At 68.7% G+C, this 54,573-nt stretch carries 54 protein-coding genes, 1 tRNA gene and 2 pseudogenes; 41 read left to right on the top strand and 16 right to left on the bottom strand.

Annotation, left to right across the window (positions count from 1 at the left end):
* From NA4_RS41330 to hisI, 9 genes and pseudogenes are all read left to right on the top strand, one after another.
* Positions 1-476 (top strand): annotated as a pseudogene (locus tag NA4_RS41330) (serine/threonine protein kinase); the annotation flags it as partial.
* A gap of 250 nt (positions 477-726) precedes the next feature.
* Complete coding sequence (gene hisD, locus NA4_RS10175; protein WP_067467587.1) at positions 727-2,064, top strand: histidinol dehydrogenase; 1,338 nt, start codon at positions 727-729, stop codon at positions 2,062-2,064.
* Complete coding sequence (locus NA4_RS10170) at positions 2,061-3,194, top strand: histidinol-phosphate transaminase (RefSeq protein ID WP_245671242.1); 1,134 nt, start codon at positions 2,061-2,063, stop codon at positions 3,192-3,194. The genes hisD and NA4_RS10170 overlap by 4 nt, the downstream gene beginning before the upstream one ends.
* A 44-nt stretch (positions 3,195-3,238) precedes the next feature.
* A complete protein-coding gene (gene hisB, locus NA4_RS10165; protein ID WP_067467614.1) occupies positions 3,239-3,853 on the top strand; it encodes an imidazoleglycerol-phosphate dehydratase HisB in 615 nt (204 codons plus the stop codon).
* Positions 3,850-4,482: an imidazole glycerol phosphate synthase subunit HisH gene (gene hisH / locus NA4_RS10160; protein ID WP_067467584.1), complete on the top strand. Its 633-nt coding sequence runs from the start codon at positions 3,850-3,852 to the stop codon at positions 4,480-4,482. The genes hisB and hisH overlap by 4 nt, the downstream gene beginning before the upstream one ends.
* Before the next feature lie 131 nt (positions 4,483-4,613).
* A complete protein-coding gene (priA, locus tag NA4_RS10155; RefSeq protein ID WP_067467581.1) occupies positions 4,614-5,345 on the top strand; it encodes a bifunctional 1-(5-phosphoribosyl)-5-((5-phosphoribosylamino)methylideneamino)imidazole-4-carboxamide isomerase/phosphoribosylanthranilate isomerase PriA in 732 nt (243 codons plus the stop codon).
* On the top strand, positions 5,342-6,166 hold the full coding sequence (locus NA4_RS10150) for an inositol monophosphatase family protein (RefSeq protein WP_067467578.1): 825 nt from the start codon (positions 5,342-5,344) through the stop codon (positions 6,164-6,166). Before priA ends, NA4_RS10150 begins: the two co-directional genes overlap by 4 nt.
* Entirely contained in the window at positions 6,163-6,936 is a 774-nt protein-coding gene (hisF, locus tag NA4_RS10145; protein ID WP_067467575.1) for an imidazole glycerol phosphate synthase subunit HisF, read from the top strand. Before NA4_RS10150 ends, hisF begins: the two co-directional genes overlap by 4 nt.
* A 63-nt stretch (positions 6,937-6,999) precedes the next feature.
* A complete protein-coding gene (gene hisI / locus NA4_RS10140) occupies positions 7,000-7,347 on the top strand; it encodes a phosphoribosyl-AMP cyclohydrolase (protein WP_067467572.1) in 348 nt (115 codons plus the stop codon).
* Between the two features lie 6 nt (positions 7,348-7,353).
* On the opposite strand, the gene NA4_RS10135 is transcribed toward hisI, so the two are convergent.
* The 3 genes from NA4_RS10135 to NA4_RS10125 all read right to left on the bottom strand — a co-directional run bounded on the left by NA4_RS10135 (position 7,354) and on the right by NA4_RS10125 (position 9,109).
* Positions 7,354-7,806: a MarR family winged helix-turn-helix transcriptional regulator gene (locus tag NA4_RS10135; RefSeq protein WP_084496954.1), complete on the bottom strand. Its 453-nt coding sequence runs from the start codon at positions 7,804-7,806 to the stop codon at positions 7,354-7,356.
* Between the two features lie 201 nt (positions 7,807-8,007).
* Complete coding sequence (locus NA4_RS10130) at positions 8,008-8,556, bottom strand: permease (protein ID WP_067467568.1); 549 nt, start codon at positions 8,554-8,556, stop codon at positions 8,008-8,010.
* 97 nt (positions 8,557-8,653) lie between these two features.
* Complete coding sequence (locus NA4_RS10125) at positions 8,654-9,109, bottom strand: peroxiredoxin (RefSeq protein ID WP_067467611.1); 456 nt, start codon at positions 9,107-9,109, stop codon at positions 8,654-8,656.
* Between the two features lie 157 nt (positions 9,110-9,266).
* Between NA4_RS10125 and NA4_RS10120 the strand changes: the two genes are divergently transcribed.
* The 9 genes from NA4_RS10120 to NA4_RS10080 all read left to right on the top strand — a co-directional run bounded on the left by NA4_RS10120 (position 9,267) and on the right by NA4_RS10080 (position 19,090).
* Positions 9,267-10,826, top strand: a complete 1,560-nt coding sequence (locus tag NA4_RS10120) for an anthranilate synthase component I (protein WP_067467565.1) — start codon at positions 9,267-9,269, stop codon at positions 10,824-10,826.
* A complete protein-coding gene (locus tag NA4_RS10115; protein WP_084496952.1) occupies positions 10,823-11,641 on the top strand; it encodes a TIGR02234 family membrane protein in 819 nt (272 codons plus the stop codon). Before NA4_RS10120 ends, NA4_RS10115 begins: the two co-directional genes overlap by 4 nt.
* A gap of 183 nt (positions 11,642-11,824) precedes the next feature.
* Positions 11,825-12,643 carry an indole-3-glycerol phosphate synthase TrpC gene (trpC, locus tag NA4_RS10110; RefSeq protein WP_067467563.1) on the top strand — a complete coding sequence of 273 codons (819 nt, stop codon included), beginning with the start codon at positions 11,825-11,827 and terminating at the stop codon, positions 12,641-12,643.
* Positions 12,640-13,908, top strand: coding sequence for a tryptophan synthase subunit beta (gene trpB, locus NA4_RS10105; protein ID WP_067467560.1), 1,269 nt, complete (start codon positions 12,640-12,642; stop codon positions 13,906-13,908). The genes trpC and trpB overlap by 4 nt, the downstream gene beginning before the upstream one ends.
* Positions 13,905-14,708, top strand: a complete 804-nt coding sequence (gene trpA / locus NA4_RS10100) for a tryptophan synthase subunit alpha (RefSeq protein ID WP_067467555.1) — start codon at positions 13,905-13,907, stop codon at positions 14,706-14,708. The genes trpB and trpA overlap by 4 nt, the downstream gene beginning before the upstream one ends.
* Before the next feature lie 60 nt (positions 14,709-14,768).
* Positions 14,769-15,842 carry a prolipoprotein diacylglyceryl transferase gene (gene lgt / locus NA4_RS10095; protein WP_245671240.1) on the top strand — a complete coding sequence of 358 codons (1,074 nt, stop codon included), beginning with the start codon at positions 14,769-14,771 and terminating at the stop codon, positions 15,840-15,842.
* 235 nt (positions 15,843-16,077) lie between these two features.
* Positions 16,078-16,572, top strand: coding sequence for a TM2 domain-containing protein (locus tag NA4_RS10090; protein WP_067467551.1), 495 nt, complete (start codon positions 16,078-16,080; stop codon positions 16,570-16,572).
* Between the two features lie 185 nt (positions 16,573-16,757).
* A complete protein-coding gene (gene pyk / locus NA4_RS10085) occupies positions 16,758-18,176 on the top strand; it encodes a pyruvate kinase (RefSeq protein WP_174552921.1) in 1,419 nt (472 codons plus the stop codon).
* A gap of 95 nt (positions 18,177-18,271) precedes the next feature.
* On the top strand, positions 18,272-19,090 hold the full coding sequence (locus tag NA4_RS10080; protein ID WP_245671246.1) for an acyl-CoA thioesterase: 819 nt from the start codon (positions 18,272-18,274) through the stop codon (positions 19,088-19,090).
* Between the two features lie 26 nt (positions 19,091-19,116).
* On the opposite strand, the gene NA4_RS10075 is transcribed toward NA4_RS10080, so the two are convergent.
* The 4 genes from NA4_RS10075 to NA4_RS10060 all read right to left on the bottom strand — a co-directional run bounded on the left by NA4_RS10075 (position 19,117) and on the right by NA4_RS10060 (position 21,901).
* Positions 19,117-19,542 (bottom strand): hypothetical protein, encoded by a 426-nt coding sequence (locus NA4_RS10075; protein WP_067467545.1) that lies wholly within the window; start codon positions 19,540-19,542, stop codon positions 19,117-19,119.
* A gap of 141 nt (positions 19,543-19,683) precedes the next feature.
* Positions 19,684-20,304, bottom strand: coding sequence for an arsenate reductase/protein-tyrosine-phosphatase family protein (locus NA4_RS10070; protein ID WP_067467540.1), 621 nt, complete (start codon positions 20,302-20,304; stop codon positions 19,684-19,686).
* A gap of 245 nt (positions 20,305-20,549) precedes the next feature.
* On the bottom strand, positions 20,550-21,062 hold the full coding sequence (locus tag NA4_RS10065) for a monooxygenase family protein (protein WP_067467537.1): 513 nt from the start codon (positions 21,060-21,062) through the stop codon (positions 20,550-20,552).
* Positions 21,063-21,814: 752 nt separating this feature from the next.
* Positions 21,815-21,901 (bottom strand) — tRNA-Leu (locus NA4_RS10060).
* Positions 21,902-22,123: 222 nt separating this feature from the next.
* Between NA4_RS10060 and NA4_RS10055 the strand changes: the two genes are divergently transcribed.
* The 9 genes and pseudogenes from NA4_RS10055 (at position 22,124) to NA4_RS10020 (ending at position 34,145) form a co-directional block, all read left to right on the top strand.
* Positions 22,124-22,741: an ANTAR domain-containing response regulator gene (locus NA4_RS10055; RefSeq protein WP_040777220.1), complete on the top strand. Its 618-nt coding sequence runs from the start codon at positions 22,124-22,126 to the stop codon at positions 22,739-22,741.
* Between the two features lie 190 nt (positions 22,742-22,931).
* Complete coding sequence (locus NA4_RS10050) at positions 22,932-24,173, top strand: branched-chain amino acid ABC transporter substrate-binding protein (RefSeq protein ID WP_373862772.1); 1,242 nt, start codon at positions 22,932-22,934, stop codon at positions 24,171-24,173.
* A 94-nt stretch (positions 24,174-24,267) separates the two neighbouring features.
* On the top strand, positions 24,268-25,305 hold the full coding sequence (locus tag NA4_RS10045; protein WP_067467533.1) for a branched-chain amino acid ABC transporter permease: 1,038 nt from the start codon (positions 24,268-24,270) through the stop codon (positions 25,303-25,305).
* Positions 25,302-26,720: a branched-chain amino acid ABC transporter permease gene (locus NA4_RS10040; protein WP_067467531.1), complete on the top strand. Its 1,419-nt coding sequence runs from the start codon at positions 25,302-25,304 to the stop codon at positions 26,718-26,720. The genes NA4_RS10045 and NA4_RS10040 overlap by 4 nt, the downstream gene beginning before the upstream one ends.
* Positions 26,717-27,667 (top strand): annotated as a pseudogene (locus tag NA4_RS42515) (ABC transporter ATP-binding protein); the annotation flags it as partial. The gene NA4_RS10040 and the pseudogene NA4_RS42515, both read left to right, overlap by 4 nt.
* A gap of 198 nt (positions 27,668-27,865) precedes the next feature.
* Positions 27,866-28,561 carry an ABC transporter ATP-binding protein gene (locus NA4_RS42510; RefSeq protein ID WP_245671244.1) on the top strand — a complete coding sequence of 232 codons (696 nt, stop codon included), beginning with the start codon at positions 27,866-27,868 and terminating at the stop codon, positions 28,559-28,561.
* 39 nt (positions 28,562-28,600) lie between these two features.
* On the top strand, positions 28,601-30,289 hold the full coding sequence (locus NA4_RS10030) for a DUF885 domain-containing protein (RefSeq protein WP_067467529.1): 1,689 nt from the start codon (positions 28,601-28,603) through the stop codon (positions 30,287-30,289).
* 166 nt (positions 30,290-30,455) lie between these two features.
* A complete protein-coding gene (gene polA / locus NA4_RS10025) occupies positions 30,456-33,200 on the top strand; it encodes a DNA polymerase I (protein ID WP_067467526.1) in 2,745 nt (914 codons plus the stop codon).
* A gap of 507 nt (positions 33,201-33,707) precedes the next feature.
* Positions 33,708-34,145, top strand: a complete 438-nt coding sequence (locus NA4_RS10020) for a 2-keto-3-deoxygluconate kinase (protein ID WP_067467520.1) — start codon at positions 33,708-33,710, stop codon at positions 34,143-34,145.
* A 130-nt stretch (positions 34,146-34,275) separates the two neighbouring features.
* On the opposite strand, the gene trxA is transcribed toward NA4_RS10020, so the two are convergent.
* Both trxA and NA4_RS10010 read right to left on the bottom strand, forming a co-directional pair.
* The gene (gene trxA, locus NA4_RS10015; RefSeq protein ID WP_067467518.1) at positions 34,276-34,647 is read right to left on the bottom strand and encodes a thioredoxin; all 372 of its coding nucleotides are present in this window, start codon (positions 34,645-34,647) and stop codon (positions 34,276-34,278) included.
* 47 nt (positions 34,648-34,694) lie between these two features.
* Positions 34,695-35,225 carry a 2'-5' RNA ligase family protein gene (locus NA4_RS10010; RefSeq protein ID WP_067467515.1) on the bottom strand — a complete coding sequence of 177 codons (531 nt, stop codon included), beginning with the start codon at positions 35,223-35,225 and terminating at the stop codon, positions 34,695-34,697.
* A gap of 79 nt (positions 35,226-35,304) precedes the next feature.
* On the opposite strand from NA4_RS10010, the gene NA4_RS10005 reads away from it, so the two are divergent.
* From NA4_RS10005 to NA4_RS09990, 4 genes are all read left to right on the top strand, one after another.
* Positions 35,305-36,399, top strand: coding sequence for an isocitrate/isopropylmalate dehydrogenase family protein (locus NA4_RS10005; RefSeq protein WP_067467596.1), 1,095 nt, complete (start codon positions 35,305-35,307; stop codon positions 36,397-36,399).
* Between the two features lie 354 nt (positions 36,400-36,753).
* Positions 36,754-37,677: an ABC transporter substrate-binding protein gene (locus NA4_RS10000; protein WP_084496949.1), complete on the top strand. Its 924-nt coding sequence runs from the start codon at positions 36,754-36,756 to the stop codon at positions 37,675-37,677.
* 3 nt (positions 37,678-37,680) lie between these two features.
* Positions 37,681-38,640: an amino acid ABC transporter permease gene (locus NA4_RS09995; protein WP_067467513.1), complete on the top strand. Its 960-nt coding sequence runs from the start codon at positions 37,681-37,683 to the stop codon at positions 38,638-38,640.
* A gap of 32 nt (positions 38,641-38,672) precedes the next feature.
* On the top strand, positions 38,673-39,425 hold the full coding sequence (locus NA4_RS09990) for an amino acid ABC transporter ATP-binding protein (protein WP_067467590.1): 753 nt from the start codon (positions 38,673-38,675) through the stop codon (positions 39,423-39,425).
* A 32-nt stretch (positions 39,426-39,457) separates the two neighbouring features.
* On the opposite strand, the gene NA4_RS09985 is transcribed toward NA4_RS09990, so the two are convergent.
* Complete coding sequence (locus NA4_RS09985) at positions 39,458-40,357, bottom strand: LysR family transcriptional regulator (protein WP_067467511.1); 900 nt, start codon at positions 40,355-40,357, stop codon at positions 39,458-39,460.
* Between the two features lie 71 nt (positions 40,358-40,428).
* Here NA4_RS09985 and NA4_RS09980 point away from each other — a divergent pair, with 71 nt between their 5' ends.
* The 4 genes from NA4_RS09980 (at position 40,429) to NA4_RS09965 (ending at position 43,419) form a co-directional block, all read left to right on the top strand.
* Entirely contained in the window at positions 40,429-41,784 is a 1,356-nt protein-coding gene (locus tag NA4_RS09980) for an FAD-binding oxidoreductase (protein ID WP_067467509.1), read from the top strand.
* Positions 41,785-41,866: 82 nt separating this feature from the next.
* Positions 41,867-42,751, top strand: a complete 885-nt coding sequence (locus NA4_RS09975; RefSeq protein WP_067467506.1) for an SPFH domain-containing protein — start codon at positions 41,867-41,869, stop codon at positions 42,749-42,751.
* 12 nt (positions 42,752-42,763) lie between these two features.
* Positions 42,764-42,952 carry a type II toxin-antitoxin system antitoxin gene (locus NA4_RS09970; RefSeq protein ID WP_067467504.1) on the top strand — a complete coding sequence of 63 codons (189 nt, stop codon included), beginning with the start codon at positions 42,764-42,766 and terminating at the stop codon, positions 42,950-42,952.
* Positions 42,953-43,110: 158 nt separating this feature from the next.
* A complete protein-coding gene (locus NA4_RS09965) occupies positions 43,111-43,419 on the top strand; it encodes a hypothetical protein (RefSeq protein WP_067467500.1) in 309 nt (102 codons plus the stop codon).
* Here NA4_RS09965 and NA4_RS09960 read toward each other — a convergent pair.
* The gene (locus tag NA4_RS09960; protein ID WP_067467497.1) at positions 43,406-44,251 is read right to left on the bottom strand and encodes a class I SAM-dependent methyltransferase; all 846 of its coding nucleotides are present in this window, start codon (positions 44,249-44,251) and stop codon (positions 43,406-43,408) included. The genes NA4_RS09965 and NA4_RS09960 overlap by 14 nt on opposite strands.
* A gap of 240 nt (positions 44,252-44,491) precedes the next feature.
* On the opposite strand from NA4_RS09960, the gene rpsA reads away from it, so the two are divergent.
* Complete coding sequence (rpsA, locus tag NA4_RS09955) at positions 44,492-45,958, top strand: 30S ribosomal protein S1 (protein WP_067467495.1); 1,467 nt, start codon at positions 44,492-44,494, stop codon at positions 45,956-45,958.
* Between the two features lie 61 nt (positions 45,959-46,019).
* Here rpsA and NA4_RS09950 read toward each other — a convergent pair whose 3' ends face one another.
* Both NA4_RS09950 and NA4_RS09945 read right to left on the bottom strand, forming a co-directional pair.
* Complete coding sequence (locus NA4_RS09950) at positions 46,020-46,577, bottom strand: hypothetical protein (protein WP_067467494.1); 558 nt, start codon at positions 46,575-46,577, stop codon at positions 46,020-46,022.
* Positions 46,578-46,814: 237 nt separating this feature from the next.
* A complete protein-coding gene (locus NA4_RS09945; protein ID WP_067467491.1) occupies positions 46,815-47,492 on the bottom strand; it encodes an NAD(P)-dependent oxidoreductase in 678 nt (225 codons plus the stop codon).
* 85 nt (positions 47,493-47,577) lie between these two features.
* On the opposite strand from NA4_RS09945, the gene NA4_RS09940 reads away from it, so the two are divergent.
* The 4 genes from NA4_RS09940 (at position 47,578) to NA4_RS09925 (ending at position 51,408) form a co-directional block, all read left to right on the top strand.
* Positions 47,578-48,279: a TetR/AcrR family transcriptional regulator gene (locus tag NA4_RS09940; RefSeq protein WP_067467488.1), complete on the top strand. Its 702-nt coding sequence runs from the start codon at positions 47,578-47,580 to the stop codon at positions 48,277-48,279.
* A gap of 96 nt (positions 48,280-48,375) precedes the next feature.
* Entirely contained in the window at positions 48,376-49,047 is a 672-nt protein-coding gene (locus tag NA4_RS09935) for a TetR/AcrR family transcriptional regulator (RefSeq protein ID WP_067467485.1), read from the top strand.
* Positions 49,044-50,420 (top strand): carotenoid oxygenase family protein, encoded by a 1,377-nt coding sequence (locus NA4_RS09930; protein ID WP_067467482.1) that lies wholly within the window; start codon positions 49,044-49,046, stop codon positions 50,418-50,420. The genes NA4_RS09935 and NA4_RS09930 overlap by 4 nt, the downstream gene beginning before the upstream one ends.
* Before the next feature lie 73 nt (positions 50,421-50,493).
* Entirely contained in the window at positions 50,494-51,408 is a 915-nt protein-coding gene (locus NA4_RS09925; protein ID WP_067467479.1) for an SDR family NAD(P)-dependent oxidoreductase, read from the top strand.
* Between the two features lie 78 nt (positions 51,409-51,486).
* Here NA4_RS09925 and NA4_RS42505 read toward each other — a convergent pair whose 3' ends face one another.
* Positions 51,487-51,699, bottom strand: a complete 213-nt coding sequence (locus NA4_RS42505) for a hypothetical protein (RefSeq protein ID WP_067467476.1) — start codon at positions 51,697-51,699, stop codon at positions 51,487-51,489.
* Positions 51,700-52,040: 341 nt separating this feature from the next.
* On the opposite strand from NA4_RS42505, the gene coaE reads away from it, so the two are divergent.
* Positions 52,041-53,243, top strand: coding sequence for a dephospho-CoA kinase (gene coaE / locus NA4_RS09915; protein WP_067467473.1), 1,203 nt, complete (start codon positions 52,041-52,043; stop codon positions 53,241-53,243).
* A gap of 11 nt (positions 53,244-53,254) precedes the next feature.
* On the opposite strand, the gene NA4_RS09910 is transcribed toward coaE, so the two are convergent.
* On the bottom strand, positions 53,255-53,779 hold the full coding sequence (locus NA4_RS09910) for a ribonuclease FAU-1 family protein (protein WP_067467470.1): 525 nt from the start codon (positions 53,777-53,779) through the stop codon (positions 53,255-53,257).
* Between the two features lie 57 nt (positions 53,780-53,836).
* Complete coding sequence (locus NA4_RS09905) at positions 53,837-54,490, bottom strand: ribonuclease FAU-1 family protein (protein WP_067467467.1); 654 nt, start codon at positions 54,488-54,490, stop codon at positions 53,837-53,839.
* Positions 54,491-54,573 lie beyond the last annotated feature (83 nt).

Genomic DNA, 54,573 nt, shown 5'->3' with positions numbered 1-54,573 from the left:
TGGTTGGCGCGGTCGCCGCCGTCTCGGCGCTGCTGATCAGCGCATTCAGCCAGTCCGGCGGTGACTCGCCGACTCCGCAGGCGAACCCGCCGTCGGTGACCGCGACGACGAAACCCGGTACGACCTCGACCGCCGCCGCCGAACTCGGCCGGACGCCGAGTTCGGGAGAGCGGGTCGACATCGGAGCGGCAGGAGGCCTGATCGAGCAGTTCTACAGCGATCCGAGTGCCTCCTGGAGCCTGCTCACGCCGGCCGCGCAGAAGGTGTACGGCAACGAACCGGGCTTCCGTCAGTACTGGGGGGCGCGGACCATCGACACCTTCGCCACCATCGAGGCGGCCAGGCGAACGAACAACGACGACGGGTCGGTCGACATGCGACTGGCCAGCCTCACTATCGAGGGCCAGACCAAGGGCCTGACACTGCGCGTGGTCAGCTCCGGTGGGCGTCTGCTCATCGACAGCGATACGCGTTGACCAACGGCTGACACATCGCTGATCACGTGCGGCAGCAGTAACCCGGGGCGACCAGGCGATAGCTGTTCAATGCCGCGCGTAGCCGCCGCGACCGTCCAGAAACCGATGCCGCTGGGTAGCGGCTCCAGACCTGTGCGATGCGCCCGGCCCGGCGTCGGCTGCGGCCGGATCGGCGTCCATCCGCGTCGATTAGGCTGGAGCTGCAACTTTCCTGTTGCGGAATCAGCTGGAGACAAGGAACCGACACCACATGACAACCCGCATCGAGCTCGCCCGCGTCGATCTGCGCGGTCGTACTCCCTCCGTTGCCGAGCTGCGCGCCGCGCTGCCCCGCGGGGGAGTCGACGTGGACTCGGTGCTGCATCAGGTGCGTCCGGTGGTCGAGGCGATCCGCGATCAGGGTGTGTCGGCGGCCTTGGAGTTCAGCGAGCGGTTCGACGGCGTGATCCCGGCGACGGTGCGGGTACCGGCCGCCGAGCTGGATGCCGCGCTGGACCGGCTGGACCCGGCGGTGCGCGCGGCGCTGGAGGAGTCCATCGCCAGGGCGCGCAAGGTGCACGCGGATCAGCGGCGCACCGACAAGACCACCGAGGTGGTTCCCGGCGGCACCGTCACCGAGCGCTGGGTGCCGGTCGAGCGGGTGGGCCTGTATGTGCCGGGCGGTAATGCCGTCTACCCGTCCAGCGTCGTGATGAACGTGGTGCCCGCGCAGACCGCGGGTGTCGGCTCGCTGGTGGTGGCCTCGCCGCCGCAGGCGCAGTTCGGTGGGCTGCCGCACCCGACCATCCTGGCCGCCGCTCGGCTGCTCGAGGTCGACGAGGTGTGGGCGGTCGGCGGCGCGCAGGGCATCGCGCTGCTGTCCTATGGCGGCCTCGACACCGACGGCGCGCAGCTGGAGCCGGTCGACCTGATCACCGGCCCCGGCAACATCTACGTCACCGCGGCCAAGCGGCTGTGCCGCGGCCTGGTCGGCATCGATGCCGAGGCGGGCCCCACCGAGATCGCGATCCTCGCCGACGCGACCGCCGATCCGGTGCACGTGGCCGCCGACCTGATCAGTCAGGCCGAGCACGACGTGCTGGCCGCCAGCGTGCTGGTCACCGACAGCGAGCAGCTGGCCGACGCGGTGGACGCGGCGCTCACCACGCAGCTGACCGTGGTCAAGCACGCCCACCGGGTGAGCGAGGCGTTGCGCGGCAAGCAGTCCGGCACGGTCCTGGTCGACGACATCGAGCAGGGCCTGCGCGTGGTGAACGCCTACGCCGCCGAGCACTTGGAGATCCAGACCGCCGAGGCGCCCGCCGTCGCGGCCAGGGTGCGCAGCGCGGGCGCGGTGTTCGTCGGCCCGTACGCGCCGGTCAGCCTCGGCGACTACTGCGCGGGTTCCAACCACGTGCTGCCGACGGCGGGCTGCGCGCGGCACTCCTCGGGCTTGAGCGTGCAGACCTTCCTGCGCGGCATTCACGTCGTTGAGTACACCGAGGCGGCGCTGAAGGACGTCGCCGGTCACGTGGTGGCGCTGGCGAACGCCGAGGACCTGCCCGCGCACGGCCAAGCGGTGCAGGCGCGGTTCGAGGCGCTGTCGTGACGGGCGCGGTGCGCGCGCCCGGCGCTGACGTGACCCTGGACGACCTACCGCTGCGCGCGAACCTACGCGGCAAAAAGCCTTACGGCGCACCGCAATTGACGGTCCCCGTGCAGTTGAACACGAACGAGAACCCGCATCCGCCGAGCCGGGCGCTGATCGATGACGTCGCCGAATCGATCCGCGCGGCCGCCGCGGACCTGCACCGTTACCCGGACCGCGACGCCGTCGCGCTGCGCACCGACCTGGCTCGGTATCTGACCACGCAGACGGGCGTCGCGGTGCACACCGGCAACGTCTGGGCGGCCAACGGTTCCAACGAGATCCTCCAGCAGCTGTTGCAGGCGTTCGGCGGCCCCGGCCGCAGCGCCCTGGGTTTCGTGCCGTCGTACTCGATGCACCCGATCATCTCCGAGGGCATCGATACCGAGTGGATCGAGGCGAAGCGCAACGCCGACTTCTCCCTCGACGTCGAGCACGCGCTGGCCGCCATCGCCGAGCGCACGCCCGACGTGGTCTTCGTGACCAGCCCGAACAACCCCACCGGGCACAGCATTCCGCAGCAGGACCTGGCGCGCATCCTGGCCGCCGCGCCCGGGATCGTGGTGGTCGACGAGGCCTACGGCGAGTTCTCCGCGCAGCCGAGCGCCATCGGGCTGATCGACCGGTTCCCGGCCAAGCTGGTGGTCACCAGGACGATGAGCAAGGCGTTCGCGTTCGCGGGCGGGCGCCTGGGCTACCTGGTCGCCGCGCCCGCGGTGATCGACGCGATGCTGCTGGTGCGACTGCCCTATCACCTGTCGGTGGTCACCCAGGCCGCCGCGTGCGCGGCCCTGCGGCACGCCGACGAGACCCTGGGCAGCGTCGCCGAGCTGGCCGCGCAGCGCGATCGGGTCGCGGCGGCGTTGCGGGAGATGGGTTTCGAGGTGATCCCCAGTGACGCCAATTTCCTGCTGTTCGGCCGCTTCCCCGATGCCCCGCGTACGTGGCAGCGCTATCTGGACCATGGTGTGCTGATCCGCGACGTCGGCATCCCCGGCTATCTGCGCACCACCATCGGCCTCGCCGCCGAGAACGACGAACTGCTGAAGGTCAGTGCGGCACTGGCGGGCACCGACCTCGCACCGCGATGACCCAGCGCCGGGAAACCCCGGCGACAACCCGATTGGACGTGAGCATGAGTAGGACCGCCCGGGTGGAGCGGATCACCAAGGAATCCAGCATCGTCGTCGAACTCGATCTGGACGGCACCGGCAAGACCGAGATCGCCACCGGCGTCCCGTTCTACGACCACATGCTGACCGCCCTCGGCGCGCATGCGAGCTTCGACCTGACCGTCCGCGCCGAAGGCGACATCGAGATCGAGGCGCACCACACCGTGGAGGACACCGCCATCGTGTTCGGCCAGGCGCTCGGCCAGGCGCTGGGCGACAAGGCGGGGATCCGCCGATTCGGCGACGCCTACATCCCGATGGACGAGACGCTGGCGCACGCGGCGGTCGACGTGTCCGGCCGCCCCTACTGTGTGCACACCGGCGAACCGGAGCACCTGCTGCACACGGTGATTCCGGGGTCCGGCCCCGGCGCGCCGTATTCGACCGTGCTCAACCGCCACGTCTTCGAATCGATCGCTCTGAACGCGCGCATCGCGCTGCACGTGCGGGTGCTCTACGGCCGCGACCAGCACCATGTCACCGAGGCCGAATTCAAGGCGGTCGCGCGGGCTTTGCGCGCCGCGGTGGAACTCGACCCGCGGGTGAGCGGGGTCCCGTCCACGAAGGGAACGCTGTGAGGAAATCCGTCGCCCTCCTCGACTACGGTTCCGGCAACCTGCACTCCGCCGAGCGGGCACTGACCAGAGCGGGCGCCCAGGTCGATGTGACGGCCGACCCACAGGTGGTGCTGGCCGCCGACGGTCTGGTCGTGCCCGGAGTGGGCGCCTTCGCCGCGTGCATGGCGGGCCTGCGGGAGGTGCGGGGGGAGCGGCTGATCGGTCAGCGGCTGGCCGGTGGACGCCCGGTCCTGGGTATCTGCGTCGGCATGCAGATCCTCTTCGAGCGAGGTGTCGAGTTCGGCGTGGAAACCGACGGGTGCGCCGAATGGCCCGGCACCGTCGAACGCCTCTCCGCGCCGGTGCTGCCGCACATGGGCTGGAACACCGTCTCAGCCCCCGTCGATAGCGTCTTGTTCGCGGGCCTCGACGCGGACACTCGCTTCTACTTCGTGCACACCTACGCCGCCCAGGCATGGGACCTGCCGCCCAGCGACCACTTCGCCGCGCCCAAGCTCACCTGGGCCGAGCACGGGGTGCCATTCTTGGCGGCGGTGGAGAACGGCGCGCTCTCGGCGACCCAGTTCCACCCGGAGAAGTCCGGCGACGCGGGCGCCCATCTGCTGCGCAACTGGGTGAACTCGCTGTAGCGACGATCCCGCGCACCCCGGTGCGGGATCGCACCCTGCAGACCCGCAGTGCCGGCCGCGGCCGGTGATCGAGGTCCCATTCGCCCAGGCCCGTGACTCGGACGCGGCCGGGTAACCACTAGGCTGCTCTCGTGAGTCTTGTGCTGCTACCCGCCGTCGATGTCGCCAACGGAGAGGCCGTTCGCCTCGTGCAAGGAGAGGCCGGCAGCGAAACCAGCTACGGTTCGCCGCGCGAGGCCGCGCTGGCCTGGCAGGAGGCGGGCGCGGAGTGGGTGCATCTGGTCGACCTGGACGCTGCCTTCGGGCGCGGTTCGAACCGCGAGCTGCTCGCGGGCGTCGTCGGCGAGCTCGACGTCAAAGTGGAACTCTCCGGCGGCATCCGCGACGACGACAGCCTGGCGGCGGCGCTGGCCACCGGCTGCGCCCGGGTGAACCTCGGCACCGCGGCCCTGGAGGACCCGACCTGGTGCGCCAAGGCCATCGCCCGGCACGGCGAGCGCATTGCCGTTGGCCTCGACGTGCGCATCGTCGACGGTGAGCACCGGCTGCGCGGCCGCGGCTGGGTCAGCGACGGCGGCGATCTGTGGGAGGTGCTCGAACGCCTGGAGCGCGACGGCTGCTCGCGCTACGTGGTGACCGACGTGACCAAGGACGGCACGCTCACCGGCCCCAATCTGGATCTGCTGCGCGAGGTGTGCGCGGCCACCGACGCGCCGGTCATCGCCTCCGGCGGCGTCTCCACCATCGACGACCTGGTCGCGATCGCCGGGCTGGTGCCGGACGGCGTCGAGGGCGCGATCGTCGGCAAGGCGCTCTACGCGGGCCGGTTCACCCTGCCCGAGGCGCTGGCCGCGGTGAGATGACCCGGGCGCTGTCGGCACTGCTCGCGGAGGCGAGCGAGGTCCTCGACGCGGTGTGCTCGCGGTTCGTCGAGGGTGTCGGTGCGCCGAGCGCGGTCGTCAAGGGCCGCAACGACTTCGCCACCGCGCTCGACCTGGAGCTGGAGCGCACCATCTCCGCCGAGTTGCAGCGGCGCACCGGCATCGACGTGCACGGCGAGGAGTTCGGCGGCCCGCAGCTCACCTCGGGCACCGCGTGGGTGCTCGACCCCATCGACGGCACGTTCAACTACTCCTCCGGACATCCCCTCTCGGGCATGCTCCTGGCGCTGGTGCGCGACGGTGAGCCGGTGCTCGGGCTGACCTGGCTGCCGCTGCTCGGCCGTCGATACGCGGCCATGGCCGGTGGCCCGGTGCTGCTGGACGGCCGCCCGCTGCCCCCGCTGCCCCGGGGCGCGCTGGCCGAGTCGATGATCGGATTCGGTGCGTTCAACGTCGACTCGCACGGCCGCATCCCCGGACAGTTCCGCTTCGATCTGCTCGGTCCGCTGAGCAGGCTGTCCTCGCGGGTGCGCATGCACGGCTCCACCGGCATCGATCTGGCGTTCACCGCCTCCGGTGTGCTCGGCGGCGCGATCGTCTTCGGGCACCATCCCTGGGACAACGCGGCGGGCGTCGCGCTGGTGCGCGCGGCAGGCGGCGTGGTCACCGACCTGGCGGGCACGCCGTGGACCATCACCTCCGGCTCCGTGCTGGCCGCCGCGCCGGGCGTACACGAAGAACTGCTCGACATGATCTGCACGGTCGCCGACCCGGCGACCGCGGAGAAAGGGGTGAGGCAATGACGTTGGCCGTACGTGTGATTCCGTGTCTGGACGTGGACGCTGGACGGGTGGTCAAGGGCGTCAAGTTCGAAAATCTGCGCGACGCGGGCGATCCCGTCGAGCTGGCCGCCCTGTACGACGCGCAGGGCGCCGACGAGCTGACCTTCCTCGACGTGACCGCCTCGACCGGCGACCGCGGCACCATGATCGATGTGGTGACCCGCACCGCCGAGCAGATCTTCATCCCGCTCACCGTCGGCGGCGGGGTGCGCACCGTGACGGACGTGGACCGACTGCTGCGTGCGGGCGCCGACAAGGTCTCGGTGAACACCGCGGCGATCGCGCGGCCCGAGGTGTTGCGCGAAATGTCCGAACGGTTCGGTTCGCAATGCATCGTGCTCTCCGTGGACGCGCGCACCGTCCCGGACGGCCAGCCCGACACCCCGTCCGGCTGGGAGGTGACCACGCACGGCGGCAAACGCGGAACCGGCATCGACGCCGTCGAATGGGCCGTGCGCGGCGCCGAACTCGGTGTCGGTGAGATCCTGCTGAACTCGATGGACGCCGACGGCACCAAGGCCGGTTTCGACCTGCCGATGATCCGCGCCGTGCGGGCCGCGGTCACCGTGCCGGTGATCGCCAGCGGCGGCGCAGGCGCGGTCGAGCACTTCGCCCCGGCCGTGCACGCCGGCGCCGACGCGGTGCTCGCGGCCAGCGTGTTCCACTTCGGCGAGCTGTCCATCGGTCAGGTCAAGGATGCGATGCGAGCGGAGAAGATCGTCGTCCGGTAGCGGGTGGCGGAAATCCCGACGCCGGGCGCGTCGGCCGATCACCGGCACTGTTATAACGGTGCTATGAGTCTGGATCCCGCCATCGCCGCCCGTCTCAAGCGCAACGACGCCGGGCTGGTGTCGGCCGTCGCGCAGGAACGCGCCACCGGTGACGTGCTGATGGTCGCGTGGATGGACGACGAAGCGCTGGCACGGACGCTGGAAACCCGCAAAGCGACGTACTATTCGCGCTCGCGGCAGCAGTACTGGGTCAAAGGGGAGATCTCAGGCCACACGCAGTACGTGCACGAAGTGCGGCTGGATTGCGACGGCGACACGATCCTGCTCGTGGTCGATCAGGAAGGCGCGGCCTGCCACACCGGCACGCACACCTGCTTCGACTCGGATGTGCTGCTGGCCGCGCAATCCTGAGCGCGGTTACGTGCTCGACGTGCGGTCGTCGTCCTTGCCGGTCGAGATCAGCCCGCCGGACTGATCCAACCGGTCGGCGAGCCGCGCGGCCAGCAGCTCGCCCAGTTCGGCGAGCTGGGCCTTCTGCCCGTCGTCCAAACCGTCGAAGACCAGGTGGCGCACGGCGTCCACGTAGCCAGGCGCGGCCTCGACCACCTTCAGGTATCCCTCGTCGGTGAGCACGGCGTGCACGCCGCGCCGCCCCGCGGTCGCCGAACGCTCCGCCCAACCCATGCGCTCCAGCTTGGACACCACATGCGACAGACGTGATAGCGATGCGTTTGCTTTGTGGGCAAGCTCACTCATCTGCAGCCGGTGCCCCGGCTCTTCCGACAGCAGGGTCAGCACCCAGTACTCGAAATGCGTCACGCCGGACTCGCGCTGCAGCTGGGTGTCCAATGCCGCTGGTAGACGTGTCATCAGCGCCACGATGGCGCGCCAAGCTCGCTGTTCGACAGGGTCGAGCCACTTCGTCACTGTGTGCCTTCTTTCAAGCCAAGTGACGTGGTCGTGTTCGTGGTCCTAGGGGTCGTGGAAGAGCATGTGCACAGTCACCCGCGCCCATGAGTTTGCCACGACTTCGCTCGACCGTCATAAAGATCGCACATGACGTGAGTTCACTCACACCTTCGCCGGGCCTGCCGCAGGCGCGGCGCGCTGGCGGGTGCGCCGCCACTTGCGCAATAGCAACAGGCCCACCGCGAGCAGGAACAGCACCGTGGCGACGATCGCGCCCGCGAGCGCGGCGCCACGGAACGCGGGCGCGTCCACATCCAGGGTCCGCTCGCCCGCATGGGCGGCGCTGCTGTTCGCCAGCACGATGGTGAGGGTCATCAGGTTGGGGATCGCGAAGAGGATTGCGACGACCGCGGCCGCCCCCGCCAGGAATCGGCCTGCCTTCCTGCGCCAGACCAAGACGGCGAACAGCAGCAGGAAAAGTGGTACGACGGTGCACAATCCGCCGTAGAACAGGCCCCAGCCGATGCCCTTGGCGAAGCTGCCACCCACCATCGACCCGACCCGCTGGGCCCACCAGCGCGGGATGAACGCGGCCAGGAGGAAATAGCTCGAGGCCAGAAGGGCGAGGATCGCGGCGCCGACGATGATCCGTGTGCGCCAGACGGCGGCCGTGGGTTTGCGTCCGCCGGGATGGACCTCGGTCGAAGTCATGCAGAAAGCCTATGCGGCTGCCTCGCCGTCGCTCGGCCCGGCGCGCGGGCTGCCGAGGGGCTCGGTCCGGCTGCGCGTACCCGGCGCGTCGCGCTATCTACCTGGCACGCAGGTACGCCAGCGCCTCGTCGGCGTGCACGTTCGCGCGCAGCTCGCCGGTGATGACCTTGCGGATGGTGCGGTCGGTGTCGATGACGAAGGTCTGCCGCTTCACCGGCGCCAGTTTGCCCAGCAGGCCGCGCTTCACGCCGAACTGTGCGGCCACCGCGCCGTCGGCGTCGGACAGCAGCGGATAGCCGAGGCGCTGTTTCTCGGCGAATCCGGCCTGGGTGTCCACTCCGTCGGCGCTGATGCCGGCGCAGGTGGCGCCGAGGGCGGCGAATTCGGCGGCGAGGTCGCGGAAATGGCAGGCCTCAGCCGTGCACACCGGGGTATTGGCCGCGGGATAGAAGAAGAGGACCAGTGGGCCATCCGCCAGCAACGCGTCGAGCGAGCGGGGTGTGCCGGACTGATCGGGAAGCTCGAAGTGCGGGGCGAGCTGTCCTGGCTGCATGATCGAGAACTTACCGGTCGCTTGCTGCGCGAGTGGAGTGAGAGCCGCCACACCTCCGGTACCGAGGGCCGATCTGGTTTGTCCGGTTTGTCGCCTCTGTGGCCGTGTCGGCGGCACCGCCCACCGGCTTGTCGGCCCGGCCTGGGATGATGTGTCCATGCCAGGCACGTCCACGCCCACCACCACGACCCGCGAACAGTTCCATCTGCTGGCCGCGGAGCACAGGGTGGTCCCGGTGACCCGAAAAGTGCTGGCGGACTCCGAGACTCCGCTGTCGGCCTACCGCAAGCTGGCGGGTGACCGGGCCGGCACGTTCCTGTTCGAGTCCGCGGAGAACGGACGCTCGTGGTCGCGCTGGTCGTTCATCGGCGCGGGCAGCCCGTCGGCGCTCACCGTCGTCGACGGTGAGGCGGCCTGGCTCGGTCACATCCCGGCCGACGCCCCCTCCGGCGGCGATCCGCTGGTCGCGCTGCGCGAGACCCTGGAGCTGCTGCGCACCGAGCGCCTGCCCGGACTGCCTCCGCTGACCGGCGGCATGGTCGGTTACCTCGGCTACGACGCGGTGCGCAGGATCGAGCGGCTGCCGAACCTGGCGCTGGACGACCTGGGCCTGCCGGAGATGGTGCTGCTGCTGGCCACCGACCTGGCCGCGTTCGACCACCACGAGGGCGCGATCACGCTGATCGCCAACGCGGTCAACTGGAACGGCACCGCCGAGCGGGTGGACGAAGCCTACGACGACGCGGTGGCCAGGCTGGACCGGATGACCGCGGCGCTCGGCGCGCCCGCCGATTCCACCGTGTCGGTGTTCGACCAGCCCGAGCCGCAGTACCGGCGCAGGCGCACCACCGAGGAGTTCGGCGCGGGAGTGCGCCGCCTGGTCAAGGAGATCGAGGCGGGCGAGGCGTTCCAGGTCGTCCTGTCGCAGCGTTTCGAAATGGACTACGACGGTTCACCGCTGGACCTGTACCGCATGCTGCGTGCCTCCAACCCGAGCCCGTACATGTACCTGCTGCACATCCCGGACGGCGAGGGCGGCACCGCGTTCTCCATCGTCGGCTCCAGCCCGGAATCGCTGGTGACCGTGAAAGACGGTGTGGCGACCACCCATCCGATCGCGGGCACCCGCTGGCGCGGCGTCACCGAGGAGGAGGACCTGCTGCTGGAGAAGGGCCTGCTCGCCGACGAGAAGGAGAACGCCGAGCACCTGATGCTCGTCGATCTCGGCCGTAACGACCTGGGCCGGGTGTGCGAGCCGGGCACCGTGCGGGTCACCGAGTACCGGCACATCGAGCGCTACAGCCACGTGATGCACCTGGTGTCGACGGTGTCGGGGCGGCTGGCGCCAGGGCGCATCGCGCTGGACGCGGTGCGGGCCTGCTTCCCGGCGGGCACCCTGTCCGGCGCGCCGAAGGTGCGGGCCATGGAGCTGATCGAAGAACTGGAGCCGACCCGCCGCGGCATCTACGGCGGCGTGGTCGGCTACCTGGACTTCGCAGGTGACGCCGACACCGCGATCGCCATCCGCACCGCGCTGCTCAAGGACGGCACGGCCTACGTGCAGGCGGGCGCAGGCGTGGTCGCGGACTCGGACCCGGAGTACGAGGACGTGGAATCGCGCAACAAGGCGATGGCGGTGCTGAAGGCCATCGCGGCCGCCGGAACCGTGCGGGCCTACGGTGCGGAACCCGATGCGGGGAGCGGCGAACCGCGATGACAGCGGCCGACGACTCCGAGAAGCAACCGGGCCGGGCCCGGGAACCGGCCCCGGACGCGAGCGCCACGGCGGGGCCGCAATCCGCTCCCGCGCCGGATGATTCCGCCGCTCCCGCGCAGTCGCCGCACGGCGACGCCGATTCCCGCCGCAGGTATCCGGTCGGCCCCGTCGTGTTGCTGGCCATCGCCGCCTGCGCGCTCTGGGCTTCGTCCCGGATGACGTGGGTGACCGTCACGTCCTCCGACGGGCTCACCCAGCCGCGAACGGATCGTCTTGGCGGCGGGGTGTGGTTCGGCGCCCTGACGCCGCTGGCGCTGGTGCTGCTCGCCTCGATCGCGGCCGTGCTGGCCACCAGGGGCTGGTTGCGCCGGGTGGTCGGCGTGCTCATCGCGCTGGTCGCCGCGGTCGCAGCGGTGCCGGCGTTCGCGCTGCTGACCAACTCCGGCGCGGTCGCCGAGCGGGCCGCGAAGCTCGCCGAACTCCCGGCCCGCGCACAGGTGCAGGAGGCGACCACGTCGGCCTTCCCGGCCGTGCTCGCGCTAGTCGGCGCGATCGCCGCGTTCGGCGCGGGCGTCCTGCTGGCCCGGATGCCCGCGGAAGCCGCGCGGCTGTCCGGCAAATACGACAATCCGGTATTCCGGCGCGCCGCCGCGACGGCGGAGGTCACGCAGCGGCGCGCGCAGTATCCGAAGCAGGGATCCGAGCCGCAGGTGTCCGAGCGTGTGCTGTGGGACGCACTCGACGCCGGCACCGACCCGACCGAGGAACCTCCGGACGAACCCGACACCGGCGAGGCGGGCCGACGTGCGCGCTGAACAGCCTCCGCGCGCCGGGTGTGGCGGGTGCCACCTTGCGCGGAGCCCTTCCGCGTGGTCCAACTCGAGCCCCGGCGCAAACGCGCCCGGTAGGTCCATTTATTCTTTGTCAGCATCGGTGAGACAGCGCCTGGGGGGATTCTCAGGTAGCAAGTCCGTCTCCCCAGAAAGGATTCGAGCCAGATGACGGTACTCGACTCGATTCTCGACGGGGTCCGCGCGGATGTGGCCGCTCGGGAAGCCCTTCTCGACTTCCAGGCGGTGAAGGCCGCCGCAGCCGCCGCACCCGCGCCGCTGAACGCCCGTGCCGCGCTGCTCGAGGACGGCATCGGCGTGATCGCCGAGGTCAAGCGGGCCAGCCCGTCCAAGGGCGAACTCGCGGACATTCCCGACCCGGCCAGCCTCGCCAAGGCCTACGAGGACGGCGGCGCCCGGGTCATCAGCGTGCTCACCGAGGGCCGCCGCTTCAACGGGTCGCTGGACGACTTGGACGCGGTCCGCGCCACGGTGAACATCCCGATCCTGCGCAAGGACTTCGTCGTCGGCCCGTACCAGATCCACGAGGCCCGCGCGCATGGCGCGGACGTCATCCTGCTCATCGTCGCGGCGCTGCAGCAGGACGTGCTGTCCTCGCTGATCGACCGCACCGAGTCTTTGGGGATGACCGCGCTGGTCGAGGTGCACACCGAGGAGGAGGCCGACCGCGCGCTGGAGGCGGGCGCCTCCGTGATCGGCGTGAACGCCCGCAACCTCAAGACGCTCGAGGTCGATCGCGACGTGTTCGCCCGGATCGCGCCCGGATTGCCCACCGAGGTCATCCGGATCGCCGAATCCGGCATCCGCGGCACCGCCGACCTGCTGGCCTACGCGGGCGCGGGCGCGGACGCCGTTCTGGTCGGCGAGGGCCTGGTGACCAGCCGGGACCCGCGCGCCGCGGTGTCGGAGCTGGTGACCGCGGGCACGCACCCGTCCTGCCCGAAGCCGGCGCGGCGGGGCCGGTGACGGCCGTGGCGGCATTACCTCAGGCCAGCGACGGCGTCGCCCAGCGCAGCGGCCACGAGCCGGACGCGGGCGGGCACTTCGGCGTCTACGGCGGCAGGCACGTCCCCGAGGCGCTGATGGCGGTGATCGAGGAGGTCACCGCCGAATACGAGAAGTCCCGGCTCGACGAGTCGTTCCTCGGCGAGCTCGACCGGCTGCAACGCGACTACACCGGCCGCCCGTCGCCGGTGTTCGAGTGCACCCGGCTGGCCGAGCACGCGGGCGGTGCGCGCATTCTGCTCAAGCGCGAAGACCTGAACCACACCGGCTCGCACAAGATCAACAATGTGCTCGGTCAGGCCCTGCTGGCCAAGCGGATGGGCAAGACCAGGGTGATCGCCGAGACCGGCGCGGGCCAGCACGGCGTGGCCACGGCCACCGCCTGCGCGCTGCTCGGCCTGGACTGCATCATCTACATGGGCGCCGTCGACACCGCGCGCCAAGCGCTTAACGTCGCGCGCATGCGCCTGCTGGGTGCCGAGGTGATCTCGGTGACCTCCGGTTCGCAGACCCTCAAGGACGCCATCAACGAGGCGTTGCGCGACTGGGTGACCAACGCCGAGGACACCTACTACTGCTTCGGCACCGCCGCGGGCCCGCACCCGTTCCCGATGCTGGTGCGCGATTTCCAGCGCATTGTCGGCATGGAGGCCCGCGCCCAGGTGCAGGCCTCGACCGGCAGGCTGCCCGACGCGGTCGTCGCCTGCGTCGGCGGCGGCTCCAACGCCATCGGCATCTTCCACGCCTTCCTCGACGACGCCGACGTCCGGCTGATCGGCTACGAGGCGGCCGGTGACGGCGTCGAATCCGGGCGGCACGCGGCCACTTTCACCGGCGGTACGCCGGGCGCCTTCCAGGGCGCGTACTCCTACCTGTTGCAGGACGAGGACGGGCAGACCATCGAGTCGCACTCGATCTCGGCCGGCCTGGACTATCCCGGCGTCGGCCCCGAGCACGCCTATCTGAAGGACATCGGCCGCGCCGAGTACCGGCCGATCACCGACACCGAGGCGATGGACGCGCTGTTGCTGCTCAGCCGCAGCGAGGGCATCATCCCGGCGATCGAGTCGGCGCATGCGGTGGCGGGCGCGCTGCAACTGGGCAAGGAGCTCGGTCCCGGCGCGATCATCCTGGTGAACCTCTCCGGCCGCGGTGACAAGGACATGGACACGGCAGCGCGGTGGTTCGGGCTGTTCGACGCCGAGACGGAGGAAGCGCGGTCGTGAGTCAGCAGTCTCGTCTTGCGAACACTTTCGCCGCCTGCCGCGCCGAGGGCCGCGCCGCGCTGATCGGCTATCTGCCCGCAGGATTCCCCGACCTCGCCGGCTCGATCGACGTCGTGCGCGCGATGGTCGAATCCGGCTGCGACATCATCGAAGTCGGCGTCGCCTACTCCGATCCGGTGATGGACGGCCCGACCATCCAGGCCGCCGCCGAGCAGGCGCTGCGCGGCGGCGTGCGGGTGCGTGACGTGTTGGCCGTCGTCGAGGCCATCACCGGCGCCGGCGGCAAGGCCGTGGTGATGAGCTACTGGAATCCGGTGCTGAAGTACGGCGTCGATCGTTTCGCGCGCGATCTGGCGGCCGCGGGCGGGTCGGGCATGATCACCCCCAACCTGATCCCGGAGGAGGCCGACGACTGGTTCGTCGCCTCGTCCACGCACAACCTGGACCGCATCTTCCTGGTCGCGCCGTCCTCCACCGAGGAGCGCCTGGTGAAGACGCTCGAGGCCAGCCGCGGCTTCGTGTACGCGGCCTCCACCATGGGCGTCACCGGCGCCCGCGACGTGGTCTCCTCGGCCGCACCCGCGCTGTGCGCGCGCATCCGGGCCCACTCCGACATCCCGATCGGCGTCGGGCTCGGCGTGCGCTCGGGCGACCAGGCCGCCGAAATCGCGGGCTACGCCGACGGTGTGATCGTCGGTTCGGCGCTGGTCACCGCGGCCGCCGACGGGCTCGACGCGGTGCGGCGGCTCACCGCCGAACTCGCGGCCGGTGTCCGTTCGCCCATCGCGTTCGCGAGCTAGACCCGGCGACGCCCGGCCGCGAAGCTTGCGGCTGAAGCGCACTCCGCTACGGTGGCGACCGTGACCTTACAAGTCCTGGCAGACAGTGTCGTGGCCAACAGCGACGTGCTGGCCTACATACCCAGCCCCCCGCAGGGGGTGTGGCAGATCGGGCCCTTCCCGTTACGGGCGTACGCCTTGTGCATCATTCTCGGCATCGTCGTCGCGATCTGGTGGGGTGAGCGCCGCTGGCGCGCGCGGGGCGGCCAGCCCGGCGCGATCCTGGACGTCGCGATGTTCGCGGTGCCGTTCGGTCTGGTCGGCGGCAGGCTCTACCACGTGGCCACTGACTGGCAGAAGTACTTCGGTGCGGACGGCAACCCGGTCGACGCGCTGAAGATCTACCAGGGCGGACTCGGCATCTGGGGCGCGGTGCTGCTTGGCGGCATCGGCGCGTGGATCGGCTGCCGGGTGTACCGGATCCCGTTGCCCGCGTTGGGTGACGCGGTCGCCCCGCCGATCCTGCTCGCCCAGGCCATCGGCAGGCTCGGCAACTACTTCAACCAGGAGCTGTACGGCCGCGAGACCGACGTGCCGTGGGGCTTGCAGATCTTCCGCCGGGTCGGCGACGACGGCCAGCTGGACATGATGAACGGCGTCTCCACCGGCGTGGTCGACAAGATCGTGCATCCCACCTTCCTGTACGAGATGGTCTGGAACCTGCTCGTCGTCGTGCTGCTGGTGTACGTGGACCGGCGCTTCCGGATCGGCCACGGCCGCCTGTTCGCGCTGTACGTCGCCGGTTACTGCTTCGGGCGGTTCTTCGTCGAGCTGATGCGCGCCGACGAGGCCACCGAGATCGCAGGCATCCGGATCAACTCCTTCACCTCCGCCGTGGTGTTCCTGGGCGCGATCGCCTACTTCGTGTTCGCCACCAAGGGCCGCGAGACGCCCGAGCAGTTGCAGCCCGGCGCGAGTCCTCGCCCGTGGCCGTGGCAGCTCCGTGCGCTGCGCGCGGCGGGTACGGCGTCGGCCGAGAAGCCTTCGGACGCAGCGGCTTCCGGGCACGCGGTGATCGAACCGGACGGAGCCGCCCAGGAGACGTCCGGCGGCAAGTCCGCCGAGACCGGTTCGGAGAAGGCGGACAAGAGCTGACCCGTGCCGTCCGGACCAGGCGCGGCGGCGGACCTGGCGGACGCCGGCCGGGTGCCCTCCACGGCAACGAATCGGCGACACACGGCGATAACTCCTCGCAGGGCCGAGAACATCGGGGGCGACAACCCGGTCTATCCCGGTGACAATGTCTCGTGATCGTCGCGAGCGGCAAATCGGCGGTCCAGCAAGGACGGGGGCCGACAAGAGGGTGCCCGCACTAATGAGGAGGACATGAGTGACCGACCCCAACCAGCAGATTCCGGGTTCCACGGGCCCGCAGTACGGCCCGCCCGGGACGGGTCCGGATCTGACCAAGCCGCTGGAGGCGCAAACCCCGCCGCAGTACAGCTCGCCGTCGGCCCCCTACGGCCAGCCCCAATACGGCCAGCCCGTCGACCCCTACGGCCAGCAGCCGGGCGGCTACCCGCCCGCGCCGTATCCGGGTGCGCCGCAGGGGTACAACCCGAACGACCCCGAGGCGCCGTGGGGCCGTGATCCCTTCGGTGTCCCGCTGTCGGAGAAGCAGAAGCTGATCGCGGGCCTGCTGCAGATCTTCCTCGGTAGTTTCGGCATCGGGCGCTTCTATCTCGGCTACACCGGCCTGGGCATCGCCCAGCTGGTGGTCTCGATCCTCACCTGCGGCCTCGGCGGCATCTGGGGTCTCATCGACGGCATCCTGATCCTCGTCGGCAAGGTCCCCGATCCCCAAGGACGCCCGCTGCGCGACTGATCGCGACGGCATCGCAATGGACAAGGAGGCGGGCGCGGGTCGCCCGCCTCCCTGCGTTCCGGGCGACATCACAGCGCGCTGAGTATCCGTTTGTACCCGCCCTCCACCCCTCGTGCATATTTTTCACCAAGGTTTCACCAGGACCACGGCGCGACCTGCGCACCAACCAGGACTAGGCTCGACTCGTGATGCGACGGACGAAGATTGTGTGCACGCTCGGCCCGGCTACTGCCACCGAGGACCGTATCCGCGAACTCGTCGAGAGCGGTATGGATGTAGCGCGGCTGAACTTCAGCCACGGCGAGCACGCGGATCATGCCGAGAACTACAAGAAGGTGCGGCAGGCCTGCGACCACCTCGGGCGAGCCGTCGGCATTCTCGCCGACCTCCAGGGTCCCAAGATTCGCCTCGGCCGCTTCCTGGAGGGCAGGACCGTCTGGGCGACGGGCGAAGAGGTCCGCATCACCGTCGACGAGATCGACGGCACCCACGACCGGGTGTCCACCACCTACAAGGAGCTGGCCAAGGACGCCAAGCCCGGCGACCGCCTCCTGGTGGACGACGGCAAGGTCGGCCTGATCGTCACCCGCGTCGACGGCAACGACGTGGTCTGCCGGGTCACCGAGGGCGGCCCGGTCTCCAACAACAAGGGCGTCTCGCTGCCGGGCATGGACGTGTCGGTGCCCGCGCTCTCGGAGAAGGACATCGAGGACCTGGAGTTCGCGCTGAAGCTCGGCGTCGACTTCATCGCGCTGTCGTTCGTGCGGTCCCCGTCCGATGTCGAGCTGGTGCACGACGTGATGGATCGCGTCGGCCGCCGGGTGCCGGTGATCGGCAAGTTGGAGAAGCCCGAGGCGATCGACAACCTGGAGGCCGTGGTTCTCGCCTTCGACGCGGTGATGGTCGCCCGCGGCGATCTCGGCGTCGAGCTGCCGCTGGAGCAGGTGCCGATCGTGCAGAAGCGCGCCATCCAGATGGCCAGGGAGAACGCCAAGCCGGTCATCGTCGCCACCCAGATGCTGGAGTCGATGATCGATAACTCCCGCCCGACCCGCGCCGAAGCCTCGGACGTGGCGAACGCGGTGCTCGACGGCGCCGACGCGGTGATGCTGTCGGGCGAGACCTCGGTGGGCAAGTACCCGATCGAGACGGTGCGCACGATGGCGCGCATCGTGCACGCGGTGGAAACCGAGTCGACCCGGGTGCCCCCGCTGACCCACGTGCCCCGTACCAAGCGCGGTGTGATCTCCTACGCCGCCCGCGACATCGGCGAGCGGCTCAACGCCAAGGCGCTGGTGGCGTTCACCCAGTCGGGTGACACGGTGCGCCGCCTGGCCAGGCTGCACACACCGCTGCCGCTGCTGGCGTTCACGCCGCTGCCGGAGGTGCGCAGCCAGCTCGCGCTGACCTGGGGCACGGAAACCTTCATCGTGCCGACCGTGGACAGCACCGATGCGATGATCCACCAGGTGGATGTAGCACTTCTGTCGATGGACCGATACCAGAAGGGTGATCTGGTGGTGATCGTGGCGGGATCACCGCCCGGCACCGTAGGCTCCACCAATCTGATCCACGTGCATCGCATCGGCGAGGAGGACCATTAGTGAGTGCTTCCCTAGGCAGCCCCGTCATCGTCGCGGAGCCGCCCGCACTGCGCTCCGACTTGGACGTGCTGCTCGGCCTGCTCGATCTGGAACAGATGGACGAGGATGTCTTCGTCGGCCAGCACCCGGAGAAGGTGTGGAGCCGGACCTTCGGGGGTCAGCTCGTCTCGCAGGCCATCATCGCGGCGGGCCGCACGGTCGGTGACCGTCCTGTGCACGCCGTGAACGCGCATTTCGTGCGCGGCGGGGATGTGAAGAAGCCGATCGAATACCGGGTGGACCGCCATCGCGACGGCCGCGCGTTCGCCAATCGGACGGTCACCGCCACCCAGGACGGCCAGGAGCTGTTCGTGATGCTCGCTGCGTTCCAGGATTGGGGCAAGGGGCTCGAGCACGCGCACGCCCAGCCGGAGGTGCCCGATCCGGAGACGCTGCCTCGCGTGGAGGAGAGCTTCGAAGGCTTGGAGGACAAGCTGGAGATGTTCGTCAACGCGCCGCACCCGATCGATATGCGCTACACCAATGACCCGGCCTGGATTCTGAAGGGCACGGGGGAGCGGCTCAACCACAACCGGGTGTGGATGCGCGCGGACGGCAGGCTGCCCGACGACCCGCTGCTCCACGTGGCGATGCTGGGCTATTCGTCCGACACCACGGTGCTGGACTCGATCATCACCACCCACGGGCTGTCGTGGGGCTTGGACCGGATCGTGGCCGCCACGGTCAACCACTCGATCTGGTTCCACCGCCCGTTCCGATTCGACGAGTGGGCGCTGTATGCCACCGAGTCGCCGGTGGCAGCGGGCTCTCGCGGCCTGGCGACCGGGCGGTTCTACTCGCGCAGCGGAGACCTGCTGGCCACCACGGTGCAGGAGGGGCTCATCCGCCACTTCCCGTCGCGTCGGCGGGATTGAGCTACGCCTGGGCCTTCGAACTCGCGCTAGAGCAGTTCGCGGTCGCGATCAATGTCGAGATCGACGTCGGTGCGCTGCGAGGCGCGGATCGAGACCGGGATCTGCCGTTCCGGCTCGGCTCGCGCGAGTGCGGAGATGCCGCGTAGCAGTTGCCGTTCCAGTGTGACCACGTCGTCGTCGGTCAGCTGGTCCGGCGCTCCGACCAGGCTGAGCGCGATTTCGTATGTGCGGCGGTTTTCCGGTGCGCCGTCGAGCCGATCGGTCGCGCTATGGCTCGTCAGGGCCGCATGGGCTGGGTCATCGGTATCGACCGGCAAGGTGAAGCGCCAGGCGAATACGTCGCGGTCGGTGAGATAGTCGTCCACCACCTCGCGCACGGTCTCGACGACGCGTTCCAGAGCCTCCGGTGTCACATAAACATGGAGCGAAACATCCGAAATTCGCTTCGGCATGTCTGATTCCTGTCCTGTGTCGAAGCAGCAACGGCGGAGAATGTTGTCCGCGGGAGTGTAAACCGTCCAGGCCCGGAATGGACATAGCCGAATCGTGACAGGCGGGTTGGCCGGTTATTCGTTGCCCGAGCCGGTGCCGTGTTATCGCGCGCGCTGAGCCGCGAGGAAGGTCGCCAGGGGCGCGCGTGACGCGCCGGGGCGGATCACCAGTCCGGCGTGCTCGTCGTCGTGCGGGCGGGGCTGCTCATGCGGGGCAAGTGCCAGCAGCAGCGGCACGAGCGCGTCGGCGATGCGATCGCCGACCTCGCAGAATGCCTGGGCCGACAGCCCGACCGGGTCGGCGATGTTCTCCCGGCCGACCAGCGAGAGATCGTTGCGCGCGGAGTGCAGTTCGGCGACCGTGCGCGCGCCGGTGACGTGGGCGATACGGCTGGCTTCCAGCAGCGTGAAAGTGCGCGGACGGGCGCCGAAGGCCATTTCGATCGCTTGGTCGCGGATCTGTTCGGTCATCGTGAGGACCAAGTCGGCTTTGTCGATCATCTCCGGCTTCAGGCGCCGGGCCCGGAAGTTGGCCGGGTCGGCGCCGAGCCCCGCGATGGTCTGCGCGGCGAGCGGTTCGACCGGAAATCCCACCAGCGCACGGGTTCCCGCGCTTTCGGTGGTGAGGTGCCCGATGGCGTGTTCGGCCGCAACGGCGCGGGTGAGCCGCTCGGCGATTACCGACCGGCAAACGTTGCCGTTGCAGACGAACAGGACGTGCATAGGAACACGATAATCCGCGCGGAAGCTACCAGAACATCCCGATTCAGTAGTCCCAGGTGTGGGAACAACATATTCATCTGCTCGTAGCGTGCCGTACACGAAGTCCGCCGCTTTCCCACCCTGGCCTGCGACGTACGTCACTTCCGCGGGTGGTGCGGTTCGGTTCCCCGCACTCGGTGTACCCCGTTGCGGGCGCAGCGAAACGCTGCATTGTGATTGCTTTGTGATATGACCGTTTGCGCAGACTACCCGGATTCGCCGTCGTAGTAAGTGGATTCGGGCACGACGGGCTCGAACTTGGCGGGTCGGTCCTCGACGCGTCCGCGGGTGGTGAACCTCCGCCCGCGGGAGGGGACCACCGGCGCGAACCGCGCGAGCCCGGTGGCGGGGTCCATGTCGTCGTACATGGCGTCGATGCCGCCGCGTGCGAAGTAGGCCTCGTGCCAGAACCCGGTGCCGCCCGAGTCGCGCAGGAACTTCTGCCACCAGTCACGGTGCGGCGCGGTCCGGGTCCATGCTTCGAGGCTGTCGAGGTCGCGCCAGTACTGCCGCGCGCCCCAGTGCGGCGGGAACAACGACCAGACGACGTCTTCGTGCAGGAGCAGCCCGTCCGGCCGATCCTGATGTGACCGATAGAGTTTCGGCCCGAGCCCGAGCAGCCGCAGCATTCCCCTCGGCCGCCGCACCCGCATGCCGAGATAGATGACCACCAGATCCGGATACCCGGACAAGTCGACGGTGGCCCTGTTAACCCGCATCACATACCTCCGGTGCGCTGTGCTATTTGCCAGCGCCTGCGGCGCTGGGTGTTCGCGGCCCCCTTGTGGCTCGCGTCCGAGCGACCGCCGCTTGCGACTTCGTCGCTTGCGCGGCGGCCACTCGGACGCGAGCCGGGCCGCGAACCGGGAATGCTCGGTCTCGCTGCGCTCGAAACCGATGGTGGCGCCGATGTGGTTGGGCGGCTGCTGTCGGCGGCATTTGGGGTTTGCCCTCCGTCGATGTCGTGCTGACGGCAATCCAGGTGGGGTAACCGCGCCCGCCGCGCAAATACTGGCCCCCGTGCCACGCATGGGGACGCCGCGACCCGGCGAGCTCCCCATGAGCATGAATGCATGCCGTCGCTGGAACTGCTCGGCGACGGTGAATGCTGGGAGGCGACTCCCGCCCACTTCGACATGTCTGCTCGGAAACCAGGAGTGAGGGAGGTCCGACGGGTGAAGTACCACCTTGGGACCAGGGCCTTGCACCCTCCGAGGATACGACGAGCTACCCCGGAACGGGCGCTGTCCGTGAGCACGATGGCGGCTTTCGGCTGCTGGCTGAGACTGCTGACCGCAACCCTGGATCGCACCAACGACCGAGACGAGACGCTTTCCGCCGAACGCAACCACACGCATGGGGGGTTCGGGGGGCGAAGCCCCGCCGAGCGGGGCCTGGGGGTTGCACCCCCAGAAGACACAACCAGCTCCCACCGGTGAGCGCTCTCCGCGAACAGGGGTCACCCTGGGGCTGGTGCCGAGTGTGGGACTCGAACCCACACGTCCTTTCGGACAACGGTTTTTGAGACCGTCGCGTCTGCCAGTTCCGCCAACTCGGCGCACCGGGTGGAAACTATAGCGGGTCGGGTGCTGTGGAAGCGAATGGGTTGGTCCCTGCGGCGCGAACGCGTGGTTTGCGCAGGGTATATGCGTTCTATGCCGAAGTGAAAGGTACTCTTTACATCACTCGGCAGCCTGATGGCCCGCGGTGGTCGTCCGTGCGATCGCGGCCTATTTTCGGCGTGTCGGGTACAGGGCATCGGAACCAGAGGGGTCTACCTATGAGCACAGCAGCTGGGGGCGCCGGCACCAAGCGGGACGCCGGGGCGAAGCGGGTCGTCGTCGCCGAGGACGAGGCGCTCATTCGCATGGATCTGGTCGAGATGCTGACCGAAGAGGGCTATCAGGTGGTCGGCGAGGCGGGCGACGGTCAGCAGGCGGTCGATCTCGCGGTCGAGCACCGTCCGGATCTGGTCATCATGGACGTGAAGATGCCGCGCCGGGACGGGATCGACGCGGCGGCCGAGATCGCGTCGAAACGTGTTGCGCCCGTGGTCATCCTGACCGCGTTCAGTCAGCGCGACCTGGTGGAGCGGGCGCGCGACGCCGGTGCGATGGCCTACCTGGTGAAGCCGTTCACCAAGTCGGATCTGGTCCCGGCGATCGAATTGGCGGCCAGCCGCTTCCACGAGATCACCGCGCTGGAGAGCGAGGTGGCGAACCTGGCCGATCGGCTGGAGACCAGGAAGCTGGTCGAGCGCGCCAAGGGTGTGCTGATGCAGACTCAGGGCCTTTCGGAGCCGCAGGCGTTCAAGTGGATTCAGCGCACGGCAATGGACCGGCGCACGACCATGAAGGCGGTCGCGGAAGTCGTGTTGGAGAACCTGACGCCGAAGTGACATCGGTGCGCGCGCGGCGGGAAAATTTACGCTGTCGAAACGCAGTCGTGAACAAGAATTCGACACAATGTTGCGCGCATGATCCGAATGTGATGCGGAACTAACGTACCGACGCTATGTTCTGACCGGGCTGACGTGGTCGGCCTCCTCGGCGAGCCCGGGGGAGCACAGAACTTAGATGAGGTGAATCGTGCTTAGTTCGACATGGCGCAGTCGATCGACGCGAGGTGTTCTGGCCGTCGGCGCTGCCGCCGCACTGGTGCTGACCGGCTGTAGCGAAAAGTCCACCAGCAGCGGTTCGGATTCCCCGGGTGCCAATGGCGCGGGTGGCCTGTCCATCCAGCCGGTTTTGCAGGTCGACCAGCAGGGCAAGGAGGTGCCGAAGTCCGACGCCGCCACGGCGGCCGATCCCGCGGGCGACGGCAAGGCGACGTGCGCGCCGGGCACGTCCATTGCCATGGCGGGCGCGCTGACCGGTCCGGACGCCGCGCTCGGCATCAACATCGTCAACGGCGTCAAGCTCGCCCTCGACCAGCACAACAAGGCCAACCCAGGCTGCAAGATCGACCTGAAGCAGTTCGACACCGAGGGTGACCCGCAGAAGGCCACCCAGGTGATCCCGCAGATCGTCAACGACAAGTCGATCATCGGCCTGGTCGGTCCGGCGTTCTCCGGTGAGACGAAGGCGACCGGCAAGATCCTCAGCGACGCGGGCCTGGTCTCGGTGACCTCCTCGGCGACCAACGCGACGCTGACCCAAAACGGCTGGACCACCTTCTTCCGCGGTCTGGCCAATGACGACGTGCAGGGCCCGTCGGTGGCGAAGTACCTGGTCAACACCGCGGGCTACAAGAAGGTCTGCGTCATCCAGGACAACACCGACTACGGCACCGGGCTGGCGAAGTCGATCACCGAGGGCCTGGGCGCCGTGGCCGATCCGGCCTGCGCCGCCAGCATCAAGAAGGGCGACAAGGACTTCTCCGCGACGGTCACCAAGGTGGCGGGCGCGAACCCGGACGCCATCTTCTACTCCGGCTACTACTCCGAGGCCGCGCCGCTGGCCCAGCAGCTGAAGTCCGGTGGCGTGAAGGCGGTCTTCGTGTCCGCCGACGGCACCAACGACCCGCAGTTCGTCGCGCAGGCGGGCAGCGCGGCCAAGGGCGCGAAGCTGTCCTGCCCCTGTGGTCCCGCGCCGGACAAGTTCGCCAAGGATTACCAGGCGCTCAACGGCCAGGCGCCCGGCGTCTACTCGGTCGAGGCCTACGACCTGACCACCATCCTGGCCAAGGGCATCGACAGCGGTAAGGTGACCCGCCCGGATCTGCTCGAGTATGTGCGGACGTACGACGGTGCCGGCCTCGCGCGTCAGTACAAGTGGAATCCGAACGGTGAGCTGTCGAACGCGCTGATCTGGGTGTACGAGGTCAAGTAGCTCTGGGACTCGGACGCACGGCACGTACCGGGGTTCACGCGAACCCCGGTACGTGCCGTTGTTCCGCGGGCGAATGGATGAGGGCAAGAAATAAATGAAATCAACGGCATTGGCCGGTGGGGCACAACTCCTCGGCAGCTCGATCGACTTCAACTACGAGGGGTTGATCGATAGTTTCTGGCGACTGACCGTCGACGGAGTGACCTATGGCGCCATCTATGCCTTGGTCGCCGTGGGCTATACGTTGGTCTACGGCGTATTGCGCCTGATCAATTTCGCCCATTCGGAAATCTTCATGCTCGGCTTGTTCGGGCAATTGATCGGGTTGATGATCTTCGGATTCGTCGCGAGTCCCGATGCCTACACCCAAGGTGTCGTGCTCACCGTCGTCTATCTGGGGTTGGCGATGGTCGTTGGCATGGTGGTATCCGGCGGCGCGGCCGTCGGATTGGAACGGGTCGCGTATCGACCGCTGCGTAAGCGGGGCGCCAAACCGCTGGCCTTTCTGATCACCGCGATCGGCATGTCGTTCGTGCTCCAGGAACTGGTGCACTTCGTGCTGCCGAAGATCCGGCCCGACCTCGGCGGCACCAACGCCCAGCAGGCGATCCGGCTCGTCGAGCCGACCGTGCAGTTCAGTTTCGGCGGCGCGGACATCACCAACATCATGCTGCTCATCGTGGTCGCCGCGGTGGTGCTGGCGATCGTCACCGAGGTCCTGATCAATCAGACCAAGTTCGGCCGCGGCATCCGGGCCGTGGCCCAGGACCCCGACACCGCGACCCTGATGGGTGTCTCGCGGGAGCGGGTCATCATGCTGACGTTCCTCATCGGCGGCGTGCTCGCGGGCGCGGCGGCGATGCTGTACACGCTCAAGATCCCGAACGGGATCATCTACTCCGGCGGATTCATCCTCGGCATCAAGGCGTTCAGCGCGGCGGTGCTCGGCGGCATCGGCAATCTGCGCGGCGCGCTGCTCGGCGGCCTGCTGCTCGGCGTGGTGGAGCAGTACGGCCAGATCCTGTTCGGCACCGAGTGGCGCGATGTGGTCGCGTTCGTCGTGCTGGTTCTTGTGCTGATGGTTCGCCCGACCGGCATCCTCGGCGAGAGTCTCGGAAGGGCACGCGCATGACCGACACGATCAAGACGGCGCCCGCGCCGGACACCGAGCGGCGTGGCCTCGGCGACGCGATCCGCTCCTGGTGGGAGGGCTTGAGCAGGCCCGCGCAGTGGGGCGTCGGCGTCCCCATCCTCCTCCTGCTGGCGCTGCTGCCGCTGTTCCCTCCGCCGCTGCTGAACACCCCCTCCTACAACTTCGGCCTGGTGATGGCGCAGGTGGCGATGTACGCGCTGCTGGCCATCGGCCTCAACGTGGTGGTCGGGCAGGCGGGCCTGCTCGACCTCGGCTACGTCGGGTTCTACGCCGTGGGCGCTTATACCGTCGGCCTGCTCACCAGCCCGAACAGCCCATGGAACCAGACCGACGGCGGCTGGCTGGATCCGAAGTGGGCATGGCTGGCCTGCCTGCCGCTCGCGGTCGCGGTGACCGCGGTCTCGGGCCTGATCCTCGGCTCGCCGACGTTGCGCCTGCGCGGTGACTACCTGGCGATCGTGACCCTCGGCTTCGGTGAGATCGTCCGGCTGCTGGCGGAGAACCTCACCGAGATCACCAACGGCAGCCTCGGTTTGTCCGGCGTGGCCTACCCGCACGTCGGCGAATCCGAGAGCAGGCCGGAGGGCGTGTTCTCCGGCGGCAACCCCGGGGACCCGGACGCCGCGAACCTGCTCGACCGCGCCAGCTACGGCACCTACTGGTACTGGCTCGGCATGGCGCTTGTGGTGATCGTGCTGCTGATGGTCGGCAATCTGGAGCGCAGCCGGGTCGGCCGCGCCTGGGTGGCCATCCGCGAGGACGAGGACGCGGCCGAGATCATGGGCGTGCCGACGTTCAAGTTCAAGCTGTGGGCGTTCATGATCGGCGCCGCGGTGGGCGGCATGTCCGGCGCGATCTACGCCGGACAGGTGCAGTTCATCAACCCGACCGGATTCAACATCATCAACTCGATGCTGTTCCTGTGCGCGGTGGTGATCGGTGGTCAGGGCAACAAGCTCGGCGTGATCTTCGGCGCGTTCGTGATCGCCTATCTGCCCGCGCGACTGCAGTCGGTGAACCTGGTGAGCAACGAGTCGACCGGGTACGTCCTGCTGGCGATCGACGTCGCGGTGTTCGTCGCGCTGATCGTCGTGTGGCGGCTGTGGGCCGACCGGCTCGGCGGGTGGCCGCGCCGCGGGGTGATCACGGGCATGGTGGTCAGCGGCGTGCTGGCGCTGCTGCTGCTCGGCAGTGTGCTGCTGTTCCGCAAGGGCGGCGCGCAATCGCTGGGTGACCTGAAGTATCTGTATTTCGGTATCGCGTTGGTGGTGATGATGATTCTGCGTCCGCAGGGTCTGTTCCCGGTGCGGCAGAAGCTGCTCACCTACGGCAGGCAGGTGTATCAGGCGGTGCGCAGACCGGCCGCCCGCGAGCTGATCGGAGCGGGACGATGACCGGGCCCGGCGCGGGCGACGCGCTGTTCGACAACGAGGACATGGCGGCGGGCTATGCACCCGCACCGGAGGTCCAGAGCGCGGGCACGGTGGATGTGACCGCCGTGCTCCCGGTTCTCGCCGACTCCGAGACGGTCGCGGAAGTCGTCGCGCCGCATCGGGTCATCGAGACCGCGGTGGGCGAACCGCTGCTGCGCACCGATGGCCTGACGGTGAAGTTCGGCGGCCTCACCGCCCTGGACGACGTGAGCTTCGAGATCCGTCGCGGCGAGATCCTCGGCCTCATCGGTCCCAACGGCGCGGGCAAGACCACCTGCTTCAACGCGATCACCGGCGTCTATCAGCCCGCCTCCGGACTGGTGTACTTCGACGGGAAGCCGCTGACGAAGACCAAGCGCAACGCGATCACCCGCCTCGGCATCGCGCGCACGTTCCAGAACGTGCGGCTCTTCGGCGAGATGACCGCGCTGGAGAACGTGGTGGTCGGCACCGATGCGCGGCACAAGACCTCGGTGCCCGGCGCGATTCTGCGGACGCCGCGGCATCGGCGCGAGGAACGCGACGCCATCGAACGCGGTATGGCGCTGCTGGAGTTCGTCGGCATCGCGCCGCGAGCGGTGGAGAAGGCGCGCAACCTCTCCTATGGCGACCAGCGCCGCCTGGAGATCGCCCGCGCGCTGGCCACCGAGCCGAAGCTGCTGTGCCTGGACGAGCCCGCCGCCGGGTTCAACCCGAGCGAGAAGTCCGCGCTCATGGACCTGATCCGCAAGATCCGCGACGACGGGTTCACCGTGCTGCTGATCGAGCACGACATGCGGCTGGTCATGGGCGTGACCGACCGGATCGTGGTGCTGGAGTTCGGCCGCAAGATCGCCGACGGACTGCCCGCCGACATCAGGGACAACCCGGCCGTGATCGCGGCGTATCTCGGCGTGCCGGATACCGAGGCGGGCGAATCAGGCAGTACCGCAGGCGAATCCGATCCCGCAGCCGGCGAGTCCGGTGCTCCCGCAGACGAAAGCGGTGCGTCCGGCGGACCATCCGAGCCGGAGCAGGTCCCGGGCCAGCCGACCGTCGACAAGCCCTTCGTACCGCCGGCGACGCCAGGCACGTCCGGCGACGCACCGCTGCTCGAAGTCCAGGACATGGTCGTCAACTACGGCCGGATCCAAGCGCTGCACGGGATCTCGCTGACCGTCGCGGAGGGCGAGCTGGTCACGCTGCTCGGCGCCAACGGCGCGGGCAAGACGACGACCATGCGCGCCATGTCCGGGCTGTTGCCGCTGACCGGCGGGCGAATCCTGTTCGAAGGCCGCGACATCACCCAGATGAAGGCGCACGAACGCGTCGCGAAGGGGCTGATCCAGGCGCCGGAGGGCCGGGGCGTGTTCCCCGGCATGACAGTGCAGGAAAACCTGGACATGGGTTGCTATGGACGGGTTTTCAAGCAGAAGGCCGAGTACGACCGGACACTGGAGTGGGTTTTCGAGCTGTTTCCACGCCTGCTCGAGCGGCGCAAACAGGTCGGCGGCACGCTCTCCGGCGGTGAGCAGCAGATGCTGGCCATCGCCCGCGCGCTGATGGCCCGGCCGCGGCTGCTGCTGCTCGACGAGCCGTCGATGGGCTTGGCGCCCATGGTGATCCAGCAGATCTTCCGGATCATCAGCGAGATCAACCAGCAGGGCACCACCGTGCTGCTGGTCGAGCAGAACGCCCAGCAGGCGCTGGCCCGCAGCCATCGCGCCTACATCATGGAGACCGGCGAGGTCACCAAAACCGGCCGCGGCGGCGAACTGCTCACCGATCCCGCAGTGAAGTCGGCCTATCTCGGCGTGGGCTGAACCATTCCGAGTCCGGTGCCGCGCGGCCCGGCTCGAGGCATGATCGTGACCATGGATGGTCACGACGAGCTGATGAGCTTGGCCGAGCGGTACTGGGACTGTGTACTCGAGGCGGCGCCGAGCGAGGCGACCCTGCTCGGCGACCGCCGCTTCGACGACCGGATCGAGGATCTGTCCGCCGAGGCGGAGCAGCGGTTGCTCTCGACCTGGCGCGAGCTGCTGCGCGCGGTGGACGCGCTCGACGCCGACCGGCTGAACCCGTCCGACCGCATCACCCGCAGCCTGCTGCGCACCGAGTTGAGCGGCGCGGTCGAGCATTTGGAATGGCGGCCGGTGGAGATGGCGTCCGACCAGATGAACGGCGTCCATGCCGGCATGTTGATGATTGCGCCACAGACCAACGCGCCGCGCCCGGAGAACGCGCTGGCGCTGGTCCAGCGCTACCGGCAGTTCGGCACCATGCTCGGCCAAGCCGTGGAACGGTTCCGGTCGGGTCTGGCCGCCGGGCGCGCGCCGGCCCGGATCACCATCGAGCGCTCGCTCAACCAGCTCGACGGCTATCTGGACTCCGATCTCGCCGCCGACCCGTTCGTCACATTCGCCGGACCGGACGGGTGGGAGGGCGAGGCCGCGTGGCGGGCCGAATTGGCCGAGGTGGCAAAGGATGTCATCCGTCCGGCGTTCCAGGTCTACCGGGACGCGCTCTACGACGAACTGCTGCCCGCCGGCCGCCCCGACGAGAAGCCAGGCCTCTGCTGGCTCGGATCCGACGGCGACGATATCTACCAGCGGCTGCTGCGCCACCACACCACGCTGCCGGATCTCGGCGCCGAGGAGATCCATGAACTCGGGCTCAGCGAACTGGCGAAGCTGCGCGAGGAATACGCCACGGTGGGCGAACGGCTGTTCGGTACCGGGGATCTCGGCGAGGTGTTCGCCCGGCTGCGCGACGATCCCGCGCTGTGCTACGACGACGCCGAGCAGATCATGTTCGACGCGCGGCGGGCACTGTCGCTGGCCACGGCCGAGATGGGGAACTGGTTCGGGCGGCTGCCCAGGGAATCCTGCGACATCGTGCCGGTGCCGGAGTTCCTCGCGGCGGACGCGCCGGCGGCCTACTACTTCCCGCCCGCCGCCGACGGATCCCGGCCCGGCACCTACTTCGTCAACCAGCACCATCCCACCGGCCGCGGCCGCTACGAGACCGCGTCGGTGGCCTACCACGAGGCGATCCCCGGCCATCACCTTCAGCTCACCATCGCGAACGAGCTCGACCACCTGCCACGTTTCCAGCGTCAGTCCTTCGCCAACACCGCTTTTGTCGAGGGCTGGGCCCTCTACACCGAGCGACTGGCCGACGAAATGGGTTTGTACTCCGACGATCTCGGCCGCCTGGGCATGCTGGCGGGGGATTCGTGGCGCTCCTGCCGTCTGGTGGTCGACAGCGGTCTGCACGCGAAGGGCTGGACCAGGCAGCAGGCCATCGACTTCATGGTGGCGAACGCGCCGGTCGGACTGGCCGAGATCACCGTGGAGGTGGACCGTTACATCGCCATGCCGGGGCAGGCGGTCGGCTACAAGGTGGGCCAGTTGGAGATCCGGCGCCAGCGGGTGGCCGCCCATGAGCGACTCGGCGCGGACTTCGACATCAAGGCTTTCCACGACGTGGTGCTCGGTTCGGGATCGGTGAGCCTGCCGGTGCTGCGCGAGCTCGTCGCCGCATTGTGAGCGAGCGAATCACGGGGGCGGTTGCGCCGGAGCCGAGCGTCGGGGCGGCGCAGGCCTGAGCGTCGCTGGGCGCGGTCCCCGGCACGCGAACGGACCGGGAACCGCTCCGAGCGGCACGCCGCCGGTGGGTGTCACGTTGTCGGTGGCGGTCCCTAGACTCTGGAGCGTGAGTTCACCCACGACCGCTCCGCGTCCCGCCACCGCGTCCGGCTCCAGCGATCCCGGGTCGGGCGACCGGCCGACGCTGTTGCTGCTGGACGGGCATTCGATCGCCTACCGCGCGTTCTTCGCGCTACCGGCGGAGAACTTCAAGACGGTCACCGGGCAGACCACCAACGCGGTGTACGGCTTCACCGCGATGCTGATCAACCTGCTGCGCGACGAGAAGCCGACGCATGTGGCCGCGGCGTTCGACGTGTCGCGCCAGACCTTCCGCGCCGAGGCGTACCCGGAGTACAAGGCCAACCGCACCACCACGCCGGACGAGTTCCGCGGGCAGGTCGAACTCACCAAGGACGTGCTCGGCGCGCTGGGCATTCCGGTGATGGCGATCGATGGCTTCGAGGCCGACGACATCATCGCCACACTCACCACACGCGCGTCGGCCGAGGGCTTCCGCGTGCTCATCGTCACCGGCGACCGGGACGCCATCCAGCTGGTCGGCGAGAACGTCACCGTGCTGTACCCGCGCAAGGGCGTCTCCGATCTGACCAGGTTCACCCCCGACGAGGTGCAGGCCAAGTACGGCCTCACACCGAACCAGTACCCCGACTACGCGGCGTTGCGCGGCGACCCGAGCGACAATCTGCCGGGCATCCCCGGTGTCGGAGAGAAGACCGCCGCCAAGTGGATCCGCGAATACGGCGACCTGAACACCCTGGTCGACAAGGTCGACGAGGTGAAGGGCAAGGTCGGCGACGCGCTGCGGGCCAACCTGAGCAGTGTGGTGCTCAACCGCCAGCTCACCGAGTTGATGCGGGAGGTGCCGCTGCCGTACACGCCCGACCAGCTGGCGCAGGGCCCATGGGATCGGGAGAAGATCCACCGCTTGTTCGACGATCTCGAGTTCCGCGTGCTGCGCGACCGGCTGTTCGAGACGCTGGCCCCGCCGGAACCCGAGGCGGAGGCCGGCTTCGAGATCAGCGGTGGCGCGCTGGAGATCGGCGCGGTTGCCGCCTGGCTCGTCGAGCACGCGAAAGCCGGTGTGCGCCATGGCGTCTCGATCGTCGGAACGGGTGTTCCGGCACGCGGTGACGTGCGCGCGCTCGCCATCGCGGCCGGTGACGGCGAGAGCGGCTACATCGACGTCACCGTGCTCACGCCGGAAGACGAAGCCGCGCTGGGCGCCTGGCTGGCCGATCCGGCCGTGCCCAAGGCGCTGCACGAGGCGAAGGCGGCTCTGCATGCGCTACGCGGCCGCGGCTGGACCCTCGGCGGGCTGACCAGCGATACGGCGCTGGCCGCCTACCTGGTCCGCCCCGGCCAGCGCACCTTCAACCTCGACGATCTCTCGCTGCGCTACCTGCACCGGGAGCTGCGCGCCGAGACCGCCGAGACCGCGCAGCTGTCGTTGCTCGACGAGGAGGACACCGTCGACGCCGAACTCGCGCGGGCGCAGATGCTGCGCGCCCGCGCCGTCGCCGACTTGGCCGACGCGCTGGACGAGGAACTGCGCAAGATCGAGTCCACGCCGCTGCTCGCCGATATGGAGCTGCCGCTGCTGGGTGTGCTGTCCACGCTGGAGGACGCGGGCATCGCGGTGGATACCGACCAGCTGGCAACATTGCAGCGGCAATTCGCCGACCGGGTCGCCGAGGCGGCCGATGCGGCCTACGACGTGATCGGCAAGCAGATCAACCTGGGCTCGCCCAAGCAGCTGCAGGTGGTGCTGTTCGACGAACTGGACATGCCGAAGACCAAGCGCACCAAGACCGGCTACACCACCGACGCGGACGCGCTGGAGTCGCTGTTCGAGAAGACCCAGCACCCGTTCCTGGAGCACCTGCTCACGCACCGCGACGCCACCCGGCTCAAGGTCACCGTCGACGGCCTGCTCAAGTGCGTCGCCGACGACGGGCGCATCCACACCACGTTCAACCAGACGATCGCCGCGACCGGCCGGTTGTCCTCCACCGACCCGAATCTGCAGAACATCCCGATCCGCACCGACACCGGACGCCAGATCCGCGACACCTTCGTGGTCGGCTCCGGCTACGAGTCGCTGATGACCGCGGATTACAGCCAGATCGAGATGCGGATCATGGCGCACCTGTCCGGGGACGAGGGCTTGATCGAGGCCTTCAACTCAGGCGAGGACCTGCACAGCTTCGTCGCGTCGAAGGCGTTCGACATCCCGATCACCGAGGTGACTCCCGAGTTGCGCCGCCGGATCAAGGCGATGTCCTACGGCCTGGCCTATGGGCTGAGTTCCTACGGGCTGTCCGCGCAGTTGAAGATCAGCACCACCGAGGCGAAGGAGCAGATGGAGGTCTACTTCGCCCGCTTCGGCCGGATCCGCGACTACCTGTACGAGGTGGTCGAGCAGGCGCGCAAGGTCGGCTACACCGAGACGCTGTTCGGCCGTCGCCGCTACCTCCCCGATCTGGACTCCAGCAACCGGCAGCGCTGGGAGGCGGCCGAGCGGATGGCGCTCAACGCCCCGATCCAGGGCACCGCGGCCGACATCATCAAGGTCGCGATGATCAACGTGCACCGGGCGATGCGGTCGGCCGGGCTGCGCTCCAGGATGCTGCTGCAGATCCACGACGAGTTGCTGTTCGAGGTCGCGGACGGGGAGCGGGAGGCGTTGCAGGCGCTGGCGCGCGAACAGATGTCCTCGGCGATCGCCCTGTCGGTGCCCTTGGAGGTCTCGGTGGGCGTCGGCCGCAGCTGGGATGCCGCCGCGCACTGACAACGCCATCCGCAGCTTCGTCTTCGACGTCGCCACTGGCGAGCTGAACGAGGTAACCGAGCGGTAGCGCGGCGAATGTCCACCGGCGTTACCTTCGCGCTGCCCGCAACCTCCTGAACTGCGCGAATAGTACTCGTCAGTAGACAAATCGGGCACCCGAATATGGTTGCTATTGCGCCGCGATGTCCTTATCCTCGATCGCGTGCCGAATCCCGCCGACCGCCACAGCGCAGCGCTCCGCGTCGCAGACCGCGACCGCGCTGTGTCCATGGCGTCGCTCACCGGGCCCTCCGTGATTGCGTCGGCTACCGCCGCCGGGCCGGAGGATCGTGCAGGGCTGATTCCGCTTACCGCGATGGCGGCGCGGCGTCGTCGAGGCCTCGTAGTAGCTCGCCGTAGCGGGGTCTGATCCGGGCCGGCTCCCTCGCTACGGGCTGTTCGACTTTGTTAGTGCTGGTCGCCTCTGTCAACTTCAGCCACGACATACTTCGGGAAGACCTACTTTCAATGACCATCCTGTCTCTCGATACCGACATGTTCCATGCCGCCGCTCCCAAGGGTCTGCGGGCCGAAAGCGTCGGCCTCACCTCGGTGGAGTTCCACCGCCGCTACTGCGAGCACAATGGCCCCGTCCGACTCGGTGACTGGTCGCCGGCGGGCAGCCGCACCGCCGAGTTCACCGCCACCCTGGAGTTCGCCGGGCACCTGCGGACCGTCGTCGCCGCGGGCAGCCCGGTCGCGGCGATGACCTCGGCCTTCTACGACGAGGGATACCCGGTGGAGATCCTGCAGTTCCACCAGCGGCGGACCGCCAGTGGCACCGCCACCTTCGTGCAGTGCGAGTGCGACGGCAGGCGCGGCTGGGGTGCGGCCATCGCCGACGACGGAGCCGAGTCGACGGTGCGCGCGATGATCGCGGGCGTCAACCTGCTCGGCGCGTCCTGATACGAAATTCGACCGCGGTGGCGTGACGCCACCGCGGTCGAAGCGTGCCGTGCAGGTGCGCACGCAGTCAGGCCCGGACTACCTCCCGTAGGGGGTCCGGGCCTGGCGTCGAGGACTCACCGCGCCACGGTCACTGCTGACCGGCCTGCTGCTCGGCGAGCTGCTTGCGCACCTCGTCCATGTCCAGCGCCTTGACCTGGGTCACCAGATCCTCGAGCGCGGCGGGAGGCAGTGCGCCGGGCTGCGCGAACACCAGCACGCCCTCCCGGAAGGCCATGATGGTCGGGATCGAGCGGATGTTGGCGGCCGCCGCGAGGCCCTGCTCGGCTTCGGTGTCGACCTTTCCGTGCACCACGTCGGGGTGCTTGTCGGAGGAGGCCTCGAAGGTCGGTGCGAAACTCTTGCACGGGCCGCACCAATCAGCCCAGAAATCGACGAGTACCACGTCGTTCCCGGTGACTACGTCGTCGAAATTGTGCTGGGTCAGCGTCTGGGTGGCCATGACGTCCTCTCGTTTCGGTGTGCCAGCTACAACGCGGGCTACCTCGGTTATCTTCCACGGCGAATCCGGCCGACCGGCCACTCGCGCCGCTGATCACCATCCCATCGACGGATACCCAGCACGGTCGCCGGAAAATCCCGGTCCCGCGCGACGGCGTGGATCGCCTCCCCGAGCTGGTTCGGCGGCACCCGCCTGGCCAGTGTGATGTGCGGTGTCCAGGCGTCCGGATGCAGATTGGCCGGAATGCCGGGACAGGGCGAGATCGTGTGGAATATCCGCCGGTGCAGTGCGAGCAGCGGTTCCGACGGCACCACCAGCCGCACCAGGATGGGGCGGCGCGCCCCGAAGACCACCAGCCCGCCGAGCCGCACCGAGATCGGCGAGAAGGCCTGCTCGTCCAACGCCTGCTCGATACGCGGCCAGACCTGCTTGGCCACCGCGGCGGTGATGTGCGGGCGGTTGGCTTCGTCGGTGCGAGCGGCCAGGCTCGACACGCCTGCCTCCGCCAGCAACCGCCACTGCTGGCGGATTTCCGCGTCGGCGGCGTCATCGAGAAGTAGTTCGACCGACTGCACCATGGTCTCCCGAAGGTAACCGCATCGGGTGTGTCCGCGGGCCGGTTCCGCTGTCGGGGCGCCGCGGCGGGAGGATGGTCCGGTGCACGACGCGAACAAACCGAGGGCGGCACTGCGGCTGGGCCTGATCGACGGCGACGGCATCGGGCCCGAAGTGGTGCGCTCCGCCAGGCAGGTGGTCGACGAGGCGCTGTCGGCGGTCGGTGCGGCGCCGGTCGACTGGGTGCCGCTGGCGATGGGACACCGCGCCATCGCCGAATTCGGGACCCCGCTGCCCGAGCAGACGCTCGACGCGCTCGACGGCGTGGACGGCTGGATTCTCGGCCCGCATGACAACGCGTCCTATCCCGCCGAACATCGCGCCGCGGTCGCGCCGGGCGGCGCGATCCGCAAACGCTTCGACCTGTACGCCAATATTCGCCCCGCGCGGGCGTTTCCGAGTGTGCACGCGACGGCGCCGGACATCGATCTGGTGATCGTCCGGGAGAACAGCGAGGGCTTCTACGCCGATCGCAACATGTTCGCGGGCACCGGCGAATTCCGGCCGACACCGGACATCGCGATGTCCGTCGGCCTGGTGACCCGCGCCGCCTGCGAGCGGATCGCCCATCAGGCGTTCCGGCTGGCCGCGACGCGGCGCATGCGGGTGACCATCGTGCACAAGGCCAATGTGCTGCCGCTGACCATGGGACTGTTCCGGGATGTCTGCTATGCGGTGGCGCAGTCCTATCCGGATGTCGAGGTGGACGACGAGCATGTCGACGCGGCCGCCGCGCACCTGGTCCGCGCCGCCGCCGACTACGACGTGCTGGTCACCGAGAACCTGTTCGGCGACATCCTGTCGGACCTGGCCGGGGAGTTGAGCGGCTCGCTGGGACTGGCCGCGTCGCTGAACTGTTCCGCGACCAGGGCCATGGCCCAAGCCGTGCACGGTGCCGCCCCCACGCTGGCCGGGCGCAATCGCGCGAACCCGGCCGCGCTGCAACTGTCGTCGGCGATGTTGTTGCGGTGGCTGGCGGCCCGCGACGCGGAAGCGGCATTCGCCCAGGCGGGGGAGCGGATCGAGCGAGCGGTCGCCGCGACATTCGAGGCGGGCATTGCCACCGCCGACCTCGGCGGAACGGCTTCGACCAGCGAATTCACCGAGCACGTCCGCGCCAGAGTGCACCGCCGGTAGCGAGGCCGGAAGATCGCCGCGCGGTCCGGAGTGCTATGGCTGGGACTCGAGCTGTTCGAAGGCGCGATCCCGGTCGGGCATCGGCCGACGCTGTCGCGGAAGCGTGCACGACGCGGACGCGGCCGGCGTCGACCACGAGCTGGCGGCACCAGCCGCTCGTCAGCGCGGATCCCGCATCCCAAAGCCGCTGGTCACAGAGCAAGCGGGTAGGGTGTCGCGGCGATGTACCGGCACGTGGACGCCAGGGCACTTCGCAACGACTTCGTGTCGCTGTTCCGGCACTGCCCAGCGCGAACCGTCCCGGTCGCTTAGATTGCCAAACGGGTGGTGACGCCCGGGTTGCATATAACCGAAATGTGGAGGGCTGCTGTGTCTGATCGATCGTTTCTCGGCAGGCGCGCCCTGCGAGCCGCACTGGGTGTGCTCGCCGCGGGTGCACTGGTGTTGACGGGCTGTACCACGAACACCGAGGAGTCCGGACCCTCGGTGCCCAAGGTGCAGGTGGACAAGGTCGACGAGATCGCCGCCCAGCTCCCCGACAAGATCAAGCAGTCCGGCAAGCTCGTCGTCGGCGTGAACATTCCCTACCAGCCCAACGAGTACAAGGACGCCAGCGGCCGGATCGTCGGATTCGACGTGGACCTGATGGACGCCGTCGCCGGCGTGCTCGGCGTCAAGGCGGAATACGTCGAGTCGGCCTTCGAGAAGATCATCCCGGCGATTCAGGCAGGCACCTACGACGTGGGCATGTCCTCGATCACCGACTCCAAGGAACGCGAGCAGCAGGTCGACTTCACCACCTACTTCAACGCGGGCATCCAGTGGGCCCAGCAGAAGGGCAAGCCGGTCGACCCGGAGAACGCGTGCGGCAAGAAGGTCGCCGTGCAGGCCACCACCGTGGAGCACACCGACGAGGTGCCCGCCAAGAGCGCCAAGTGCGTCGCCGAGGGCAAGCCCGCCATCGATATCAAGCCCTTCGACGAGCAGAGCGCCGCGACCAACGCGCTGATGCTCGGTCAGGTCGACGCCATGTCGGCCGACTCCCCGGTGACCGCGTACGCGATCAAGCAGAGCGACGGCAAGATCGAGAACGCGGGCCCGGTCTTCGATTCCGCGCCCTACGGCTGGGCGGTGGCCAAGGGCGCGCCGCTGGCCGCGGTGTTGCAGAAGGCGGTCCAGCACCTGATCGACAACGGCAAGTACCTCGAGATCACCAGGAACTGGGGTGTCCAGGAAGGCGCCATCACCAAGTCCGTGATCAACGGCGCCGTGAGCTGATCGATGACCGGCAACGACACCCGGCCTGCGCCCGGCGACCCCGGGCCGGGCAGGGCGGACTCGACGCGGGAGCCGGAGCCGATCAAAGCGGTTCCGCTGCGCAGGCCCGGTCGCTGGATAGCGGCGGCGGTCATCCTCGTCTTGGTGGCGCTGTTCGTCTACGGCGCCGCGACGAACCCGGCGTACCGCTGGGATACCTACGGGAAGTACCTGTTCGACAGCCGGATCACCGCCGGTGCCATCGTGACGCTGGAATTGACCGTGCTCGCAATGGCCATGGCTGTCGTGCTCGGCACGGTGCTGGCCGTGATGCGCCTGTCGCCGAACCCGGTCCTGCGGGCCTCGGCGTGGGTGTATCTGTGGATCTTCCGCGGCACTCCGGTGTTCGTGCAGTTGGTGTTCTGGGGGCTGTTCCCCTCGCTGTACCGGCAGATCCAGCTCGGCGTACCGTTCGGGCCGCAGTTCTTCGAGCTCGACGTGCAGGGGTTGCAAGCGGCGTTCACCTTCGCCGTGATCGGCCTCGGCCTCAACGAAGCCGCCTATATGGCCGAGATCGTCCGGGCGGGCATCAATTCGGTTGGTGAGGGGCAGCGCGAAGCGTCCATCGCGCTCGGCATGTCCTGGAGTCAGACCATGCGCAGAACGGTACTGCCGCAGGCCATGCGGGTGATCATTCCGCCGACCGGCAACGAGCTCATCGGCATGCTGAAGACCACCGCGCTGGTCACCGCCATCCCGTTGAGCACCGACCTCTACGGCCGGGCACGCGATATCTACGGCGTGAATTTCCAGCCGATTCCGCTGCTGCTGGTCACCGCCACCTGGTATCTGGCGATCACCAGCGTGCTGATGGTCGGGCAGTACTATCTGGAGCGCTACTACTCGCGCGGCGTCTCCCGGCAGCTGACGGCCAAGCAGCTCCAGGAACTCGCCGACGCCCAAGCGGTGGTGAAGGCGAAATGAGCACCGATCTCGGGAAGACCACACCTGTGCCGATGATCGTCGCGGATCGGGTCTGCAAGAACTTCGGCGCGCTGCGGGTGCTCAACGGCGTCTCGCTCGAGGTGGGCCGCGGCGAAGTGCTGTGCGTGATCGGGCCGTCCGGCTCGGGCAAGTCCACCTTCCTGCGCTGTATCAACCACCTCGAGCAGGTGAACGCGGGCAGGCTGTACGTCGACGGCGAGCTGGTCGGTTACCGGGAGAAGAACGACAAGCTCTACGAGCTGCATCCGCGTGACGCGGCCAAGCAGCGCCGCGAGATCGGCATGGTGTTCCAGCACTTCAACCTGTTCCCGCACCGGACCGCGCTGGAGAACGTCATCGAGGCGCCCACGCAGGTCAAGAAGGTCCGCAAGGCGGAGGCGGTGACCAGAGCGCGCGAACTGCTGGACCGGGTCGGCTTGGCCGAGAAGGCGAACGCCTACCCGGCGCAGCTGTCCGGCGGCCAGCAGCAGCGCGTGGCCATCGCCCGCGCGCTGGCCATGGACCCGAAGCTCATGCTGTTCGACGAGCCCACCTCCGCGCTGGACCCGGAGTTGGTCGGCGAAGTGCTCACCGTCATGCGGGAACTCGCGGAGTCGGGCATGACGATGGTCGTGGTCACCCACGAGATGGGTTTCGCGCGGGAGGTCGCCGACCAGCTGGTCTTCATGGACGGCGGCGTGGTCGTGGAAGCGGGGCCGCCCCGCGAGGTGCTCGCGAACCCGCGGCACGAGCGCACCAAGGCATTCCTCTCGCGGCTGCTCTGAGCCGGTGCCAGGCGGCCCGGTTTCTCGTCCTGCTACGCGTCTGCGCGCATGGCGATTCGCAGCTGACCGAGAAGCACTTTGGCCGCCGGGCTGCCGGGCTGATCGGTGCGCCAAGCCAGCGCGAGCTGTCCGCGCAGTTCCGGCTCGACGATGCGCACGGTCCGCACCCCGAAGGCCGCGGCCTCCTGTGTGGTGAGCGCGGGCACTACGGCGACGCCGAGGCCGCGCGCGGCCAGTCGCAGCAGCAGCGGAGGTGCGGCTGCCTCGTAGGCGATGCTGGGCTCGAAGCCCGCCGCGGCGCACGCACGCTGGAACACCCCGCGAATCCCGGTGCCAGGAGGCAGGCAGATCAGCGGACGGTCGCGCAGCGCGGCCAGCGGAATCTCGGCGTCGTAGCCGGGGTCCGCCGCGGGGACAGCGGCCACCACCGCCGTGTCCAGCACCACGTCGATGCCGATGCCGGGATCCAGTTCCGCGCCGGTCAGCCCGACCAGCGCGATATCCAGCTCGCCCCGGCCGAGGGCGGCGAGCATCCGCTCGGAGGTGTCCTCGCTGAGGCTGATGCCGACCTGCGGATGGTCGTCGTGGAAATCGGCCAGCACGGCGGCGACATCGAATTCCTCGACCGCCGCGCCCGAGATGAGGCCGACCCGGACCTGTCCGCGCAGCAAGCCGGTGAACTCGTCCACCGTCTGGGTGATCCGCTCGGCAGCGGCCAGCGCCGCCTCCGCGTGCCGCAGCACGGCGGCGCCGACGTCGGTGAGCGTCACCGTGCGCCCGCCGCGGTCGAGCAGCGGCTGGCCGAGTTCGCGTTCCAGTTGCCGGATCTGCGCGCTGAGGCCGGGCTGGGCCAGATGCAGCCGGGCCGCGGCGCGGGTGAAGCCCGCTTCCTGCGCGACCGTGACGAAGTAGCGGAGCTGCCGCAATTCCATAACTGATGATTCTAGATCATAGAAGAACTATCTGTTTTACTTCTTCGTCGCGAGAGAGCACCGTCGGAGTCATGGGAAACAACGCCGCACTGACCATCGACACCGACGCCTTCACCGGCCCGGTCTTCCATCCGGGCGACCCGGACTACGACGCGGAGATCGCTGGTTTCCAGACCGCCTACACCCACCGGCCCGCGCTGATCGTCGCCGCGGCACACGCCGAGGACGTGCGCGCCGCGGTGGAATACGCCGCCCGCCACGACCTTCCGATCGCCGTGCAGGCCACCGGGCACGGGCTGTCGGTCGCCGCCGACGGGGGAGTGCTCATCAGCACGCGCAGAATGACTCACATCCGGATCGACCCGGCCGGCCGGACGGCGCGCATCGGCGCGGGAGTGCGCGCGGGCGCGCTGGTCGAAGCGGCGGCCCTGCACGGGCTTGCGCCGCTGAACGGTTCGTCGCCCTCGGTCGGCGTGGTGGGCTACCTGCTCGGCGGCGGCGTCGGGCTGCTCGCCCGGCGATTCGGGTACGCCGCCGAGCACGTACGGGCGATCGAGCTGGTCACCGCCGACGGCAGGGCGCGCACGCTGACGCCGGGGGACGAGCTGTTCGGCGCCGTGCTCGGCACTGGAGGCAACTTCGGCGTCGTCACGGCGCTGGACGTCGAGCTGGTTCCGGTCACCGAGGTGTACGGCGGGCAATTGATGTTCGACACACCGCTGGTCGAACCAGCGCTGGACGCATGGCGCCGGTGGACCGCGACCGTGCCGGACGAGCTGACCTCGACGATCACCATGCTCGCGTTCCCGGACATCCCGCAGGTGCCCCCGCCGCTGCGCGGGCGGTACGTAGCCTCCATCCGGATCGCCTACACCGGCCCGACCGAGGGGGGTGAGCGCCTGGTCGCGCCACTGCGCGCGGTCGGCGACCGGCTCGAAGACAACCTGCGCGCGATGCCCTACACCGAGTCGCGCACCATCCACAACGATCCCGACCATCCGCACGCCTACGCCGCGACCAACGCGCTGCTCGGCACCTTCACCGCGGACGCGGCCGCCGCGCTGCTGGCCGCCGCCGGTCCGGAGTCCGGCGCGGGCGCGGTCATCGACGTCCGTCATCTCGGCGGGGCGTTGGCTCGTCCGAGCGACGCCGGAATCGCGGTCGACCACCATGCGGCCGAGTACATCGTGCGGATCATCACCGGGCCCGAAGACGCCGCGACCCAGGCTGGGATCCGTGCCGCGCTGGCGCCGTGGACGCTGGGGCACAGCCTGAATTTCCTCTACGGCGCGGGCGGCGAAGCCGACGAGGCGCAGACCCGCGCGGGCTATCGGCCCGAGACCTACGCTCGGCTGGCCGCGCTCAAAGCCGAGCACGACCCGCGCAACCTGTTCCGTTTCAACCGCAATATCCGGCCCGCCTGCTGACCCCCGTCTCGCCGTCGCGCTCTGGTCGGCGCGGCGGAGAGATGCTATCTTCGTGATATCACTCTGATATTGGGAGGATGTCATGCAGTTTCGCTCCGCATTCCGCGTCAACGGCTTTCTGGTGCTGTTGGGGTGGTTCGCACTCACGGTGGCGTTCGGTGGCGCCGCGGCGCTCGGCTTCATCGCGGGGGCCAAGGACGGCAACGCGCTCGCTATCGGCGGCGCGGTGGCCGCGACGGTCGTCGTGGTGGTCCTGCTGCTGCTCGCGACCGGCCTGACCGTGGTGAACCCGAACGAGGCCAAGGTGGTGCAGTTCTTCGGCCGCTACGTCGGTTCGGTGAGCGAGCCGGGGTTCTTCTCGGTGCTGCCGTTGACCGACCGCAAGAGCATCTCGCTGCGCGTGCGCAACTTCGAGACCCAGAAGCTCAAGGTCAACGACGCCGACGGCAACCCGGTGGAGATCGCCGCCGTGGTGGTCTACCGGGTGGTGGACAGCTTCAAGGCCGCGTTCGCCGTCGACGACTACGAGGAGTACGTCGAGACTCAGTCCGAGGCGGCCGTCCGTCATCTGGCCACGACGCACCCGTACGACGCGCACGACGCCGACCGCACCAGCCTGCGCGACGGCGCCGAGGTCGCCGAGGAACTCACCGTCGAACTGCGGGAGCGCACCGAGCTGGCGGGCATCGAGGTACTCGAGGCCAGGATCACCCATCTCGCCTACGCGCCCGAGATCGCCCAGGCCATGCTGGTTCGCCAGCAGGCCGCCCAGGTGGTCGCCGCGCGCACCCGGATCGTCGAGGGCGCGGTCGGCATGGTCGGCCTCGCGCTGGAGCGGCTCGCCCAGCAGGGCATGGTGGAACTGGACGAGGAGCGCAAGGCGGCGATGGTGTCGAACCTGCTCGTCGTGCTCTGCGGTGATCGTCCGACCCAGCCCGTGGTCAACGCCGGTTCGCTCTACTCCTGAGGCGGGCGGCCCATGGCTGAGCGCAAGAAACTGCTGCTACGCCTGGACCCGGCCGTCCACGACGCCATCGCGAAGTGGGCGGCCGACGACCTGCGCAGTATCAACGCCCAGATCGAGTACGCGCTGCGCGTGGCGCTGGAACAGGCCGGGCGCAAACCCAAGAGCGGTGACGGAACGGCGTCGGCCGGGTCGGGCGAGTGACGCAGCGGCAGCGGCGATCATGCGACCGGTCCACGGTCTGGTGCGCATTTGCCCGGTCCGGACCGAAATACCCTCGACGGTGGCTGGTGCCCGACATCCCCGACGCGAAGACTGGTTATCAGCAACCTTCCAGCGGTCCGCATCGAAAGGGGAGCCCGATGACCACGACAGTGCACGTCGACAACACCGTGCGCGACTACGACGAGTGGAAGACGATGTTCGATGATCTGGAACAGTTCCGCGCCGACGCCGGAGCCCGTACCTGCCGGGTGGAGCGGTTCACGCACAACCCGAACCGGGTGCTGATCGACCTGGATTTCGACACCGCGGCGGCGGCCGAAGCCTTCCGGGACGAACTGCACAAGATCACCCACAGTGCGCACGAACAGGCGATGCTGGTCTCCCACGAGGTCTCCATCCTCGAGCTGGTCGACGAGCACCACCCCTCCTCGCTCACGGCTTCCTAGTCACGAAGATGGCCGTGCCGGGGAACAGTTCGCCGCGCAGCGGGCTCCACTGCCCCCACTCGCGTTCGAGCCATTCCGGCCACTCCGGCTCGACGATGTCCTCCACCACCAGTCCCGCCGCGACGATCTCCCGCACCCGGTCCCCGATGGTCCGGTGGTGCTCGACGTAGGTGGGCACGCCGTCGTCGTCCACCTCGACATACGGGGTGCGGTCGAAGTACGGGATGGTGGCGGTCAGGCCGGCCGGGCCGGGATCGTCCGGGAAGATCCAGCGCATCGGGTGATTCACCGAGAACACCCACCGCCCGCCCGCGCGCAGCACTCGGGCCACCTCCCGCATGACCAGCGCCGAGTCGGCGACGAACGGCACCGCGCCGAACGCCGAACAAGCCAGATCGAATGACGCGTCGGCGAACGGAAGAGCCTCCGCGTCCGCCTGCACCAGCGGCACCCGCGGGCCGCCGCGGGCCATGACGGCCTGCCCGCGCTCCAGCATTCCGCGCGACAGGTCCAGCCCCACCGGCCGTGCGCCCTGCCCGGCCAGCCACCGCGAACACGGCGCGGAGCCGCAGCCGATCTCCAGGACCGCCTTGCCGGCGACGTCGCCGAGGAAACGCATATCGCCCTCGTGCAGGCCCTCGGGGCACCACACGAACTCGCCGCCGGGGGAGTCCACGCCGAGGAACTCCGCATGCGTCTCGTGGTACTGGGCGGCGTCGGCATCCCACCAGCGCCTGCTGGCCAGCCTGCTGGCCGGCGATCCGATCCGGGTCCGGGCCGTGCCTGCCGTTCCGAGCAGTGCGTTTGCTTGCGCATGGCGATCTTCCGACACGCCGATCAGACTATCGGCGTGCCGACCCGACCGGTTTGCCCGGCCGGACCAAGGTCGCGTACGCTGAACGCGCGAGTGTCTTCCGTACAGCCGTACCGGAGTTCAACCCGTGCTGAGTTTCACGCGTGTTGCGTGCGGTACGTTCCTAGTGTCCGTCTTCACACTTCGCGGTGAGATCGCAGCGTACCGAAAGTTCCAATGTCCGCAACCGACCACAATCCGTCCGGAGCAAACCGACATATGCCCACCACCGTCACCTCGCCGCAGGTAGCCGTCAACGACATCGGCTCCGCCGAGGATTTCCTCGCCGCCATCGACGCCACGATCAAATACTTCAACGACGGCGACATCGTCGAAGGAACCATCGTCAAGGTCGATCGCGACGAGGTCCTGCTCGACATCGGTTACAAGACCGAAGGCGTCATCCCCTCCCGCGAACTCTCCATCAAGCACGATGTCGACCCCAACGAGGTCGTTTCCGTGGGCGATGAGGTCGAGGCGCTTGTTCTCACCAAGGAGGACAAGGAAGGCCGCCTGATCCTGTCGAAGAAGCGGGCGCAGTACGAGCGTGCGTGGGGCACCATCGAGGAGCTCAAGGAGAAGGACGAGGCCGTCAAGGGCACCGTCATCGAGGTCGTCAAGGGCGGCCTGATCCTCGACATCGGCCTGCGCGGCTTCCTGCCCGCCTCGCTGGTCGAGATGCGCCGGGTGCGCGATCTGCAGCCGTACGTCGGCAAGGAGATCGAAGCCAAGATCATCGAGCTGGACAAGAACCGCAACAACGTCGTGCTTTCGCGGCGCGCCTGGCTGGAGCAGACCCAGTCCGAGGTCCGCAGCGAGTTCCTGCACCAGCTGCAGAAGGGCCAGGTCCGCAAGGGTGTGGTCTCCTCGATCGTCAACTTCGGCGCGTTCGTCGACCTGGGCGGCGTGGACGGTCTGGTGCACGTCTCCGAGCTGTCCTGGAAGCACATCGACCACCCGTCCGAGGTCGTCGAGGTCGGCAACGAGGTCACCGTCGAGGTGCTCGATGTCGATCTGGACCGCGAGCGGGTCTCGCTGTCGCTCAAGGCGACTCAGGAAGACCCGTGGCGGCAGTTCGCCCGTACCCACGCGATCGGCCAGATCGTGCCGGGCAAGGTCACCAAGCTCGTTCCGTTCGGCGCGTTCGTTCGCGTCGAGGAGGGCATCGAGGGCCTGGTGCACATCTCCGAGCTGGCCGAGCGCCACGTCGAGGTCCCGGACCAGGTCGTCGCGGTCGGCGACGACGCGATGGTCAAGGTCATCGACATCGACCTGGAGCGTCGCCGGATCTCGCTGAGCCTCAAGCAGGCCAACGAGGACTACCACGCCGAGTTCGACCCGTCGAAGTACGGCATGGCCGACAGCTACGACGAGCAGGGCAACTACATCTTCCCCGAGGGCTTCGACCCGGAGACCAACGAGTGGCTCGAAGGCTTCGAGAAGCAGCGCGAGGAGTGGGAAGGCCGCTACGCCGAGGCGGAGCGTCGCCACAAGATGCACACCGCGCAGATGGAGAAGATGGCGGCCGACGCCGCGGCCGAGGCCGCGAACGGCGGCGGCGCGTCGAACTACTCCTCCGAGAGCGGTGCGCAGTCCTCCGCCAGCCAGGCCGAGCCCGCCGGCGGTTCGCTCGCCAGCGACGCCCAGTTGGCGGCCCTGCGGGAGAAGCTCTCCGGCAACGCCTGATCGGCAATAACTGAACGACTGCGCCCCAACCGGAATCCGGTTGGGGCGCAGTCGTTTTCGATCAACGCTCGCAGCAACCCGCCGTGTGCTTGCCACGCGAGGGTTTCGTGGTGCCCCGATGGACTTCCGGCGCGTGGGCGGGCGGTTGTGCCGCTTCGTGCGGCGCCACCATCTGAGCCGTCGTGAGTGCGACGACTTGGATTTGCTCGAGCCGCAGCCCGAGCGTGGCCAGCCGGGCGATGACGCCGAGCCGATGCTCCGGCAATCCCGGCCGGATCACCAGCGGATCCCGTTGCGGACGGCGCAGGACGTACGTCCGGCGCTCAGCATCGAACCGCACGGGCGCCCCGTCCCGGATGGCCCGGTACGCGTCCAGGTCCAGCGTGCTGTGCCGGACCGGGTCGATCATCAGCGACGCGATGGACTGCTCCGCCTGCCGCAGCCACGGCTCCTGCTCGGACGGGTCCAAGTGCTCGACCCGCTGCGCGACGCGCCACCGATAGTCCTCCGCCGCGGGGCGCAACAGAGACCGGTGTCGCTCGACCTCCACCGCGAAGGCCACGAGTTCTTCGTGGTCCGTGGCGAGTCGGTCGGGCGTCGAAGCATGGACCTCGGGCATAGTGCCCCCTATCTCTCGGGTTGCGGATTACTTTGCGTGGCAACCAGATCGACGTCCGACGTGCTTATTGTGCCGGAGGGGTCCGACAGAAATCAGTGCCGCGAGCGGGGCACTGGCCTTACGGTCAGACGGTTCGAACGCGCCGCCGTCGACGATCAGCTCCGCGCCCACGACGGTGCGGGCGTGCTCGGAGGCCGGGAAGCGAGCTGGGCCGCGATGTCATCGGTGTGTCCGTCCTCAGTAGCCGACGGTGAAGCGGCGCTGGATGAATCGGGGTTGCTCGGCCTCGTCGAGTAGGGCGACAGCCACGTCCTCGGCGGAGATATCCGCGTCGCCGACGAGCAGTTGGTCGCCTCCGATGCGGAAGCGGCCAGTGCGCGCGCCAGGGTTGATCCGGCCCGACGACGGGCTGAGGTAGGTCCAGTTGCGGTTGGACAGGCGATAGACGTTCAAGGCATCGCGCAATGCGCGTACCACCGCGGCGTACTCCGCCGGTACGTCCAGCACCTCGGTGAGGGTGCGGGTGAAATCGTCTCCGGTATCGAGCAGTTGCACCCCGGGCGCGACCTCCAAGCTGCCCGCACCGCCTACCGCGATCAGGCGCACCCGCGGCTGCCGATGGAGCGCGGCGACCATCGCCTGCGCGCCGACCACGAAATCTCCCGCGTTCGCGATGGTGTCCGGGATGCCGTGTCCCGCGTTGACCGCGCTCACAACGACGTCGAGACCCGCGATGGCCTCGGCGATGCTGTCGGCATTCAGCCAGTCGGCCACCGCCCATGTCTCCTGCCCGCGCTCGGCGGGGATCCGCGCGGCCTCGCGCGTGAAGGCGGTGACCCGATGCCCCCGTTGCCATGCTTCGGTGACGACGCGCGAACCGATAACGCCCGTAGCCCCGAATACTCCGATCTCCACACTCACTCCTACACATCGTTCATTTACTACACGCCGTTCAGTCACGACACGGCTGATAGTAGCCAAACGCTGTAGAGTGTCAACCGTGGCCGAGATCGTGCGAAGTCGCCGGGAACGTCTGCGCGCGCAGACCCTGGTGGACATCAAGACGATCGCCATGAACCTGCTGGCCGAGGGCGGGCCGGACGCGATCTCATTGCGCGCCATCGCGCGTGAGATGGGGATGACGGCGGGCGCCGTCTACGGCTACTACGCCACCCGCGACGACCTGATCTCCACGCTCATCTCCGACGTCTACACCGCATTGGTCGACCGCCTCGAGGCGGCGCGCGACGCCGTGCCCGCCGAAGACCCGGCCGGACGCATCGTGGCCTGGGGAGAGGCGGTGCGCGACTGGGCGGTCGAGCGGCCGGCCGAATTCCGGCTCATCTACGGCGACCCGGTGCCGGGTTATCAGCCGCCACCCGGCGGCCCCGCCGCGGCGGCCGAATTGCGCGCCTGCACCGGCTTGGTGGGTCTCGCGGCGGCTGCCTGGCCGCACGCCGCGCAGCGGCAGACCATGGGTGAGTGTGCGTGGTCGGACTTCGACGCGGACCTGACCGAGCACGTTCGGGCCGGATTTCCGGCGCTGCCTCCGGACGCGCTCGCTCTCGCGTTGCGCATGTGGGGCCGGATGCACGGCCTGATCGCGCTCGAAGTGTACGGTCATCTGCGGCCGCAATCTCGAGCTCCCGCAAAGCTTTTCCGCGCCGAGATGCTGGACCTGGTCCGTTCACTCGGGCTGTAGTCGCGAGGCGCCTGATGGTGCAGAACGTACCCGCGATCAGGCGGGGGAATTTCGGGTGCTCTTGACTCTGTATGTAACGATCCCTACAGTAGCGATATGGCGAAGAAGCCCAGTGCCGAGGCGGAGAACAAGAGCGCACCGTCGAGGGAGCAATTTCTCGACGTGGCCGAACGGCTGATGAGCGAGCGCGGATACGCGGGAACGTCGGTGTCGGTCATTTGCAAGGAGGTCGGTGTCGCGGCTACCTCGCTGTACTGGCATTTCGGCAGCAAGGAGGGGTTGCTTGCCGCGGTGATGGAACGCGGCGCGGCCCGCTGGTTCGCGTCACTGCCGCGCTGGGACGATCTTCCTGGCGATGCCGACGAGCGTGCGGCGCAGGTGCGGCGTCGCGGGGCGATCGCCGTCACCGGCCATCCCCTCTTCCTGCGCCTGTTCTACCTGCTGGCGCTGGAGGGCGCTGCGGACGAAGTGGCCGCCGAGCTGGTGCAGCGGGTACGCGAGCGCGCGCGGAGCTACTTCGCCGAGGCGATCAACGGGATGCTGGCGGACGCGGCCGAACCCGAGATCGCGCGGCGTGCCTCCGGGGAACTGGCGCGGTTCGCCGTCGCGTTCTCCGACGGCTGCTTCTTCGCGACGCAGCTCGAACCCGGCGACGCCGATTTGCAGACCATGTACGGCGACTTGCTCACCGCGCTGTCGGCGCTCGCGCCCGCCGCGCTCGCTCGCGCCCGCCGCACGAAAGACCTGACACCCCAGGAGAACCCATGACCATCGCGTTCGCGGGCATACCGCACGAATACACCGAAGGAGCGCTGGCGCCGGTCAGCACCGAGTACACCGCCTGGGACCTTCCGGTAACCGGCTCTATTCCGCCCGAGCTGGACGGGCTCTACCTCCGCAATGGACCCAACCCGCCGCCGGTGCCTTATGACGGCCCATACCACTGGTTCCTGCCCGACGGGATGCTGCACGGCGTGCGCATCCGGGACGGAAAAGCGTTGTGGTACCGAAACCGTTGGATCCGTACCGAAGCGCTGGCCGGGAAATTGGACACCCGCCCTGCCCAGGGACCCGCCGACATCGCGCTGGTGCCGAACACCTCCAATACCAACGTGATCGAGCACGCGGGCCGCATTCTCACCCTGGCGGAATGGGGGCTGCCTTACGAAGTCGATCGTGAACTGAACACGCTCGGCCGCCACGACTTCGGTGGCGCCCTGGCCGCGCCGATGACGGCGCACCCGAAGATCGACCCGCGCACCGGCGAGATGTACCTGATCAGCTTCGGTCCCGTCGCGCCGTACCTGCGCTACTTCGTCGTCGACGCCACGGGCGCCCTGGTCCGCAGCGAGATCATCGACGTCGAAGGACCCTCGCTGATGCACGACTGGGCGATGACCGAAAACCATGTCCTGTTCCTGGATCTCCCCATTGTTTTCGACGCCGACTACGGTGCCGTCGCGGGTTTCCCGTACCGCTGGGACGACGACTACGGCGCCCGCGTCGGCATCATGCCCAAGGCCGGCACCAGCGCGGACGGCCGCTGGTTCGAGATCGATCCGTGCATGATCATCCACACGCTGAACGCCTATGAGCTCGGCACGGAGGTCGTCCTGGAAGCGGCGCGCTACTCCAACGCGGTGCGAGATCGCTGGCGGCCCGATGTCCTGGCCATCGACGTCGGCGCGACGCTGCACCGCTGGCGATTCGATCTGCACGCCCGCACGGTGCGGGAGGAAGCGGTCGACGGACGGACATTCGAGTTTCCCAAGATCAACCCGGGCCTGGTCGGCGCGCCGAGCGCGGTGGGCTATGGCGTCGAGACCAGCCACGGGGAGCGGGCGGGCTTCGGCGGCCTGCTCAAATGGGACCTCGGCACCGGAGCCTGCCTCCGTCATGACGTCGGAGACGGTCGTGTGGCCGCGGAGGGAACCTTCGTGCCCCATCCGCAGGCCCGCGCCGAGGACGAGGGCTGGCTGCTCTCCTACGTCTACGATCCGGCCAGAGACGCCAGCGATCTGGTGATCGTCGATGCGTCGGACTTCTCCGGCGCTCCTCGAGCGGTGATCGGCCTGCCGCAGCGGGTGCCACTCGGCTTCCACGGTTGCTGGATTCCGATCGCGGAAGGACAACCGGCATGAGCGAGCGTGGCGAGCGACCGATGGACACGGAGCGCTCGCTCGTGCCGGAGCCGAGCGCCGGCGAGGTGCGGGCATGAGCGACCAGCGGACAGTATTGATCACCGGTGGCACGGGCAGCCTCGGCTTCCGGACCGCCGAAGCGATTCTCCGCGACCCGGATCGGGTCGTTGTCATCACCGGCCGGGGCGCCGACGCGGTGAACGCGGCCGCGGCTCGGCTCGGTGACCGGGCCGTGGGAATGTCCCTCGATCTGGCTTCGCTGTCCGCGGTGCGGCGATTCGCCCGCGGGTTCGGCGAGTTGGGGTTGCCGCCGCTGCACGCGGTCGTCTGCAATGCGGGTACCCAGATCGTGTCGGGCACCGTGCGCACCGTCGATGGCATCGAGCAGACCTTCGCGGTCAACCACCTCGCGCACTTCCTGCTGGTGCGCGAACTGCTGCCCACCATGGCCACGCCGGGCCGAATCGTGTTCGTCGCCAGCGACACTCACGACCCGACCAAGCCCACCGGTATGCCCCGGCCGGTCTACACGACGGCGTGGGACCTCGCTCATCCGGACGACTCCGAGGCGGTAGGCCCCGGCCTTGCCGGTCGCCGCCGGTACACCACGTCCAAGCTCTGCAACGTTCTGGCGACCTACGAATTCGCCCGGCATCTCGACGGGACGGTTCCGCCGGCCGTCACTGTGAACGCTTTCGATCCGGGTCTCATGCCCGGCACCGGGCTCGGCCGGGATTATCGCGGAATCCAAGGATGGGCATGGCGCTATCTACTTCCCGCCCTGACGATCGTCCCGGGAATCAATGTTCATACCCCCCGCCGTTCGGCTGCCGCATTGGCTCGACTCGTGCTCGCACCCGAATTGGCCGGGACGACCGGGCGATATTTCTCCGGTCAACGGGAGATCAAGTCCTCCGCCGAGTCCTATGACATCGCCAAAGGCGAGGATTTATGGCGAACCAGCGTGGAAATCATCGAAAAGTTGTAATCCGCCGCGGCTGACCGCACCGCACAGCAGAGTGGCCCAGCCTTGGCGAGGGGCTGGGCCACTTCGAACATCGGGGGTTCAGCTGGCTGTGGCAGGTACCCAACGGACCGCGGGTGCGGTCGCGCGCTTCCGCGTGGCGGCGAAACTGTGCCGTGCGGGACTGATGAACGCGGTGAACCAAGAGCGACGGTGCTCGGCGAGCGCCGCCGCCACAGCAGGGATCCGAATGCAGTGCACTCGCCCCGCCTTACCCAGGCGGTGGCGACCCGTCTGGTTGATTCTGGTGCCCAATGTTGTTCCTTTGCTTTGCTGGTGTCGGCCTGGATCGCCACGGCGAAGATTAGCGGAACGAAAGTGCCCGCCAAAGTATTTTGCGCGAGTAATTGCCTCGGCGTGTCGGAAACTCGTCCAGTCGAACCGGAAACCTCCGGAATTGTTGCGAATCGGTCTCGGCGTAGTCACGGATCGGGCAAATGGCGGCAGAAGTGGTGGAATGCGCGGCGGCATTGGGTATCCGGCTTGACTGCCGTCCATCGGGGCCGTCGGCATGCCCGGGCGCCGGGCGGCACGCCTTCGGCGGACGGATCGGGGCGGCGCAGGCGACAGCGGCAGCCGGATGCAAGACTGGGCGAATGTTACGAATCGGCCTCACCGGAGGCATGGGAGCGGGCAAGTCGACCGTGGCCCAGGTCCTCGCGGACCTCGGCGCGGTGATCATCGACTCCGACCTGATCGCCAGGGAGGTGGTCGCGCCGGGCACCGAGGGACTCGCGGCGCTGGTCGAGGCGTTCGGCGCCGATATTCTCGCCGCAGACGGTGGCCTCGACCGTCCCGCGTTGGCCGCCAAGGCATTCGGTGACGACGCCGCACGCGCGAAATTGAATTCGATTACCCACCCACTGGTCGGAAAGCGCACCGCGGAATTGATCGCCGCAGCGCCGCCGGACGCAATTGTCGTGCAAGATATTCCGCTTTTGGTGGAGAACGGTCTTGCGCCGCTGATGAATCTCGTTCTCGTCGTCGATGTGGACGCCGAAACGCGCGTCCGCCGCCTGGTCGAATTTCGCGGTGTCGCCGAAGCCGATGCCCGGGCGCGTATTTCGGCGCAGGCCACCGACGAGCAACGCCGAGCCGCTGCCGATGTGTTGCTGGACAACAATGGCGCGCCCGGTGAGGTCGAGGCCGAGGTGCGCAGGCTGTGGGCACAGCGCATGGTGCCGTTCGAGCGCAACCTACGGACCGGGACCACGGCACGACGCACCGAGGTGCGGATCGTGCCCGCGAACCCGGATTGGCCCGCGCAGGCGCAGCGGCTGATCGCCCGGCTGTGGGTCGCCTGCGGCGCCGCCGCGTCCCGGATCGACCACATCGGCTCGACGTCGGTGCCGGGGCTGCCCGCCAAGGACGTGATCGATGTGCAGATCACGGTGGGCGATATGGCGGCTGCCGACGGCCTGCGTGATGCGCTCGGCGCCGCGGGGTTCCCGGTTCGGCCGGAGGCCACCCAGGACAATCCCAAGCCGACACCACAGGACCCGGCGGGTGTCGACACCGCGCTGTGGACCAAGCGATTCCACCAGAACGCCGACCCGGGCCGGTTGGCCAACGTGCACATACGGGCCGAGGGCTCGCCCGGTCAGCAGTACGCGCTGCTGCTGCGCGACTGGCTGCGCGCCGATGCCGCCGCCCGCGCGGAATATCTCGCGATGAAACGCGAAGGCGAGGCCAAGGCCGCGGGGTTGACCGGTGCGGAGGCGACCTCGGCCTACCTCGCGGTCAAGGAGCCATGGTTCGATGCCGCCTATCCGCGAGCGCTGGCCTGGCGGGACCGTTAGCGACGGAGTGCTTACAACCAGGTCAGGTTGATGTCCATGGACTCCATCCAGCCCTCGAAGGTGTGGCCGTTGGCGGCGATGCCGTCGATGGCCGCCGTCGCGTGCTGCACGGCGGCCTCGGCCTCGGCAAGGGTGACCAGTCCGGCGGCGTGCGCGGCGAACAGTTCGTCGACGTCGAGCAGTTGGGTTTCCCGCGACGAGCGCACCACGATGTCGAGATAGTGGTCGACGGACTTCCACTTCTTCGGCGCGACCACGCTGAATTCCCCGACGTCGAGGTAGTAGTCCTGGTCGCGCCGATGTGCTGGGAAGTAATGGAAGACGGTCGCGCGCAGGTACAGCTTCGGCAGCAGCCAGGACTCGATGTAGTGGAACTGCGGATGATCCGAGGTGCGCGCCATGTACAGACCCCACGGCTCGACGTGGTATCGCTCGACCGGGCGGACGAAGCCTTTCGGGTCCGTATTGGTCAGGTCCGCGATATTGAAGTACTCGACTTTGGGCCGGTGCACGTCGACGGAAGGTGCCTGCGTCATGCATCAAGAATCTACCGCCACCCCGACCACGTCGAGCCGGATGCGGTAACCGGCCGGCTACACCCAGGTGAGCGTGATGCCGCGGGTGGCGAGCCAGTCCTCGACGCTGTGGTCGTGCGCCGCCAGGGCGTCCAGTACCGCCGTGGCGCGGTCGAAGGCCCGATGCGCCTGCGCCGTGTCGACCAGCCCGGCGGCGTGCGCGGCCAGCAGCTCGTCGACGCCGATCAGTTCGGCGGGGCGGCCACGGCGCACGATGATGTCCAGGTAGTGGTCCACCGACTTCCAGCGCTTGGGGCCGATGCGGCTGAACTCGCCGATGTCGAGGCGATAGCCGGGGTCCCGATGGTGCGCCGGCTTCGGTCGGGCGACCGTGATGCGCAGCGAGAGTTCCGGCAGCAACCAGGATTCGAGATAGTGCGAATCGGGGCCGCCGACCGCGCGCCCCATGTACAGACCCCACGGTTCGACGTGGAATCGTTCGACCGGCCGGACGAATCCCTTGGCGTCGGTATTGGTGAGCTCGGCGAGATTGAAGTACTCGACCCTGGGCCGGTGCGGCGCCGGAGTGGCAGGCGGCTCGGCAGGCCCCGGTGGTGCGGTCGTGGTGGCGCCGGTCATGGCAGGAACCATCGTGCGGAGATCTCTGGCGACGTATCCGGCAATGCCGGTGACGGCCGGCGCGGCAACGAGCAATGGAATCAGACCGCTCATGACTGCACCTCGCTGCGCTCGGCTCCGTCATGCGCGGTGCGCGCTGTGTTGACGATTCGCTCGCTTCGCTCGCTCATGCCTGC

It is taken from the genome of Nocardia amamiensis NBRC 102102, assembly GCF_001612745.1.
In the GTDB taxonomy this organism is placed as follows: domain Bacteria; phylum Actinomycetota; class Actinomycetes; order Mycobacteriales; family Mycobacteriaceae; genus Nocardia; species Nocardia amamiensis.
Note: the sequence above shows the minus strand (reverse complement) of the source record. Positions and strands in the feature narration are given on the sequence as shown.

Coding starts and splice junctions, on each gene's coding strand:
- hisD (WP_067467587.1), top strand. CDS start 727: ATGACAACCCGCATCGAGCTCGCCCGCGTCGATCTGCGCGGTCGTACT.
- hisB (WP_067467614.1), top strand. CDS start 3,239: ATGAGTAGGACCGCCCGGGTGGAGCGGATCACCAAGGAATCCAGCATC.
- NA4_RS10150 (WP_067467578.1), top strand. CDS start 5,342: ATGACCCGGGCGCTGTCGGCACTGCTCGCGGAGGCGAGCGAGGTCCTC.
- hisF (WP_067467575.1), top strand. CDS start 6,163: ATGACGTTGGCCGTACGTGTGATTCCGTGTCTGGACGTGGACGCTGGA.
- hisI (WP_067467572.1), top strand. CDS start 7,000: ATGAGTCTGGATCCCGCCATCGCCGCCCGTCTCAAGCGCAACGACGCC.
- NA4_RS10135 (WP_084496954.1), bottom strand. CDS start 7,806: ATGACACGTCTACCAGCGGCATTGGACACCCAGCTGCAGCGCGAGTCC.
- NA4_RS10130 (WP_067467568.1), bottom strand. CDS start 8,556: ATGACTTCGACCGAGGTCCATCCCGGCGGACGCAAACCCACGGCCGCC.
- NA4_RS10125 (WP_067467611.1), bottom strand. CDS start 9,109: ATGCAGCCAGGACAGCTCGCCCCGCACTTCGAGCTTCCCGATCAGTCC.
- NA4_RS10120 (WP_067467565.1), top strand. CDS start 9,267: ATGCCAGGCACGTCCACGCCCACCACCACGACCCGCGAACAGTTCCAT.
- NA4_RS10115 (WP_084496952.1), top strand. CDS start 10,823: ATGACAGCGGCCGACGACTCCGAGAAGCAACCGGGCCGGGCCCGGGAA.
- trpC (WP_067467563.1), top strand. CDS start 11,825: ATGACGGTACTCGACTCGATTCTCGACGGGGTCCGCGCGGATGTGGCC.
- NA4_RS10080 (WP_245671246.1), top strand. CDS start 18,272: ATGGACGAGGATGTCTTCGTCGGCCAGCACCCGGAGAAGGTGTGGAGC.
- NA4_RS10075 (WP_067467545.1), bottom strand. CDS start 19,542: ATGCCGAAGCGAATTTCGGATGTTTCGCTCCATGTTTATGTGACACCG.
- NA4_RS10070 (WP_067467540.1), bottom strand. CDS start 20,304: ATGCACGTCCTGTTCGTCTGCAACGGCAACGTTTGCCGGTCGGTAATC.
- NA4_RS10065 (WP_067467537.1), bottom strand. CDS start 21,062: ATGCGGGTTAACAGGGCCACCGTCGACTTGTCCGGGTATCCGGATCTG.
- NA4_RS10055 (WP_040777220.1), top strand. CDS start 22,124: ATGAGCACAGCAGCTGGGGGCGCCGGCACCAAGCGGGACGCCGGGGCG.
- NA4_RS10045 (WP_067467533.1), top strand. CDS start 24,268: ATGAAATCAACGGCATTGGCCGGTGGGGCACAACTCCTCGGCAGCTCG.
- NA4_RS10040 (WP_067467531.1), top strand. CDS start 25,302: ATGACCGACACGATCAAGACGGCGCCCGCGCCGGACACCGAGCGGCGT.
- NA4_RS42510 (WP_245671244.1), top strand. CDS start 27,866: ATGGTCGTCAACTACGGCCGGATCCAAGCGCTGCACGGGATCTCGCTG.
- NA4_RS10030 (WP_067467529.1), top strand. CDS start 28,601: ATGATCGTGACCATGGATGGTCACGACGAGCTGATGAGCTTGGCCGAG.
- NA4_RS10020 (WP_067467520.1), top strand. CDS start 33,708: ATGACCATCCTGTCTCTCGATACCGACATGTTCCATGCCGCCGCTCCC.
- trxA (WP_067467518.1), bottom strand. CDS start 34,647: ATGGCCACCCAGACGCTGACCCAGCACAATTTCGACGACGTAGTCACC.
- NA4_RS10010 (WP_067467515.1), bottom strand. CDS start 35,225: ATGGTGCAGTCGGTCGAACTACTTCTCGATGACGCCGCCGACGCGGAA.
- NA4_RS10000 (WP_084496949.1), top strand. CDS start 36,754: ATGTGGAGGGCTGCTGTGTCTGATCGATCGTTTCTCGGCAGGCGCGCC.
- NA4_RS09995 (WP_067467513.1), top strand. CDS start 37,681: ATGACCGGCAACGACACCCGGCCTGCGCCCGGCGACCCCGGGCCGGGC.
- NA4_RS09990 (WP_067467590.1), top strand. CDS start 38,673: ATGATCGTCGCGGATCGGGTCTGCAAGAACTTCGGCGCGCTGCGGGTG.
- NA4_RS09985 (WP_067467511.1), bottom strand. CDS start 40,357: ATGGAATTGCGGCAGCTCCGCTACTTCGTCACGGTCGCGCAGGAAGCG.
- NA4_RS09980 (WP_067467509.1), top strand. CDS start 40,429: ATGGGAAACAACGCCGCACTGACCATCGACACCGACGCCTTCACCGGC.
- NA4_RS09975 (WP_067467506.1), top strand. CDS start 41,867: ATGCAGTTTCGCTCCGCATTCCGCGTCAACGGCTTTCTGGTGCTGTTG.
- NA4_RS09970 (WP_067467504.1), top strand. CDS start 42,764: ATGGCTGAGCGCAAGAAACTGCTGCTACGCCTGGACCCGGCCGTCCAC.
- NA4_RS09965 (WP_067467500.1), top strand. CDS start 43,111: ATGACCACGACAGTGCACGTCGACAACACCGTGCGCGACTACGACGAG.
- rpsA (WP_067467495.1), top strand. CDS start 44,492: ATGCCCACCACCGTCACCTCGCCGCAGGTAGCCGTCAACGACATCGGC.
- NA4_RS09950 (WP_067467494.1), bottom strand. CDS start 46,577: ATGCCCGAGGTCCATGCTTCGACGCCCGACCGACTCGCCACGGACCAC.
- NA4_RS09935 (WP_067467485.1), top strand. CDS start 48,376: ATGGCGAAGAAGCCCAGTGCCGAGGCGGAGAACAAGAGCGCACCGTCG.
- NA4_RS09930 (WP_067467482.1), top strand. CDS start 49,044: ATGACCATCGCGTTCGCGGGCATACCGCACGAATACACCGAAGGAGCG.
- NA4_RS09925 (WP_067467479.1), top strand. CDS start 50,494: ATGAGCGACCAGCGGACAGTATTGATCACCGGTGGCACGGGCAGCCTC.
- coaE (WP_067467473.1), top strand. CDS start 52,041: ATGTTACGAATCGGCCTCACCGGAGGCATGGGAGCGGGCAAGTCGACC.
- NA4_RS09910 (WP_067467470.1), bottom strand. CDS start 53,779: ATGACGCAGGCACCTTCCGTCGACGTGCACCGGCCCAAAGTCGAGTAC.
- NA4_RS09905 (WP_067467467.1), bottom strand. CDS start 54,490: ATGAGCGGTCTGATTCCATTGCTCGTTGCCGCGCCGGCCGTCACCGGC.